The 55,076-nt window shown below is 68.1% G+C and carries 52 protein-coding genes (1 of these 52 running past the window's edge); 19 read left to right on the forward strand and 33 right to left on the reverse strand.

Annotated features, from left to right (window positions below; genetic code table 11):
* Positions 1–128: 128 nt before the first annotated feature.
* Positions 129–1,352, reverse strand: a complete 1,224-nt coding sequence (locus tag BRO63_RS10515; protein WP_088139804.1) for an MFS transporter — start codon at positions 1,350–1,352, stop codon at positions 129–131.
* A gap of 117 nt (positions 1,353–1,469) precedes the next feature.
* Between BRO63_RS10515 and BRO63_RS10520 the strand changes: the two genes are divergently transcribed.
* The gene (locus BRO63_RS10520; protein WP_059380571.1) at positions 1,470–1,925 is read left to right on the forward strand and encodes a winged helix-turn-helix transcriptional regulator; all 456 of its coding nucleotides are present in this window, start codon (positions 1,470–1,472) and stop codon (positions 1,923–1,925) included.
* 1 nt (position 1,926) lies between these two features.
* Here BRO63_RS10520 and BRO63_RS10525 read toward each other — a convergent pair whose 3' ends face one another.
* The 10 genes from BRO63_RS10525 to BRO63_RS10570 form a co-directional block, all read right to left on the reverse strand.
* Positions 1,927–2,901 (reverse strand): pyridoxamine 5'-phosphate oxidase family protein, encoded by a 975-nt coding sequence (locus BRO63_RS10525; protein WP_088139743.1) that lies wholly within the window; start codon positions 2,899–2,901, stop codon positions 1,927–1,929.
* Between the two features lie 29 nt (positions 2,902–2,930).
* Positions 2,931–3,569 carry a glutathione S-transferase family protein gene (locus tag BRO63_RS10530; RefSeq protein WP_088139744.1) on the reverse strand — a complete coding sequence of 213 codons (639 nt, stop codon included), beginning with the start codon at positions 3,567–3,569 and terminating at the stop codon, positions 2,931–2,933.
* 158 nt (positions 3,570–3,727) lie between these two features.
* A complete protein-coding gene (locus BRO63_RS10535) occupies positions 3,728–4,633 on the reverse strand; it encodes a LysR family transcriptional regulator (protein WP_088139745.1) in 906 nt (301 codons plus the stop codon).
* 104 nt (positions 4,634–4,737) lie between these two features.
* Positions 4,738–5,103, reverse strand: coding sequence for a hypothetical protein (locus BRO63_RS10540; protein ID WP_088139746.1), 366 nt, complete (start codon positions 5,101–5,103; stop codon positions 4,738–4,740).
* Positions 5,100–5,558, reverse strand: a complete 459-nt coding sequence (locus tag BRO63_RS10545; RefSeq protein ID WP_088139747.1) for a hypothetical protein — start codon at positions 5,556–5,558, stop codon at positions 5,100–5,102. The genes BRO63_RS10540 and BRO63_RS10545 overlap by 4 nt, the downstream gene beginning before the upstream one ends.
* Positions 5,559–5,564: 6 nt before the next feature.
* Positions 5,565–6,554: a Bug family tripartite tricarboxylate transporter substrate binding protein gene (locus BRO63_RS10550; protein WP_088139748.1), complete on the reverse strand. Its 990-nt coding sequence runs from the start codon at positions 6,552–6,554 to the stop codon at positions 5,565–5,567.
* Positions 6,555–6,617: 63 nt separating this feature from the next.
* A complete protein-coding gene (locus BRO63_RS10555) occupies positions 6,618–7,673 on the reverse strand; it encodes a 3-keto-5-aminohexanoate cleavage protein (RefSeq protein ID WP_088139749.1) in 1,056 nt (351 codons plus the stop codon).
* Between the two features lie 148 nt (positions 7,674–7,821).
* Positions 7,822–8,790, reverse strand: coding sequence for a Bug family tripartite tricarboxylate transporter substrate binding protein (locus BRO63_RS10560; protein ID WP_088139750.1), 969 nt, complete (start codon positions 8,788–8,790; stop codon positions 7,822–7,824).
* A gap of 146 nt (positions 8,791–8,936) precedes the next feature.
* A complete protein-coding gene (locus BRO63_RS10565) occupies positions 8,937–9,956 on the reverse strand; it encodes an AraC family transcriptional regulator (protein WP_088139751.1) in 1,020 nt (339 codons plus the stop codon).
* Entirely contained in the window at positions 9,953–10,843 is an 891-nt protein-coding gene (locus tag BRO63_RS10570) for a LysR substrate-binding domain-containing protein (RefSeq protein ID WP_088139752.1), read from the reverse strand. The genes BRO63_RS10565 and BRO63_RS10570 overlap by 4 nt, the downstream gene beginning before the upstream one ends.
* A 129-nt stretch (positions 10,844–10,972) precedes the next feature.
* Here BRO63_RS10570 and BRO63_RS10575 point away from each other — a divergent pair, with 129 nt between their 5' ends.
* Positions 10,973–11,644, forward strand: coding sequence for a flavodoxin family protein (locus tag BRO63_RS10575; protein ID WP_088139753.1), 672 nt, complete (start codon positions 10,973–10,975; stop codon positions 11,642–11,644).
* Here BRO63_RS10575 and BRO63_RS10580 read toward each other — a convergent pair.
* The 6 genes from BRO63_RS10580 to hmpA form a co-directional block, all read right to left on the reverse strand.
* Positions 11,563–12,396, reverse strand: coding sequence for a helix-turn-helix transcriptional regulator (locus BRO63_RS10580; protein WP_088139754.1), 834 nt, complete (start codon positions 12,394–12,396; stop codon positions 11,563–11,565). The two genes, BRO63_RS10575 and BRO63_RS10580, sit on opposite strands and share 82 nt — an antisense overlap.
* Before the next feature lie 21 nt (positions 12,397–12,417).
* The gene (locus BRO63_RS10585) at positions 12,418–13,377 is read right to left on the reverse strand and encodes a proline dehydrogenase family protein (RefSeq protein WP_088139755.1); all 960 of its coding nucleotides are present in this window, start codon (positions 13,375–13,377) and stop codon (positions 12,418–12,420) included.
* A 73-nt stretch (positions 13,378–13,450) separates the two neighbouring features.
* Positions 13,451–14,353 carry a DMT family transporter gene (locus BRO63_RS10590; protein ID WP_088139756.1) on the reverse strand — a complete coding sequence of 301 codons (903 nt, stop codon included), beginning with the start codon at positions 14,351–14,353 and terminating at the stop codon, positions 13,451–13,453.
* A gap of 155 nt (positions 14,354–14,508) precedes the next feature.
* Positions 14,509–15,759: a D-amino acid dehydrogenase gene (locus BRO63_RS10595; protein WP_088139757.1), complete on the reverse strand. Its 1,251-nt coding sequence runs from the start codon at positions 15,757–15,759 to the stop codon at positions 14,509–14,511.
* 108 nt (positions 15,760–15,867) lie between these two features.
* Positions 15,868–16,305 carry an Rrf2 family transcriptional regulator gene (locus BRO63_RS10600; RefSeq protein WP_088139758.1) on the reverse strand — a complete coding sequence of 146 codons (438 nt, stop codon included), beginning with the start codon at positions 16,303–16,305 and terminating at the stop codon, positions 15,868–15,870.
* A gap of 61 nt (positions 16,306–16,366) precedes the next feature.
* Complete coding sequence (gene hmpA, locus BRO63_RS10605; protein WP_088139759.1) at positions 16,367–17,584, reverse strand: NO-inducible flavohemoprotein; 1,218 nt, start codon at positions 17,582–17,584, stop codon at positions 16,367–16,369.
* A 161-nt stretch (positions 17,585–17,745) separates the two neighbouring features.
* Between hmpA and BRO63_RS10610 the strand changes: the two genes are divergently transcribed.
* The gene (locus BRO63_RS10610) at positions 17,746–18,207 is read left to right on the forward strand and encodes a GatB/YqeY domain-containing protein (protein WP_054458191.1); all 462 of its coding nucleotides are present in this window, start codon (positions 17,746–17,748) and stop codon (positions 18,205–18,207) included.
* A 66-nt stretch (positions 18,208–18,273) separates the two neighbouring features.
* Here BRO63_RS10610 and dinB read toward each other — a convergent pair whose 3' ends face one another.
* Entirely contained in the window at positions 18,274–19,353 is a 1,080-nt protein-coding gene (gene dinB, locus BRO63_RS10615; protein ID WP_088139760.1) for a DNA polymerase IV, read from the reverse strand.
* 102 nt (positions 19,354–19,455) lie between these two features.
* Between dinB and BRO63_RS10620 the strand changes: the two genes are divergently transcribed.
* The gene (locus BRO63_RS10620) at positions 19,456–19,878 is read left to right on the forward strand and encodes a PaaI family thioesterase (RefSeq protein WP_088139761.1); all 423 of its coding nucleotides are present in this window, start codon (positions 19,456–19,458) and stop codon (positions 19,876–19,878) included.
* A 36-nt stretch (positions 19,879–19,914) separates the two neighbouring features.
* Here BRO63_RS10620 and BRO63_RS10625 read toward each other — a convergent pair whose 3' ends face one another.
* Positions 19,915–20,367, reverse strand: coding sequence for a BPTD_2524 family lipoprotein (locus tag BRO63_RS10625; protein WP_088139762.1), 453 nt, complete (start codon positions 20,365–20,367; stop codon positions 19,915–19,917).
* A gap of 68 nt (positions 20,368–20,435) precedes the next feature.
* Positions 20,436–21,251: an IclR family transcriptional regulator gene (locus tag BRO63_RS10630; protein WP_088139763.1), complete on the reverse strand. Its 816-nt coding sequence runs from the start codon at positions 21,249–21,251 to the stop codon at positions 20,436–20,438.
* A gap of 109 nt (positions 21,252–21,360) precedes the next feature.
* Here BRO63_RS10630 and BRO63_RS10635 point away from each other — a divergent pair, with 109 nt between their 5' ends.
* The 3 genes from BRO63_RS10635 to BRO63_RS10645 all read left to right on the forward strand — a co-directional run bounded on the left by BRO63_RS10635 (position 21,361) and on the right by BRO63_RS10645 (position 26,467).
* Entirely contained in the window at positions 21,361–23,433 is a 2,073-nt protein-coding gene (locus tag BRO63_RS10635; protein ID WP_088139764.1) for a metallophosphoesterase family protein, read from the forward strand.
* A gap of 28 nt (positions 23,434–23,461) precedes the next feature.
* Positions 23,462–24,427, forward strand: a complete 966-nt coding sequence (locus BRO63_RS10640; RefSeq protein ID WP_088139765.1) for a Bug family tripartite tricarboxylate transporter substrate binding protein — start codon at positions 23,462–23,464, stop codon at positions 24,425–24,427.
* Between the two features lie 123 nt (positions 24,428–24,550).
* Positions 24,551–26,467 (forward strand): alpha/beta hydrolase family protein, encoded by a 1,917-nt coding sequence (locus tag BRO63_RS10645; RefSeq protein ID WP_088139766.1) that lies wholly within the window; start codon positions 24,551–24,553, stop codon positions 26,465–26,467.
* Here the strand turns inward: BRO63_RS10645 and BRO63_RS10650 are convergent.
* Complete coding sequence (locus tag BRO63_RS10650) at positions 26,457–27,668, reverse strand: GGDEF domain-containing protein (protein ID WP_088139767.1); 1,212 nt, start codon at positions 27,666–27,668, stop codon at positions 26,457–26,459. The genes BRO63_RS10645 and BRO63_RS10650 overlap by 11 nt on opposite strands.
* A gap of 546 nt (positions 27,669–28,214) precedes the next feature.
* Between BRO63_RS10650 and pgaA the strand changes: the two genes are divergently transcribed.
* From pgaA to pgaD, 4 genes are read left to right on the forward strand one after another with little or no spacing between them, the layout of a single operon-like run.
* A complete protein-coding gene (pgaA, locus tag BRO63_RS10655) occupies positions 28,215–30,686 on the forward strand; it encodes a poly-beta-1,6 N-acetyl-D-glucosamine export porin PgaA (protein ID WP_088139768.1) in 2,472 nt (823 codons plus the stop codon).
* 20 nt (positions 30,687–30,706) lie between these two features.
* The gene (pgaB, locus tag BRO63_RS10660) at positions 30,707–32,740 is read left to right on the forward strand and encodes a poly-beta-1,6-N-acetyl-D-glucosamine N-deacetylase PgaB (protein WP_088139769.1); all 2,034 of its coding nucleotides are present in this window, start codon (positions 30,707–30,709) and stop codon (positions 32,738–32,740) included.
* A complete protein-coding gene (pgaC, locus tag BRO63_RS10665; RefSeq protein WP_088139770.1) occupies positions 32,737–34,077 on the forward strand; it encodes a poly-beta-1,6-N-acetyl-D-glucosamine synthase in 1,341 nt (446 codons plus the stop codon). The genes pgaB and pgaC overlap by 4 nt, the downstream gene beginning before the upstream one ends.
* Complete coding sequence (gene pgaD / locus BRO63_RS10670) at positions 34,074–34,520, forward strand: poly-beta-1,6-N-acetyl-D-glucosamine biosynthesis protein PgaD (RefSeq protein ID WP_088139771.1); 447 nt, start codon at positions 34,074–34,076, stop codon at positions 34,518–34,520. The genes pgaC and pgaD overlap by 4 nt, the downstream gene beginning before the upstream one ends.
* A 55-nt stretch (positions 34,521–34,575) precedes the next feature.
* Here the strand turns inward: pgaD and BRO63_RS10675 are convergent, their stop codons facing one another.
* Complete coding sequence (locus tag BRO63_RS10675; protein WP_088139772.1) at positions 34,576–35,820, reverse strand: MFS transporter; 1,245 nt, start codon at positions 35,818–35,820, stop codon at positions 34,576–34,578.
* Positions 35,821–35,989: 169 nt separating this feature from the next.
* Here BRO63_RS10675 and BRO63_RS10680 point away from each other — a divergent pair, with 169 nt between their 5' ends.
* Complete coding sequence (locus tag BRO63_RS10680; RefSeq protein WP_088139805.1) at positions 35,990–36,790, forward strand: AraC family transcriptional regulator; 801 nt, start codon at positions 35,990–35,992, stop codon at positions 36,788–36,790.
* 232 nt (positions 36,791–37,022) lie between these two features.
* Positions 37,023–39,614 carry a penicillin-binding protein 1A gene (locus BRO63_RS10685; protein ID WP_088139773.1) on the forward strand — a complete coding sequence of 864 codons (2,592 nt, stop codon included), beginning with the start codon at positions 37,023–37,025 and terminating at the stop codon, positions 39,612–39,614.
* A gap of 38 nt (positions 39,615–39,652) precedes the next feature.
* Here BRO63_RS10685 and BRO63_RS10690 read toward each other — a convergent pair whose 3' ends face one another.
* A complete protein-coding gene (locus BRO63_RS10690) occupies positions 39,653–40,366 on the reverse strand; it encodes a metallophosphoesterase (RefSeq protein ID WP_088139774.1) in 714 nt (237 codons plus the stop codon).
* Positions 40,367–40,543: 177 nt separating this feature from the next.
* On the opposite strand from BRO63_RS10690, the gene BRO63_RS10695 reads away from it, so the two are divergent.
* The gene (locus BRO63_RS10695; RefSeq protein WP_088139775.1) at positions 40,544–41,719 is read left to right on the forward strand and encodes a PepSY-associated TM helix domain-containing protein; all 1,176 of its coding nucleotides are present in this window, start codon (positions 40,544–40,546) and stop codon (positions 41,717–41,719) included.
* The gene (locus tag BRO63_RS10700; RefSeq protein WP_088139776.1) at positions 41,716–41,901 is read left to right on the forward strand and encodes a hypothetical protein; all 186 of its coding nucleotides are present in this window, start codon (positions 41,716–41,718) and stop codon (positions 41,899–41,901) included. The genes BRO63_RS10695 and BRO63_RS10700 overlap by 4 nt, the downstream gene beginning before the upstream one ends.
* A gap of 34 nt (positions 41,902–41,935) precedes the next feature.
* Here BRO63_RS10700 and BRO63_RS10705 read toward each other — a convergent pair whose 3' ends face one another.
* Positions 41,936–42,763, reverse strand: coding sequence for an aldo/keto reductase (locus BRO63_RS10705; RefSeq protein ID WP_088139777.1), 828 nt, complete (start codon positions 42,761–42,763; stop codon positions 41,936–41,938).
* A 335-nt stretch (positions 42,764–43,098) separates the two neighbouring features.
* Between BRO63_RS10705 and BRO63_RS10710 the strand changes: the two genes are divergently transcribed.
* Positions 43,099–44,904, forward strand: a complete 1,806-nt coding sequence (locus tag BRO63_RS10710) for an ABCB family ABC transporter ATP-binding protein/permease (protein ID WP_179215071.1) — start codon at positions 43,099–43,101, stop codon at positions 44,902–44,904.
* Positions 44,905–44,955: 51 nt separating this feature from the next.
* Positions 44,956–45,351, forward strand: a complete 396-nt coding sequence (locus tag BRO63_RS10715) for a Rieske (2Fe-2S) protein (RefSeq protein WP_088139778.1) — start codon at positions 44,956–44,958, stop codon at positions 45,349–45,351.
* Between the two features lie 28 nt (positions 45,352–45,379).
* On the opposite strand, the gene BRO63_RS10720 is transcribed toward BRO63_RS10715, so the two are convergent.
* A complete protein-coding gene (locus tag BRO63_RS10720; protein ID WP_088139779.1) occupies positions 45,380–46,363 on the reverse strand; it encodes a bile acid:sodium symporter family protein in 984 nt (327 codons plus the stop codon).
* A 107-nt stretch (positions 46,364–46,470) separates the two neighbouring features.
* On the opposite strand from BRO63_RS10720, the gene BRO63_RS10725 reads away from it, so the two are divergent.
* The gene (locus BRO63_RS10725; RefSeq protein ID WP_088139780.1) at positions 46,471–47,313 is read left to right on the forward strand and encodes a LysR family transcriptional regulator; all 843 of its coding nucleotides are present in this window, start codon (positions 46,471–46,473) and stop codon (positions 47,311–47,313) included.
* 9 nt (positions 47,314–47,322) lie between these two features.
* Here BRO63_RS10725 and BRO63_RS10730 read toward each other — a convergent pair whose 3' ends face one another.
* The 8 genes from BRO63_RS10730 to BRO63_RS10765 all read right to left on the reverse strand — a co-directional run bounded on the left by BRO63_RS10730 (position 47,323) and on the right by BRO63_RS10765 (position 54,289).
* Positions 47,323–47,856, reverse strand: a complete 534-nt coding sequence (locus BRO63_RS10730) for an OsmC family protein (RefSeq protein ID WP_088139781.1) — start codon at positions 47,854–47,856, stop codon at positions 47,323–47,325.
* A 47-nt stretch (positions 47,857–47,903) separates the two neighbouring features.
* Complete coding sequence (locus BRO63_RS10735; protein WP_256943281.1) at positions 47,904–49,079, reverse strand: c-type cytochrome; 1,176 nt, start codon at positions 49,077–49,079, stop codon at positions 47,904–47,906.
* Complete coding sequence (locus BRO63_RS10740) at positions 49,076–49,867, reverse strand: ABC transporter ATP-binding protein (RefSeq protein ID WP_088139782.1); 792 nt, start codon at positions 49,865–49,867, stop codon at positions 49,076–49,078. The genes BRO63_RS10735 and BRO63_RS10740 overlap by 4 nt, the downstream gene beginning before the upstream one ends.
* A complete protein-coding gene (locus tag BRO63_RS10745; RefSeq protein WP_088139783.1) occupies positions 49,861–50,877 on the reverse strand; it encodes an ABC transporter permease in 1,017 nt (338 codons plus the stop codon). Before BRO63_RS10745 ends, BRO63_RS10740 begins: the two co-directional genes overlap by 7 nt.
* Positions 50,864–51,895 carry an ABC transporter substrate-binding protein gene (locus BRO63_RS10750; protein ID WP_088139784.1) on the reverse strand — a complete coding sequence of 344 codons (1,032 nt, stop codon included), beginning with the start codon at positions 51,893–51,895 and terminating at the stop codon, positions 50,864–50,866. Before BRO63_RS10750 ends, BRO63_RS10745 begins: the two co-directional genes overlap by 14 nt.
* Positions 51,896–52,025: 130 nt before the next feature.
* A complete protein-coding gene (locus BRO63_RS10755) occupies positions 52,026–52,355 on the reverse strand; it encodes a hypothetical protein (protein WP_088139785.1) in 330 nt (109 codons plus the stop codon).
* A gap of 72 nt (positions 52,356–52,427) precedes the next feature.
* Positions 52,428–53,297, reverse strand: a complete 870-nt coding sequence (locus tag BRO63_RS10760) for an N-formylglutamate amidohydrolase (RefSeq protein ID WP_088139786.1) — start codon at positions 53,295–53,297, stop codon at positions 52,428–52,430.
* A 2-nt stretch (positions 53,298–53,299) separates the two neighbouring features.
* Complete coding sequence (locus BRO63_RS10765; protein ID WP_088139787.1) at positions 53,300–54,289, reverse strand: Bug family tripartite tricarboxylate transporter substrate binding protein; 990 nt, start codon at positions 54,287–54,289, stop codon at positions 53,300–53,302.
* 112 nt (positions 54,290–54,401) lie between these two features.
* Here BRO63_RS10765 and BRO63_RS10770 point away from each other — a divergent pair, with 112 nt between their 5' ends.
* Positions 54,402–55,076 carry the 5' portion of a LysR substrate-binding domain-containing protein gene (locus tag BRO63_RS10770; RefSeq protein ID WP_088139788.1) on the forward strand. 258 nt of this gene lie beyond the right edge of the window, so the window shows 675 of its 933 coding nt (coding positions 1–675); it begins with the start codon at positions 54,402–54,404; its stop codon lies off the right edge, out of view.

Genomic DNA, 55,076 nt, shown 5'->3' on the forward strand with positions numbered 1-55,076 from the left:
GTCGCCGAAGGCGAGGACGAGGATGACGATGGGGCAGTCCGGAGCGAACGCTCCGGACCGCAATCGCAGCCCCGCGCATCGCGAGCCCCCGACGCGACTGGCGTCTAAAGAACCCCACGACGAGCATCCTAAGAACCAACGGCCAAACGCTCACCACGCGGCAACGTCACCGCCCAGAACGCCAGCGCCACAACACTGATACCCGCCCCCAACAAGCACACCCCCAGCCAGCCCGCCTGAGCATAAACCACCGTCGAAGCGATAGACCCCAACCCGCTCCCCACCGCGTAGAACATCATGTAGCCGCCGACCAATCGACTATGCGCCTGCGGATTCACGCTGAAGATCATGGTCTGGTTCGTCACGTGCAGCGCCTGCAGGGCGATGTCCAGGACCAGCACGCCCAACGCCAGCAGCCACAGGCTTTGCTCCAGAAAGGCAATCGGCACCCAGGCCAGGCATAGCAACGCCAGACCCACGGCCGTGGTCCGCTCGCCCTGCCCGCTGTCGGCCAGCCGTCCGGCGCGCGCGGCCATCAGCACGCCCGCCACGCCCACCAGTCCGAACGCGCCCACCGCGCTATGCGTCAGCGAATGCGGCGGCGCGCTCAAGGGCAGCACCAGCGCGGTCCAGAAGGCGCTGAAGGCGGCGAACATCAACAGCGCGATCATGCCGCGCACGCGCAGCACGCGCTCGGTGGCCAGCAACCCGTACAGAGAGCGCAGCAAGGCCCAATAGCTCAAGTTCACCGCCGGCAGCCGGCGTTGCGGCAGACGCCGCGCCAGCACCACCGCCAGCACGGCGGCCAGCGCAGCGGACACGATGTAGACCGCGCGCCAGCCCCACAGGTCCGCCACGGCCCCGGCCAGCGTGCGCGCCAGCAGCAGGCCGATCACCACCCCGCCTTGCGCGGCGCCGACCACCCGGCCGCGCTCGCCCGGCGCGGCCAGCGCCGCGGACAAGGCCAGCAGGCCCTGCGTCATGGCCGTTCCCAAGAGACCCAGCGCCACTATGCCCATCAACAGCCAGGGCGTGCCGGCCGACAGCGCCACGGCCGCCAAGGACAGCACCAGCAGCGCCAACTGCCCCAGCATCAGGCGGCGACGGTCCAGCAGGTCGCCCAGGGGCACCACGAACAGCAGCGCCAGCGCGCAGCCCAATTGCGTGGCCGTGACCACGATGCCCACCGCGCCTTCGGCGATGCCGAACTCGCGGCCTATGGCGTCCAGCAGGGGCTGGGCGTAATACACATTCGCCACGCTCAGGGCGCAGGCCACCGCCAGCAGCATGACCAGGGATCTGGGCATCGGGCCTGGGGGTGCGGAATCGGCGGGTTCTGGTCGGGCTGACATCTCTTGCTCCATTTTGGTTGCTTTATAAAACCAGAATAGTAGTTTTCAAGGTTTTATAATGCAACCGAAATTTCGATACGCCAGCCATCACCGCCTTTCCCTCAGCAAGGATCCGATATGGTCAAACGCACTAGTCTCGAAGGCGCCGCCTGCCCGGTGGCGCGCTCCCTGGACGCGATCGGCGACTGGTGGTCGCTCTTGATCGTGCGCGACGCCTTCGACGGACTGCGGCGTTTCGGCGAATTGCAGAAAAGCCTGGGCGTGGCCAAGAACATCCTCAGCGACCGGCTGCGCACGCTGGTCGCGCACGGCATCCTGGAAGTGGCGCCGGCCTCGGACGGCAGCGCCTACCAGGAATACGTGCTGACGGACAAGGGCCGGGCGCTCTTTCCGGTGATCGTGGGCTTGCGCCAATGGGGCGAAGAGCACTATTACGGCCCCGCCGAACCCCATTCGACGCTGATCGACCGCAAGCGCGGCCAGCCCGTGCGCAAGCTGGAAATCCGCGCGCAGGACGGCCGCCTGCTGGGGCCGGACGACGCCGTGGTGCAGAAAACCGCCCTGGCGGGCTAGGCTAGGCAGCCGCCGGCCGGGGCGGCCACTGCCCGGTCGCCAGCGCGGTGGGCGAGTACGAATCGAAGCGCCAGCGCAAGGCCAACGCGCCAGGCCGGCGGACCACGCGCCGCACATGCACCCGCCACAGCCGCTCGGCGCCGTCGAACTGCGCGATCTCCGGGCTGTCCAGGATGATTTCAGCGGCGCCCGTCAGCTGCAGCACGTCGCCGCGCTCGAAGTCGATGAACAGTAGTCCGGCGCGCGCGTTGAGCACCATGTTGCCCAGGGTGTTGAAGAAGCGGTTGCCGGAAAAGTCGGGAATCGTCAGCACGTCGCCGTCCACCCGCACGAAGCCCGGCTTGCCGCCACGATGCGAGACGTCGACCTTGCGGCCGCCCTCGTCCGCGTAGGTCGCCACGAAGAATGTATCGGACCGGGCGATCAGCGCCCGCGCCGCCTCGTCCAGCCCGCCGCGCTCATTCGGCGCGGCCGGAAAGCGCAGCGTAGGCGCACGCGAGAACTGGAATTCCCGCATCTGGATGTATTGCGGGCAATTGCCGAAGGACTGCGTCACCGCCACCTCGAAGCGCTTGCCATCCCAGGCGGCGATGCGGCCGTTGGCGCGATTGCGCCGGCGCGTGTGCAGCTCGATGCCCAGCAGGCCCAGCGGCCGGTCCGGCCCCAGTCCGGCCAGCAGCGGATCGTCCGCATCCGGCACGGCGGACACGCGCAGGCTGCGCGGGTCGGGCGAGGACACGAAGCCGGGCAGGCCTTCCAGCACGCCGGCCCAGGGATCGCCCTGCCCGTCCACCGCGCCGGCGACCAGGAAGGGCAGCTGCTGGAAAAAAATACGGTGCTGGTCCGGCATGTAGTCACGGATGACTTTGGGTCCGGTCACGGCCATGCGCTCGGCGATACCCACGTGCTGTTGCAGCAGGCGTTCGCCCGCGTGCCAGGGCGACGGCGGGACAGTGAGGGGTTCTGCGTTGGACATGGCGTGCTCCTTGCGCGCGGCGCCCGCCCTCAGGCGGCCTGCAGGCCCACGGGCGACCGGGGCATGGCCACGAAGCGCGGCAGGCTTTCGATGCGGCCCAGCCAGCCGCGCACGTGCGGATAGGCATCCAGCGACACATTGCCTTCGGGCGCATGCGCCACATAGGCATAGCAGGCCACGTCCGCGATGGTGGGCGCCGCGCCCGCCAGGAAATCGCGCCCGGCCAGTTCGCCGTCCATGACCTTGAGCAAGGCATGGGCGCGGGCCAGTGTGCTGTCCACGTCGTAAGGCGCGCCGAACAGCGTCACCAGACGCGCCGCGTTCGGACCCTGCACCAGCGGGCCGGATGCCACCGATAGCCAGCGCTGCACCGCCGCAGCGCCGGCGGGATCGTCCGGCAGCCAGGCCTGGCCGCCGTAGCGCTTGGCCAGGTAAACCAGAATGGCGGTCGAATCCGCGACCACCACGCCGCCATCATCGATGACAGGCACCTGGCCGAAGGCATTCAGCCCCAGGAACGGCGGGCGCTTCTGCTCGCCGCCGCGCAGGTCCACGTCGACCTTGCGGTGCGGCACATCCAGCAGGGACAGCATCAGGGCGACGCGATGGGCGTGGCCGGACAGGGGAAAGCTGTAGAAGGTCAGCGCAGGGGTCTGGGCGGTTTGCATGAGCGGGCTCCAAGTCGGATACAGGCTCCATCTTGGGCCGGCGCCGGCCGCGCGTGAACGGCCAGCGCCCGCAAGACACTCTTGCAGCGGATGAAAGAAAGACGGCGGCCGCCCTGTCCCTTCAATGCCTGCTTGCGTGTGCGTCCGCGGAACGGCCGCTACGCCGGCAGCGTCGCCAGATCGCGCCGCAGCGCCTCGACGCAGAATTCGACGAAGCTGCGCACCTTGGCTGAACTCTTGCGGCCTTCCGGGTACACCAGGTGCACCGGCAGCGGCGGCAGTTCGAAGTCCCGCAGCACCACCTCCAGGGCGCCGCTGGCCAGGTGCCGCGCCACCTGGTAGGACACCACCTGCGTCAGCCCCCAGCCCTCGCAGGCCGCCAGCACCGCGGCCTGGAAGGACGTGACCGTCAGCTGCGAATCGACGCGCAGGCTCCGTGGCTGGCCGTCCTGCTGGAAGCGCCATTGCGGCGTGCGGCCCTCCATGGCGGCGGTGACGGTGCAAAAGCGCGGCAGGGACTCCAGATCCTGTGGCGCGCCATGTTCGCGCAGGAAGGCGGGCGCGGCGCAGACCACGCGCCGCACCTGCCCCACCGGCACCGCCGTCAACGTCGAATCCGGCAAGGCGCCGATGCGCACCGCGACGTCCACGCGCTCGTCCAGCAGGTTCACCACGCGGTCCACCAGCAGCGTGCGCACCGAGACTTCGCGGTGCGCGCGCAGATAGGCCAGCACGGCGGGCATCACGTGCAACTCGCCGAAAAACGCCGGAGCCGTGATGCTGAGCGCGCCGCGCGGCGCGGCCATCGCACCGGCCACGGCATCGTCGGCCTGCTCCACTTCGTCGAGGATGCGGCGGCAGTCGTCAGCGTAGCGCTGGCCGGCCTCGGTCAGGCGCAGGCTGCGCGTGGTGCGCACCAGCAGCAAGGCCCCCAGCCGCCGCTCCAGCGCCGACACGCTGCGCGTGACGGTAGGCGCCGACATCTCCAGCCGGCGCGCGGCCGCGGCGAAACTCTGCGCCTCGGCCACCGCCAGGAACACGCTCATTTCATGGAATCGATTCACGCCTTGCGGCCTCCGCGCTGATTTTCGGAAAGAGAGTAGAAGCGCGCGCAGGGGCGCGTCAATCCTCTCCCCGGCCTTGCGCGCAAGCGTGCAAGGCCGCGGGCTCAGGCCAGCCTGCGCGCGCGCTCCCCGATGAAAGCCAGTAGCGCAAGCGCGCGATGCGCCGCCCGCGCCGCGCCGTCCATGTCGCCGCGCACGTACAGCGGACGAAGCTCCTCGATTTCCTCCAACGCCTCGATCAGTTCGGGCGCCGCCAACCGGTACTTGCGCAGGACGCTGACCATGCACATGGAAGCGTGCACCATGTCCTCGGACGTCTCGCTGACGCCCGCCCGGTGCAGGGCGAAGTTGACCCAGTGCGTGCCGGCCAGCATCGCCGCCTCGATCCGGATCTCCCAGTCCTCGTCGCCCAGTCTGGCCAGCGAGGCTTCGATGCGTTGCGCCTTGTCGCGATGGAGTTCCGGGATCATGGGCGGGTCTCCGGACGGACCTGGGCTTCGTAGACGGAGATGGCCTGCGACATCGCGCGCTGGCAATCGTCGACGATGGCCTGGGTCGGCTTGCGGTCGCCGCGCAGGCACGGATCGCGATGCGCTTCCAACGCGTGCAAGGCGGCCTCCAGATGCTGGACAGGTTGCGGCATGTCGCCGGGAATGGCGGGCCAGCCCACATGGCTCACGTCACCCGGGCCGCGCAGTTCCCGGCGCCAACCGCCATCCGCCTGCGGCACCACATGCACGCCGGGAATGGTGGAAAAGGCGCGGTCCTCGCTGGTCAGGCCGGCGGCGTGCAACGTGGCGTTCCAGATGTTGGTACCCGCGGTAAGACAGGTCCAGTACCAGAGTTCGAAGTCGCGCAAGGGGTCGAGCCGTTCGCGCAGCCGCAGCAGGCGGGCTATCTTTTCCGCGTGGGAGGATATCTGCATGGCGCTTCACTCGGCCTTGATGTTTCCGTCCACCACGACCTTGCGCCAGGCAGCCAGGTCTTGCGTGATGGTCTGGGCGAACGCCTGGCGGCTGACGGCAGCGGATGGCGGCACGTTCGCCTGGCGCAGCGCCTCCAGGAACGCCGGCTGTTCCAGCTCGTGGTTGATGGCCGCATGCAGGCGCTCCAGCACATCGAGCGGCGTGTTGCGGGGCGCAAACACGCCTTGCCAGCCCGCGGCGGTGAAGGGATAGCCTTGCTCCGACAACACTTGCACGTCCGGCAGCCTGGGGCTGCGCACGGTGCCCGTCAGCGCGATGCCGCGCAGCTTGCCCTGCTCGATGAAGCCCAGCGGCGACACCACGTCGACCCAGCCCACCGGAATCTCGCCCGACACGATGTTCGCCAGCAGCGCGGGCGTGGTCTTGTAGGGGACGTGGTTGATGCTCAACCCCGCGCGCTGCTTGATCCACTCCATGGTCAGGTGGCCGTTGGATCCTATGCCCCAACTGCCGTAGGACTGGTACTTGCCGGGTTCACGGCGCAGCAGCTCCACCAATTCGGGCAGCGTTCTCGCCGGCACCGAGGCATGCGCCACCAGCAGCACGCCGCCCACGGACGAGAGCGCCACGGGCTCCAGGTCCCGCAGCGTCTGGACCGGCAAGGCTGGATTGAGCGCTTCGGCCATCACCATCGACGAAGCCGTGCTGTGCAGGATGGTGTAGCCATCGGGCGCGGCGTTCTTGACCGCGGACGAGCCGATCAAGCCGTTCGCGCCCGGGCGGTTCTCGATGACGAAGGGCTGGCCCAGCGTGTCGTTCAGCCGCGCATAGAGCTGCCGGGCCAGCGTGTCCAGCACGCCGCCCGCGCCGCCCGGCACGATCACCTTGACGGGCCGCGCCGGCCATCCGCCGCCTCCCTGCGCAAACGCCAGACGGCTCGCCAGGGACGCGGCCGCGCCCAGCAAGAGTTCCCTACGGGTCAATGAGATCGTCATGTTGTCATCCTGGAACGTTGTGCGGATGCGGGCCGCCGGGCAGGCGGCCGCGCCGCGGAGGCGTCAGGCGGGCTTGCGCAGGAAACCCTGGTTGCCGCCGTTGCGGTTGGGCGCGAAGCCGTTGGCCTGCAGCGTCTCATCCGCCGTTTCGTAGAACACGCCGATCTTCATGATCTCGCGCGCCTGCTGCGCAGTCGCGATCGGACGGCCGAATTCGCCCGCAATACGCACCAGCTGCTTGATCTGTTCGACCGAGCTCATCTTGCCTGTGCGGGTCTGGTTCCAGAGCACGTCCTCGATGCCGCAGCGTACGTGCAAGCCCAGAGCGATGCCTATCATGTTGATGGGCAGCACGTTGAGGACGGAGCTTTCCACCGTGACCACGGCGCCGTCCGGCACTGCGCGCAGCATATTGGCCAGGTTGTAGATGTTGGCCTGATCCATGCCGCCGCTGATGGCCACCCAGTTCATCACCAGCGGCCCCTTGTAGACGCCGCGGCGGATCATCCGCTCTATGGTTTCGAAGCTGTTGATGTTGTAGCACTGGAACTCGCTCTGGATGCCGGCTGCCGTCAGGCGCCGGATGTGCTCCTCGACCCAGCTGGGATTCGCCGGCACGACCATGTCCTTGTAGGTGGAATACAGGTGGGGAAAACCGCGGGACACGCCCCGGAAGTCGTCTTCCCCGGCATGCTCGGTGACGTTCATCTGCGAGGTGTTGACGGTGACCGTCACCTGATCGGGCGTGGGCGTAAGTTCGGCCAACATGTGGCGGGTGTCGTCGCTCAGCCATTTGGCGGCCTGCCCTTCCTCCGGCGCGAAGCTGATGGAGCCGCCCACCTGGATGATCATCTCGGGCACGGCCTCGCGCACCCCGGCGATCAGTTCGTTGAACTTCGACAAGCGCTTGCTGCCCTTGCCGTCGGCCTCGCGCACGTGCAGATGCAGCACCGTGGCGCCGGCCTCATAGCAATCCACCGCCTTCTGGATCTGGTCTTCCATGGACACCGGGATGTCCTCCGGGAAGTCCGAGGGTATCCAGCCTGGCGCATAAGGCGCGGCGGTGATGATCAGCGGCTGCTGGTTTTCGGGATACAGGTGGCCGTCTAGAAAGTTCATGGCGGGGTTCTCCGACTGGGTGAGTGAAAACTGCATGAGTTGCGCGGCGTGAAACCGGCGCAGGGATACCGGCGCGCGCTGCCCACGGGCGTGCCGGCACAAGCCGGCCGCCCCCGGGGCGCGGCGCTGAAAGCAAGGGGAAGACGGGTCAGTTGGCCCGGATGTCGAACTTCTTGACGATGGCGGCGTTGCGCTGCGAGGTCTGCCGGTTTTCGGCCAGCAGCGCGGCGGTGTCGGTGTTCACGTCGGGCTCCAACCCGACGTCCGACAATTTCTGCTGCACCGCCGGCACGGCCGCCGCCTTGCTGATGACGGCCTGGAGCCTGGCCAGGACATCGGGCGGCAGCTTGCTTGATCCGTAGAAGCACACCTGGCCCTGGAACTGGATCTCCGCATAGCCAAGTTCGGTCATCGTCGGCACGTCGGGCAGATCCCTGTACCGGTTTTTCCCGGCGACCGCGTAGGGGCGCAGCCGGCCGCTCTTGATCAGGGGCAAGGACGTCACCATGCCGTCGAACATGATGTCGACCTGGCCGCCGATGACATCCTGAAGCGCCTGCGGCGAGCCCGTATAGGCCACGTGCTGCATGTCCAGCCCGGCCTGGCTGCTGAAGATCAGGCCCGAATACTGCGACACCGTGCCGGTGCCGTAACTGGCGAAGGACGACTTGCCCTTGCGTTCCTTCAAATGCGCGACCAGGCTCTGGAAATCCTTGGCTGGGTAGTCCGCAGCGCTGACCAGCGCGTAGCTGGTGTATGCGACCCGGGCGATGGTCACGATGTCCTTGAGCGGGTCGTAAGGCACCTTCATCACCTGCGGCGCTTCGACCAGCATATTGCTCGGTCCCAGCGCAATCGTATTGCCGTCGGGGTCGGCCTTCAGCATGGCGCTGAGTCCGATCGATCCGGTCGCGCCGGGCCGGTTCTCGATGATGACAGGCCGGCCGGTGTCCGCCGAGACCTGCTGCCCGATCACCCGGGCGGCGATGTCCACGGTGCCGCCCGCCGGCCCCGGGACGATGACCCGCAAGGGTTTTTCGCCCGAAGCCCAGACGCTGAAGGCCAGCGAACATCCGGCCAGCGCCAGGGCCGTGCGCGCGAATTGCTGCAGTTTCATGTTTGTCTCCTAGCTCATTGTCGGACTGAGGCGCCGGTTTCCGTTCATGGAAGGCGCAATGTCTGATCTATGGCTGCAAGTATCCGCCGCACCGCATGTATTGACTTGCTTTTTTGGGACACAAATTTGCTAATTTGGGACAGCGCCTACGACGCTTCCGTGGCGGCCTGCTTGCTCCACTGAGACGGGCTGCATCCAAACTGGCCGTGGAACCAATGGCTGAAGCTGCTGGGCCTGGAAAAGCCCAGCAGTTCCGCCACCTCGCCCAGCGGCAGATCGCTCTCGCGCAAATGGTGCTTGACCAGGTCCATGCGCACCTCGTCCAGCACGCGGCTGAACGTCAGGCCTTCCGCTTCGAGGCGACGATGCAACGTGCGGCGGTCGACGTGCAGAAAGCGCGCTACCTCCGGCGCCGAGCAAGCTCCGCCGGGCAGCAGCGCCAGGATGATGCGGCGACACGTCTCCTGCGCGCTTTCGCCGCGGCCGGTCATGGCCGCTTCCAGGTACTTCCTGGCCAGGTCCGCGGCCACCTGATCGCCCTGCTCGCGCGGCCTGGCAAGGTCCGCGGCCGAACAGACCAGGCCGTTGAACTCCTGGTTGAATTTGACGTTGCGCCTGAAGAAGGCGCGATGCGCGGCAACGTCCTTGGGCGGCCGGTGCGTGAAACAGACCTCCAGGGGCAGCCACTGCTGTCCGATCAGCTCGGTCAATATGCAGAACATGGTGCCCACCGCCAGCTCGACCGACTGCCGCATCTGCAGTCCAGGGGTGGGCAGCAAGTCTTCGCGGATGATCACCAGGCCGCCCGCGTCTTCGACGCGGATGATGAGCGAGGCGTTCACCAGTTTCAGGTATCTGCACAAGGTATCGAGCGCGTGCCTGGGCGTGGGTTCTTCGCGCAACACCAGGCTGATGGGCCCCAGCGCCGACAGCTTGCGCCGCGCGGCCAGGCGCAGCGCAAAGTCCTCGATGCGCGTCGCGCGCGCGGTGATTTCCAACAACTCGCGCGCCGCGTCGCGCGGAATCAACATTTCCGGGTCTTGCAGGAACTGTGCCTGCAGCCCCACGCTGCGCATGAAGGCATGGGGGTCCCGGCCCAGCGACTCGACCAGCTCGACGTAGCCGTTCAAGCTGCCGCTGCGCATCAGTTGGGAGATCTGCCTCATGCCTGGGCCTCGAATTCACTGCGCAGCCAGCCCAGGAAAGCCTTGACCGGCGGATGGCGTTCGCGGCCCGGCGCGCACAGCGCGGTGTAGGCCGCCCCCGCCACTCTCACGTCCGGCCGGTATGGCACCAGGGTGCCCGCCGCCACGCTGTCCGACACCATCACGGAACTGGCCAGCACCAGGCCCTGGCCGGCGATGGCGGCCTGCAGGGCATAGTGTTCTTCCTCGTAGGCATGCACCGCCGCCGGCTTGCGCCAGGACGGCAAACCCGCTGCCTCGCACCAGTCCTGCCAGCCCTGCTCGTACAGCTGCGAATCGCGCCAGCGCACGGTCACCAGCGACGGCGCGCGCCTGCCCGGCCGGGCGGCCAGCGACGGCGCGCCATAGACGCCGAACCATTCCTGCAAGGAGCAGGCGGCGTGCAGCCCGGGCCAACGCGCCCGGCTGTAGCGGATGGCCAGGTCCACGCTGGCATCGCGCAGCAGGTCCACGGGTTCCGGACTGGTGTTCAGGTTCAGCTGGTATTGCGGAAAGGCCGTGTAGAAACGCCCCAGCCGCGGCACCAGCCACAACGCCGCGAACGAATGCGTGGTGGACAGGGTCAGCGCGCCCGAGGCCGGCGCGGCGCGCAAGGCGTCCAGGGTCTGCGCCACATCGAGCAAGGCGCCATGCACGCCAGCAAAAAGGCGCGCCCCTTTCTCGGTCAGGCGCACGCCGCGCGGCACGCGTTCGAAGAGCGCGTAGCCCACATGCCGCTCCAGCGCCTTGACCTGATGGGACACGGCCGTGGCCGTCACGGCCAGCTCGGCCGCGGCCAGCTTGAAGCTGAGCAATCTGGCGGCTGCCTCGAAGGTGCGCAGCGCGGTCACGGGCAGCGTGGCGAACATGGAATGCGAGTCCAAATGGATGAAATCAATTCATCTTACTCAAGGATTCATCATTTGTCGCCCACCTAGCGTGGATACTAAATTTTCTCTCATGCATGGAAGCATCCATGTCCAAAAAAGGAATCAAACATGAATTCAGATCATCCCACCAAGCGCTTGCTGATCCTGGTCGGCAGCCCGCGGCGCGACGGCAACAGCGCGGCCCTGGGCGCGGCCGCGCTGCGCGGAGCCGAGGCGGCGGGCATCCAGGCCACGCTGCTGTTCCTGGACGACTACATCGAGTCCTTCCTGCCCGACCTGCGGCGCTCGCCCCCGCCGACCGACCGGTACGCAGAACTGTTCCTGGAGCACTTCCTGCCGGCCGACGGCGTGCTGATCTGCACTCCGATCTACTGGTACGGCATGTCGGCGCAGACCAAGGCATTCTTCGACCGATCGTTCAGCCACTATGCCGGCCAAGGCCCCGAACCGGAACGGGTCAAGCAGCGCATGATCGGCAAGCGCCTGGGCCTGGCGGTGGCATCCGAGGAAACCTACCCGGGCGCGGCGCTGGGCATCGTGCACCAGATCCAGGAATACGCGCGCTACACCCATTCGGACTTCGTCGGCTACGTGCACGGCGCGGGCAACCTGCGCGGCGAGATCGCGGCCGATCCGCGCCGTCCGCTGCGGGCGGCGGAGGAACTCGGCGCGGCGTTCTTCACCAGCAAGTACTCGGATTACCGGGTCGAGACGCCGCGTGCCCGCAATGTCTGGGAGCCCTCGCCCGCCTTGCGCAGCACGCCGGGCGTGCTGCCGTAGACCTGCTTGAACACGCGGGTCAGATGGGCCTGGTCGGCGAAGCCCACCGCATGCGCGGCGTCGGCCAGCGCCAGGCCATCGCGCAGCAGCAGCCTGGCGCGCGCCACCCGCCAGTTGCGCAGCCAGGCCAGCGGAGGCAGGCCGTAGCGCCGGGCGAACTGCTTGACCAGCGTGGTGCGATGGCGGTTCTGCGCCAGCGCCAGGGCCTCCAGGTCCGGCGCGCAGGCCGGGTCCAAGGCCATGCGCGCGCGCAGCAGCGCGCAGACATCGGGCTCGTCGTCGGCCGCTGCGGGGCTGGCCTGAGCATGCGCCGCCAGCAGACCGAACAGCGCGGCAGAGATGCGCTCGCGGCGCTCGGGGTCGGCGATGGGATCTGGCGTGAGCGCGTCCAGCCACGCCTGGCATAGCGCGGCATCGCGGATGACGGGCCCCGCCAGCGCGGCGCCGCCCGCGTACAGCGCGAGTTCGTGGTTCCTGAACCAGGCCGGATCGATATAGGCCATGCGGTACGCCAGCGGCGCATCCGAGGTGCCGCCGGTATGGACCTGGCCGGGCGCGATCACCACCAGATCGCCCTCGCCCGCGGCCTGAGGTTCGCCATGCACGGTGAAGGCGCAGCGGCCCTGCGCGATGGCGCCGATGGACCAGGCGTCGTGGAAATGCGGCGCATAGCTGTAGGCGCGCAGGTCCGCGATCAGCACGTCGCCGGGCAGGCCGGCGCCGCAATGCCAGATGTGTTGGGAAACCGCCATGGATACGTTTGCGTCGGGCGCCTAGCCGAAGTAGCTCTGGTCCGAGGTCAGCGTGCGGGCCAGCAGCCATGCGTTGCGGGGATTCTCGCCCACGCGGCGCACGGCGTAGGGCCACCAGTCGCCGCCAAAGGGCAGATAGACCCTGACGTTATAGCCCAAACGGCGCAGCGCGAGCTGCCAGTCCGGACGCACGCCATAGAGCATCTCGAATTCAAAGGCTTCTGGCGGCCAGCCGCGCTCCCGCGCCAGCTCCAGGATGGCGCCGGCCAGACGGTCGTCATGGGTGCCGAAGACGGGCTGGAAGCCGGACTCCAGCGCCTCGCGCGACAGCATGATGGCGGCGGCGTCCAGATAGGCCTGGTCGATGCGCGCGCGGCCGGCGTGGTCCAGCGCGCGCTCCGGAAACGCGCCTTTGACCAGCCGCAGCGAAGTGCGCTGGCGGATCGCCCAGACCAGGTCCAGCGGCGTGCGGCGCCGCTGCGCCTGCAGGGTCAGGCCTGCCGGTATGCCGGCTTGCAGCAGTTCGCGGTGCAAGGCGCAGGTGCGCTCGCAGAGGGAGGAATCCTCCATGTCCAGCACCATCCAGTCGCGCCCCAGGCCGACCGTCCTGCGCGCCGCCAGGCCGATGCGCCGGGCATTGTCCCGGCCCAGCGCGTCGTCGCGCATATAGCCGATGGCGGTGGGATCGACCGACACGTGCACGTCCAGCCCGGCATGGTCCAGCGCCCGGCAGGCGCCGACCGCCTGGGCCACGTTGTGCTCGATGGCGTCGCGATCGTCCACGTACTCGCCCAGATAGAAAAGCGAGGCGCGGATCCCGTGCGCCTCGCGCAGCCTGGCGGCCGTGCGGACCGCGGCGTCGACGTCCGCGCCGCCGACGAAGCGGGCGGCCAGCGATGTGCGCGCCGCCATGGCCCGCATCGCCCGCCCCACGCCCGGGCTGCGCGCCAGCGCGATGGCGGTTCTCTGGAACATGCTCATGGGCTCTCTCCCTGCAAAGAGAGCCACTGTGCCGGGACGGCGGGCGCGCGTCTTGAACGCCAGTGAAACGTTGCTAGTCCAGCGCCAGGCCGCGGGCGCGGCCGAACAGCGGACGCTGCACCGTCTGCGCCAGCAGCACGCCGGCCAGCGTCACCGCGCCGCCCAGCAGGTGGTACAGATGCAGTTGCTCGCGCAGCATGACGAAAGCGGCCAGCGCGGTGAACAGCGGCAGCAGGTTGATGAAGATGCTGCAGCGGTTGGGCCCCAGGCGCTGCACGCCTTCGATCCACAGGAAGGACAGCAGCACCGACGAGAAGATGCCCGCATACAGGATCAGCGGCACCGTGTTCATGTCCAGCGCGGCCTGCGTCGCCGGCACGCGCAGGTACAGCGGCAGCATGTAGAGCAGCGCGAAGATCGATTGCACGAAGGTCGACTGCCAGGCCGGCAGCGGCACCTTCCAGTGGCGCAGCAGCACCCCGTACAGCGCATAGGACAAGGCGGCCAGCAGCATCAGGCCGTCGCCGACGTGGATGCCGTGCTGGAACACGCTCAGCATGTCGCCCTGGCCCACCAGGTACAGCAGCCCCAGGAAGGACAGCGCGCCCCCGCCCGCCATGCCCAGGGTCAGGGGATCGCGCAGGATCACCACGCTGAGCAGCATGCTCAGCAAGGGAATCAGCGCGGTCAGGATGGCCATGTTGGTGGCGGTGGTGGTTTCGGCCGCGCGGTAGGACAGCGCCTGGAACACCGCCGACGACAGGGCGCCGTACAGCGCCAGCTTGGGCCAGTGGCGCAGGATGGTCTTGCGGTTGCGCCAGGCCGGGCCGGCCGTGAACAGGCCCATCAGAAACAGGGCCAGCACCAGCCGGTAGAAGGTGATGGCGGTGGGAGAGATGGCGCTGGCGGCCATCTTGGAGACGATGACGTTGCCCGCCCAGAACAGGATGGCGAACAACGGAAACAGGTAGGACATGATGTTTGCGCTCGGAGGATGAGGGATGGTCTCCGGCCGCTTGCCGCGCCCCTGGGGGCCGTGCAAGCGGTGGAGTATCGCCATCCTATTGAGCGCGGTCCGGCCCGTCTGCCGACGGAAAGGCAGCGGCTATCGCAAAATGGACATTGCCCGTATCAGGGGCGGAACGGCGCGGGATCCAGCGGCAGCTCCAGCCCGCCCATCTGGGCCGTCAACAGCGCGGCGCTGCCGCAGGCCAGGGTGAAGCCCAGCGCGCCTTGCCCGATGTTGAGCCACAGGTTGTCGGCGGCATGGCTGCGTCCGATCAGCGGCTTGCTGGTGGGGGTGGCCGGACGCAGACCTGCCCAAGGCACCGCCTGCTGCAGGTCCAGCGCCGGAAACGCCTCGTGCACCTGGCGCTTGAGCAGGCCGATGCGCGCCGTGTCGATGCCGGCATCGGCGCTGCCGATGTCGACCATGGCCGCGATCCGCAGCACGCCGCCCACGCGGGCGTAGACGATGCGCCGTTCGTAGTCCGTGACGCTGATGCGCGGCGCGACCGAATCGTCGTCCTCGGCCAGCGGCACGCTCAGGCTGTAGCCCTTCAGCGGATACAGCGGCACATCGTGGCCCAGCGGCTTGAGCAGCGCGCGCGTGCCGATGCCGGTGGCCAGCACGATGGCGTCGGCGCCGATGTCGCCATCGCGCGTGTTCACCGCCACGATGCGGCGCCCTTCGCGCTGCAGGCCGGATACCGGATTGGACATGGCGCATTGCACGTTGGCCATGGTCTGCAGGCGGTCGAACAGCGCCTCGGTGAACTGGCGGCAGTCGCCCGCCTCTTCGCTGGGGGTATAGATGGCGCCTGCCAGGCTGCCGCCCATGCCGGCCAGCGCCGGTTCCAGCGCCAGCGTCTGCGCGGCGTCCAGCACCTGCTGCTCGGCGCCGAGGTCGGCCTGGTACGCCACCAGCGCGCGCGCCTTGTCCAGCAAGGCCGCGCTGCGGTAGGCGATGAGCTTGCCGTTCTTCAAATGGCCGAAATCCAGGTCTTCCTGTTCCAGCAGGGAGTGCATGACGTCCCGGCTGAGATAGGACAGGCCTGCCAGCTGGACCGTGGAAGCCTTGGCCACCGAGGCCCGGCACGCCAGCGCGAACTGCAGGCACCAGCGCCATTGATGGGGATCCAGCCTGGGCCGGAAACGCAACGGGGAGTCCTCGCGCAGCAGCCAGCCCGGCACGCTGGGCAACACGCCGGGACCGGCCAAAGGCGCCACGTAGCTATAACTGAGCTGGCCGCCATTGGCGTAGCTGGAGACCTCGGCCGGACGCGCCTGGCTATCCACCAGCACCACGTCATGGCCCTGGCGCGCCAGGAAATAGGCCGACGTGACGCCCACGACGCCGGCGCCGATTACGCAAACCCGCATACTTTTAGATCCAGAAAGACAGGGACACCACGCTATTCTGGGACGCGCCCCGCCCGTCCGGCAAATGCCAAACTCCGCAGGGTCCATAACAAAACATCATGCCCCGGGTCAGGCGGCGCGGTGCAGCCTGATGATGGCGGCGGCCGTGGGGTCGCGCACCAGGTCGGCCAGGGTGTAGCCGTTGAGCGCCTCGTAGAAGGCCTGCAAGGTCTGCGCCAGCACGCCGGACAGCCGGCATGCGCCGTCCAGCGCACAGGGCGGTTCGCGGCAGTCGATCAGCGGCCCCTGCTGCTCCAGTTGCCGGATCAGGTCGCCCAGCCGGTAGCGGTCGGCGGCCTGCGCCAGCCGCAACCCGCCGCCCTTGCCGCGCGAGGTGCTGACCCAACCCTGCTGCGCCATGAAGTGCACCACCTTCACCAGATGATTGCGCGACACGCTGAAACGGTCGGCGATCTCCGGGATGGTGACGGCGGCGGACCGGTCGCGGCATTGCGTCAGGTACATCAGGACGCGCAGGCCGAAATCGGTGAATCGGGTCAGTTGCATGGCAGGGACGAAAGGAATGGGCGCTGGCGGCCCGAGCGTTCAGGCCGCCAGGATACACCGCTCAGGCGGGCGCGCCGCCGCTGCCGAAGGCTTCAGCATGGATGCGGTCGGCGGGCACGCCCAGGCCGGTCAAGGCTTCGCGCTGCGCGCGCATGAAGCCCGCCGGGCCACACAGGTAGTAGTCCGCGCCGGGCACGATGACTTCGTCGCGGATGGCGTTCAGGTCCACCCGGCCGGCGTAGTCGTAGTCGCGGCCCGGCTGGTCGCCATGGCCGACCTCCTCGTAGAACACCGCCTTGCGCACATTGGCGCGTTCGGCGGCGATGCCATTGACGTGGTCGCGCATGGCGTGGACCGAGTTGTTGCGGCAGCCGTGCACGAAGCGGATCTGGCGTTCGTCGTTCAGCCCCACCAGATGGTTCAGGATGGAGACCATGGGCGTCAGGCCCACGCCGCCGCTCAGCAGCACCACCGGCGCATTGCCGTCCTCGCGCAGATGGAAGTCGCCCTGGGGCGGCGCCACGTCCAGCACCCCGCCCTCTTCCAGGCGGTCATGCAGGGCGTTGGAGACGCGGCCGGCCGGCGTATCGGCGCCAGCCGCTTCGCGCTTGACCGAGATGCGCAGGCGGTCCTGGCCCGGCGCGTCGGACAGGCTGTACTGGCGCGGCTGCATCAGGCCCAGTTCGGGCACGAACACGCGCACCGACACGTACTGGCCGGGCCGGTAGGCAGGCACCTCGCCGCCATCGGCCGGCGCCAGGTAGAAGGACGTGATCTCGGCGCTTTCGCGCTGCTTGCCCACCACGCGGAATGCGCGCCAGCCGGTCCAGCCGCCCGGCTTGGCGGCCGACTCCGCGTACAGGCGAGCCTCTTCGGCGATCAGCAGATCGGCCAGTTGGCCATAGGCCGCGGCCCAGGCCGCCACCAGCTCTTCCGTGGCCGCCTCGCCCAGCACTTCGCTGATGGAGGCCAGCAGATGCTTGCCCACGATCTGGTAATGCTCGGGCCGGATGCCCAGGCTGACGTGCTTGTGCACGATGCGCGTCACCACGGGCATCAGCACCGAGGGATCGTCGATGTGCTCGGCATAGGCCGCGACCGCGCCGGCCAGCGCCTGCTGCTGTTCGCCGCCGGCCTGGTGGCCCTGGTTGAAGACGTGCTTGAGCTCGGGGTTGTGCCTGAACATGCGGGCATAGAAATGCTTGGTCAGCGCGACGCCGTGCGTCTTGAGAACGGGGGCCGTGCCCTTGACCAGGGCGCGGATTTGGGGACTCAACATCAACTGCTCCTTGAGGCGCGATCGGGATCGCCATTAAACATGCATTTATAATACATCTTTAAATGCCTGCTGAAAAACGCGATGCGCCTGGCTGCCGCGCCTGGCTACCTTGAGCCGGTTTAAACTGCATGTTTGCCGCAACACCACACAAAGGTTTACCCATGAGCACTGCTACGCTCAAGACCCGCCTCTCCGATGCCGTCAAGGACGCGATGCGCGCCAAGGCCGCCGAACGCCTGACCACGCTGCGTTTCCTGCTGGCTGCCGTCAAGCAGAAGGAAGTGGACGAACGCCGCGACCTGAACGACGCCGAGATCACGGCCATCATCGAAAAGCAGGTCAAGCAGCGCCGCGAGTCCATCGCCGCATTCGAACAGGCCGGCCGCACCGAGACCGCCGAACAGGAAAAGGCCGAACTGCTGGTGCTGCAGGAGTTCCTGCCGCAAGCCGCGACGCCCGAGGAAGTCTCGGCCGCCATCGACGCCGCGCTGGCGGAAGTCGCCGCGCAAGGCGTGACCGGCGCGCCCGCCATGGGCAAGGTCATGGCGCTGCTGAAGCAGGCCTTGGCCGGCCGCGCCGACATGACGGCGCTGTCGCAGCAAGTGAAGGCCCGCCTGGCCTGAGCCAGCCCGCGCCCGGCTGCCGTTCAGGCATTCAGCCAGACACGGTAGCCAGCCTTCCCGCCCGGCTCAGAACGCGCCCCCGAACAGATCGGGCTGGCGCGACTGCTCCTGCGGGTCGGCGAAATTGCTCATTCCCACCCCCGCCAGCCGGTACAGCGTTTCCGGCGGCAGATCCACGCGTTCGCACAGCAGCCTGGCGACGGCGGCCAGCTCCGCCGCCGATCCCGGCGGATTCAGGCTGGTCTGGCTGCGCGTGAGGATGCGGAAACGGTCCGTCTTCAGCTTGAGCACCACGGTGCGACCCAAGGCGCCTTTTTTGAGCGCCTGGTCCCACACGCGTTCCGCCATGCGGTCGATGGCCTCGCCCACCGCGTCCAGGCGGATGTCCTGCGAGAACGTCGTTTCCGACGAGACCTGCTGCAAGGGCTGGTCAGTCTGCACCTCGCGCTCGTCGATGCCGCGCGCCAGTTCATACAGGCGCCGGCCATAGCGGCCAAAGTAATGCTCCAGTTCCTGGGCGCCATGCGTGGCCAGGTCGCCCACGGTATGGATGCCCAACTGCTCCAGGCGCGCCTGCGTCACCTTGCCCACCCCCGGCACCTTGCGCACCGGCAAGGGTTCCAGGAAGGCCAGCACCTTGGCGGGCCGCACCACGAACAGGCCGTCGGGCTTGTTCCAGTCGGACGCGATCTTGGCCAGGAATTTGTTGGGCGCGACGCCGGCCGAGGCCGTCAGCCCGGTTTCCTCGCGGATCTGCTGCCGGATGACCTGCGCGACCTCGGTAGCCGAGGGCAGGCCCAGCTTGTTGACCGTGACGTCCAGATAGGCCTCGTCCAGCGACAGGGGCTCGATCATGTCGGTATGGCGGGCGAAGATCTGCCTGACCTGGCGCGAGACCTCGCGGTAGCGGTTGAAATCGGGCGGCACATAGATCGCGTGCGGGCACAGGCGCTCCGCCCGGGCGGCGGACATGGCCGAATGGATGCCGAAGCGCCGCGCTTCATAGGACGCGGCGCACACCACCGAGCGCGGTCCGGTCCAGGCCACGACCACGGGCTTGCCGCGCAATTCCGGATTGTCGCGCTGTTCCACGGACGCGTAGAACGCGTCCATGTCCACATGCACGATCTTCCGTATTTCAATCATGGTGGTGATGCCCCCATGAGCCGTTCATCGCCTGAAACCCCGTGGCAAAACCTATATTATGACCGGCGACAACCGACTTTCCATTCTTGCCCGCAACGGTCCATGACTGCAGCCTCAACGCCCCAAACCGACTACTTCGGCCTGACCATTCCCTTCATGCATTTCATCGGCCTGGTGCCCGAGAGCATCGCGCCGGCCTATGCCCGCACCTCGCTGCCCTGGCGCGCCGACCTGACCAATAGCCGCGGCGACGTGCATGGCGGCACGCTGATGAGCGTGCTGGACTTCACGCTCAGCGCCGCCGCCCGCGGCTCCGCCGACGGCCAGGAAGGCATGGCCACCATAGACATGAACACCTCGTTCCTGTCGCCCGGCACGGGCGACCTGGTGATCGAGGCGCGCTGCCTGCGCCGCGGCGCCTCGATCGCATTCTGCGAAGGCGAGATCCGGCGCACCGATGGCGAACTGGTGGCGCGCGCCACCGCGACGTTCAAGATCATCCGCCGCCGTCCGGGCGGCGACTGAGCGCGCCAGCGGCGGCAAGCCGCCGGCGCTGGCGCATCAGTTGGGCAGATCGCGCGAGGGCTTGACCGGCGGACGCGGATCCAGCGGCATATAGCTGCTGCACGACACCAGGCTGTAATAGACGGCGTCCTGCATCGCGCGCATGGCGGCCGCGTCCCAGGTGCCCTTGCCCCACACCGCGATGCGCACATCGGTGGTCTTGGGGCCGGCCGCCTTCAATTCGACTCGCGTCATCTCGTTGTCGCTGTAGGGCGCCAGCACCTGCACCACGCCGGACTGCGCGCTTTCGTTCAGGGTGTCCACCACGCGGTAGGCGTTGTCGGTGCTGCGCAGGCAGGCGTTGGCCTGCCGGATCGCCGCGTCGTAGGCGTCCTTGAAGGCCACCGGGGCCTTGAATTCGCTGTGCGGCGACGTGCCGGACGAAATGCCCATCGAGCAGCCTGCCAGGCCCAGGGCCAGCGCCGAAGCCGCGACCAGTTTCCAATGCATGTGTATCTCCAGATCAGTGCCCGCGATTATCCCGCATATCCGCCGCGCGCGATAAGCGCCGCCTGCGCTCACATGATCCCGATGCGGTATTCCAGATTCTTCACCAGGGTCCGCAGGCGCGGGCCCAGGGTCTCATAGATGTGCTTTTCGTCCAGGTTGTCGGCCGGAATCGTCACGTTGAAGGCCAGCGGCAGGTCATTGGAGCGATAGCGCATCGGCGTGGCGATGCCGCACAGCTCGGCCCGCCAGTCCTTGCTGACGACGCAGAACCCATGCTGGTCGATAGCCTCGAACGCGGGCTGCAATGACGGCCCGAAACGCTCCCAGTCCTCGGGAAATTCCTCCGCAAGCCGCCCGCAGATGAGCTCGCGCTCGTCCGGCGTCTGTGCATACAGCAGCGCGCGCCCGGTGGCGGTGCGCAGCAAGGGGCGGGCCGAACCGATGTCCGGGCGCGAGGCGTTGGACGCGCCGTCGTGCACCGTTTCCACGTAGACCACCTGCAGGCGGTCGCGGATGGCCATGGACACCGGCCCCTTGGCATAGCGCGCCAGTTCGATCATGTCGTGCGCCGCCAGCTGCCGCAGCGTCAAGTGCACCAGCAAGGGATAGCCCAGCGTCAGCACGGCCGGACCCAGCGAGTACTTGCCGGTGCGTTCGTCGCGCCGCAGATAACCCAGGCCCACCAGGGTGAAGGTCAGTCGGGACACCGTCGGGCGTGTCAGGCCCAGCATTTCGGCGATTTCCTTGTTGCCCAGCTGCGGCTCGGCCGCGGAAAAACACTTGAGCACGTCCAGGCCGTTGGAGAGCGTGGAAGCAAATCGCGGGTGCGCTTCCAGCGAGGCGCGGGATTCGAGTTCGTAGTTGAGCGGCGTTTTCGAGTGCATGGCGGCCTAGGGATTCGGAGCATTGACAGTATATCGCCTGCCGAAATACAAACATTCCGTTCACTATAAACACTTGAATTCCATTTATTGAAATTGAAAAGGTAGGTTGATGACGAATTCCCGCTTTTCCCGCCAGCCGCTGGGCGCCCGCCTGTTCAGCTTTGCCGTCGTGGCCGACACCCACGTCAATGAATCCGAGGACACCTGCGCATCGCCCTTTGCCACCAACGCCCGCGCCAATGCCCGGGCGCGGCATGTCTTTGCGGACATCGCCAGCCTGGACCCCGCGCCCGCCTTCACCATCCACCTGGGAGACATCGTCCACCCGGTGCCCAGCATGCCTTCGTTCGAGGTGGCGGCCGGCCGTTTCAAGGCCATCGCCGCTCAGATCGACATGCCGCTGCACCTGGTGCCCGGCAACCACGACGTGGGCGACAAGCGCATCGACTGGATGCCGGCGGACATCGTCTGCGACGACTACCTGGACAAGTACCGCCAGGTGTTCGGCGCGGACTATTACGCGGTGGACCATGGCAACGTCCGTTTCCTGTTCCTGAATTCACTGCTGTTCAATTCCGGACTGGCGGCCGACGCCGCGCAGCGCGCCTGGATCGACGAGCAACTGGCCAGCGCCAGCGGCCGCGTATTCGTGTCGCTGCATTACCCGCCCTATCTGCACGATGCGGACGAACGCGGCTCCTACGACAATATCGACGAGCCGGGCCGCGGCTGGCTGCTGTCGCGCCTGGCCGATCCGCGCGTGGAAGGTGTTTTCGCCGGCCACGTCCACAACTTCTGGTACGACGTCATCGGCGGCGCGGAGATCTACATGCTGCCGTCGACCGCCTTCCTGCGGCATGACTTTTCCGAGTTCTACCGCGTGCCGCCGGCGGACGAATTCGGCCGCGGCGACGTCGAAAAATTCGGCTACTTCATTGTCGACGTGCACGAGCGCGGCCACGTGGCCAAGCTGATCCGCACGCACGGCGCCATGCGCGGCGAGGCCGAACCGGGCCGGGCGGCGGCGCGCACGCTGTCCACCGTCCACACCAAGACCGCCGCCTGCGACGGCATCGCGGTCGAAATGCGGCACCCCTGGGCCGAGATCGTCGAGATCCCTTGCACTGGCGGCGTGCAGGAGTTCGGCCGCAAGCTGGCGCGCAACGACTATCCCCTGATGGCCATGTGGGAAATGGGGCTGCGCACGCTCAAGATCCCGGTGCAGGATCTGCGTGACGACAAGACCTTGCGCCGCGCCCGCCTCATGTCCGACGTCGGCCACCGTTTCGTGCTGACCTCGCTGGGCCTGCCAGACGCCAGGCTGCTGCAACAGGCGCGCGAGCACGGCGTGGCCATCGCCGCCATCGAGATCAACCTGAACGCCCAGGCGCTGGAAGACGCGGGCGCGGCCTTGCAAGGCCTGCGCGCGCACACCGACGCCCGCCTCATCTATTGCAAGATCCGCACGGGCGCGGACGACGCCCATTTCGACGGCAAGCACTACAGCCATTTCGTCAACACCGGACTGCGCGCCTCCGAGCTCGAAGCAGCGCAATCCGCCCTGCTGCCGCATTTCGAGCGGAAGAACCTGGACGGATTCACCGTGCGGCTGGACTGGGGTTCCGACCTGATCGCCACGCACCAGCAACTGGCCGCGCAGGCGCGCGACTGGGGCGCGACGGTGAACGTGGGCGTCAAGCTGGCCGACCGCCTGGCGGCGGCGAACACCGACGACACCGCCATCGCCGCGCTGGTGGCCGAAGCCTTCCTGGCGGCCCGGACCACGGACGCGGTGAGCTATTCCTTCGACACCTTCATGGACGTGGACCGCGGCTACTTTCCGCGCAACGGCCTGATCGACCGCCGCTACGATCCGCGCCCCGCCGGACTGGCGCTGGCCGCGCTGAACGCGGTCTTCGCAGGCCAGGCCTCGGGCGCCGGATCTGCCGAGCGCATCGACGGCGAAGCCGGTCTGCGCCTGTGCAGCTACCGCTGCGGCGAGCAGACCTATGAACTGGCCTACGGCCCCGGTCCGGCCCTCAAGCGTCAGGTCGAGGCCGGCGCATTCAAGCGCGTCGTCGATCTGACCGCCCAGCGCGCGCTGCCGACACGGGACGATTGGGACGAATACGCGCGCCTGCATCTGCCCGGCCAGGCCGTGCTGCTGATCCAGCGCAACTAAACCCCCATCCCCCGCACAGGAGCCACCCATGTTTCGATACGCAATCAAACTCGCGGGACTGCTGGCCGCCGCCTGCCTTCCCCTGTACGCGCAGGCGCAGCCCTATCCCGACAAGCCGGTGCGCCTGATCGTTGCCTACACGCCCGGCGGCGCCACCGACGTGATCGCCCGCATCCTGGCGGCGAAGCTCAGCACGAGCTGGGGCCAGCAGGTCATCGTGGAGAACAAGTCCGGCGCCAGCGGCATGATAGGCGCCGAACAGGTCGCGCGAGCCACGCCCGACGGCTACACCCTGCTGCTGGCCTACACGCCCGAGGTCTCGATCAACAAGCTGGTCTACAAGCAGATGCGCTACGACCCCTTGAAGGACCTGCAGCCCATCGCCCTGGTGGCGGATGCGCCGCTGGTGCTGGTCAGCGGCCCCAAGCTGCCCGCCACCACCTACAGCGATCTCAAGCAACAAGGCGCAAAGGCGCCGCTGGTCTACGGTTCGCCGGGCATGGGCGGCCAGCAGCATCTGGCGGGCGAGCTGCTGCGGGTACGCTCAGGCATGAACCTGACCCACGTGCCCTACCGCGGCACGGCCCTGGCCGTGGCCGACCTGGTGGGCGGGCAGATCGACATCTTCTTCGCCACGGCGCCTGCCATCATCGGCCAGATCGGCGCCGGCAAGCTGCATCCGCTGTTCATCGCCGGCCCCCAGCGCCAGAGCGTGCTGCCCTCGACGCCGACGGCCAAGGAAGTGGGCCTGGACGACTTCGACATCTCCAATTGGTTCGGCCTGTTCGGCCCCGCCGGCATGCCGCCCGCCCTGGTGGAGCGCATATCCAAGGACACGGCCCAGGCGCTGCAGGCCGCCGACGTAAAGGAGAAACTGCAAGCCCAGGGCCTGGCCATTTCCTATAAACCGCCCCAGGAATTCAAGACCTTCATCGGCGCCGAAATGGCCAAGTACGGCGCCATCGTCAAGGCGACCGGGCTGGAGCCGCAGTAAGGCTTTGCGCACGGCCTGCGCGCGCGCAGGCGGTTCGACACCGCCCGCGCCGCTATGGCATTATCGGCGGACCACCCGGCGGCGGGCGCTGCGCGCCCGCCGCGGCAACTTCGGAGGTCCCCCTTGTTCTCATTCCTCAAGCGCACCGTCCTGGCCGCCAGCATCATCGGCGTCTCGCTGGGCGCCAGCGCCGCGCAACCGCCGCGCGCCTATCCCCTCAAGGATTTCTTCCGCAACCCCGAGCGGGGCTTCTTCCGCCTGGCCGACGACGGCCGCACGCTGGGCTTCATGCAGCCCACCAGCGTGGACGGCAAGCCCGCCCGCATGAACATCTACGTGCAGCCGCTGCAAGGCAGCACGCCTGTCGGCGACCCGCGCCAGCTGACCAGCGAAACCGCGCGCGACATCAGCAACTTCTTCTGGAAAGGCGCCGACGTGGTGCTCTACCAGAAGGACTTCGGCGGCGACGAGAACTTCCACGTGCTGGCCGTCAACGCCAAGACCGGCAAGATCACCGACCTGACGCCCTATGAAGGCGTGCGCGCCGGCATCGAGGACGATCTGGAAGACGATCCCGACCACGTCCTCATCAGCCACAACCAGCGCAACCCGGAAGTCTTCGACGTCTACCGCGTCAACGTGCACACGGGCGCCGCGGCGCTGGTGGCGCAGAACCCGGGCAACATCGTCGGCTGGCAGACCGATCACGCCGGCAAGGTGCGCGCCGCCGTCGCCAGCGACGGCCTGAACACCACCCTGCTCTACCGCGACAACGAATCGTCCGAGTTCCGTCCGCTGATCACCACCGACTACCGCACCAGCGTCAGCCCGGCGTTCTTCACCTTCGACGACAAGAAGTTCTACGCCTTGTCCAACCGCGGGCGCGACAAGCTGTCGCTGGTGGTGATCGACCCCGCCCAGCCCGAGGCCGAGGAAGAAATCTTCACGCCCGACACCGTCGACCTGGATTCCGCCGGCTACTCGCGCAAGCGCCGCGTGCTGACGGTAGCCGCCTACCAGACCGACAAGCCGCAGTACAAGTTCTTCGACGAGCAGTCCGAGACCCTCTTCAAGAAACTGTCGGCCAAGCTGACTGGCTACGACTTCGCCATCCAGGGCTCCAACCGCGACGAAGACAAGTTCATCGTTGCCGCCTACAACGACCGCACGCCCGGCTCGCGCTACATCTACGACGCCACCGCCGACACGCTGAGCAAGCTGGCCGACATCAACCCCGCCATACCCGAAGCGGACATGTCGCGCGTGCAGCCCATCAGCTACCAGACCCGCGACGGCCTGACGGTCCACGGCTACCTCACGCTGCCCGCCGGCCGCGATCCGAAGAACCTGCCTTGCATCGTGAATCCCCATGGCGGCCCGTGGGCGCGCGACAGCTGGGGCTACAACCCGGAAGTGCAGTTCCTGGCCAATCGCGGCTTCTGCGTGCTGCAGATGAACTTCCGCGGATCGACCGGCTATGGCCGCGCCTTCTGGGAAGCCAGCTTCGGCCAATGGGGCCTGAAAATGCAGGACGACATCACCGACGGCGTGCAATGGCTGATCAAGCAGGGCATCGCCGATCCCAAGCGCATTGGCATCTACGGCGCCAGCTACGGCGGCTACGCCACGCTGGCGGGCGTGGCGTTCACGCCCGACCTGTACGCCGCCGCGGTGGACTACGTGGGGGTGTCCAACCTGTTCACGTTCATGAAGTCCATTCCGCCGTACTGGAAGCCCATGCTCGACAAAATGCAGGACATGGTGGGCGACCCCGAACGCGACCGCGAACGCCTGGCCGCCACCTCGCCCGCGCTGCACGCGGACAAGATCAAGACGCCGCTGTTCGTGGCCCAGGGCGCCAAGGATCCGCGCGTCAACAAGGACGAGAGCGACCAGATGGTCCAGGCGCTGCGCGCGCGCGGCGTCGAGGTCGAATACATGGTCAAGGACAACGAAGGCCACGGCTTCCACAACGACGAGAACAAGTTCGAGTTCTACGAAGCCATGGAGAAGTTCCTGAAGGAACACCTCAAGCCCTGACCTCCTCCTCCACCACCGCCGGGCCGCGCTCCTGCGCGCGGCCCGCGGGACGGCCGATCCAGGCCATCTCCACGCGGTCGCGTCCATGTTCCTTGGCGCGGTACAGCGCATCGTCGGCGCGCGCCAGGATGCCGTCCGCGCCGTCTCCCGGCTGATACGAAGCCAGGCCGCCGCTGGTGGTCATGCGCACTTCCCGCCCGTGCAGGTGGAAAGGCGTGTCGCGCAAGGCGTCGCACACGCGCTGGGCCTGCACCAGCGCGCGGGCCGGATCGCAGTCATACATCAACAGCACAAATTCCTCGCCGCCCAGCCTGCCGAAGCGGTCGCTGGCCCGCACCGCGCGCTGCACGACCTGCGAGAAATGGCGCAGCGCCGCGTCGCCCGCGGCATGGCCGTAGCGGTCGTTGATGGACTTGAAGTGGTCGATGTCCAGCACCAGCACCGCCAGCTTGCCGCCGGCGCGCTGGCAGCGCTGCAATTCACGTTCCAGTTCGTCCAGGATGCTGCGGCGCGAATAAGCGCCCGTCAGGCCATCGAAGGTCAGCGCGGCCTCCATCTGCTCCGACAAGCTGGTCTGGATCAGGAGCAGCAGCGCCAGGAACAGTCCGGGCACCGTCACCGTCCCGCAGACGATGAAGAACAGGCCCCAGGGGCTGGGCTCCAACAGCGACGAGGGATCCTGCCCGCCCACGCTGTAGACCGCCATGCGCAAGGCATGCAGCGCGGCCAGGCCGAAGCTCGCCAGCATCAGGTACAGCATCACGCCGCGCGTGCGCAGCCGCCTGCGCTCGCGGAAGAACACCAGGCCCGTCGCCATCATGGCCACGAAGGTGTAGGCGGAAAACAGCAGCATGCGCGCCCGCAGGTCGTCCGCCACGTACAGCAGCAGCGCGAATGCCGCGATACAGAGCGCGCCCAGGACCGCCGTGCGCCGCACCAGGGGACGCAGGCCGAAGAACTGCCGCACGCCGACGTAGACCAGGCTGACCGCGCAGACCCAGGCGGCGTTCGACAGCATCACATAAACGCCGGGCGGCAGGAACTGCGGGGCCGCATAGGCCAGCAGCGACAGCACGGCCAGCGCATTGCCCGCCGTGAACGCGCCGACGCCGCCCACGTCGCGGGCGCGCAGCGACGCCAGCAATGGCAATGCCAGAGCCGTGGCCAGGCCCCACATCAGAAAGAAGAGAGAAGTCGTCATGGTGTTTGCCGGCTTGCGCCCCGCGGGCGTTCGCCGTCGCTCGTCATTGATTGCACTGGGTTCATGCGTCTGGAGGCGTTACATCCCACCACCCTTGACGCTTTTTGTTACCCGTGCCGCGACAGAAAGGCACTACCTGGCGCCCGTCCGTCGCCGCACGCCGTTTCGCCCTGAACCTTTACCGCCCGCGCCAAGACGATTGCGCGGCAAGCGACGAAGAATACGCCACGGCAGGCCCTGCGCCACATCCCTTTGCACTAATTGACAGTTACCTGACAGTTAACACACTTATAATTTCGATCGTTGACGGTGCCGCCAAGAGCGCCGCAATCACGCCCTACGGGCGTGGCGCGTACTAGCCATGCACTCCCATTGCGCGAGTGCGAAGGTCCCCGCAGCGGGCGCCGCGCAGTCCTAACCCAATGTTCCTTCCCGTGCCGCCGGCGCCTTTGCGCCAGGCGTCGCCTCGGCTCGCGCCGAAACAAGGCACGCCCCTGGGCGGCCGGGCCAGGAACGCCCCGAGTCGCAACTGCGGAAGTAAGACAGATGCAAAACAGAGGATCGACACCCCCGGGTGCCGTTGGACCGAGACTGAGCCTGCTGGCGGCTTGCGCCATCCTGGCTCCCGCCATGGCGCTGGCAGGCCCCGGCAACGACTATGACGCCCTGATCGCGCGAGCGCGCGCCGGCGACTACGAGCCCGCCCTGGCCATGCTGCGCCAGCAAGGGCCGGCTGGCGGCGACCGCGCCATCCACGACCACATCATCATCGCGGGCTGGGCCGGCAAGCCCGCCGAAGCCGTCGCCGCCTACGAGCAGCTGCGGCAAGGCGCAGCGCTGCCCGCCGACATCCAGCTTTCTGTCGCGCGCGCCTACCGCGACCTGCGGCGCTGGCCCGAAGCGCTGGCCGCGTACCAGGCCGGAACACGCCGTTATCCCGGCCACTCCGCTTTTCGCGCCGGCGAAATCATGACCCTGGCCGACGCCGGCCGCTACCCCGAGGCGCGCGAGGCCGCCGCGCGCTGGCTCAAGCGGCATCCCCGCGATGTCGACGCCCGCCTTGCCCTGAGCTATGTCCACGCCCGCCAGGGCGAGCCCTACGAAGCGCTGCACCAGGCCGACCTGGCCCTGGCCGCCGCGCCCGACACCGCATACGTGCTGCGCGAGTACATCTGGGCGCTGCAGCGCGCGCGCATGGCCGACGTGGCGCTGGAGCTGGCGCGCCGCCACCCGGACCTGTTCGACGCCGGCCAAATGCGCGGCTTCGAGGCCGACGCGCTGGCCCAGCAGGTGCGGCTGGCGGCGATGCCCACGCGGTCGGAAGCCGAGCGTTTCGTGTTAGCCGACAAGGCATTGGCCCGCTACGACGAACTGATCCCCGCCTGGCAGCAGCAGGAGGACGCCCGCGCCGACGCGCTGCGCGCCCGCATCGACCGCCTGCACGCCTTGCACGTCCGCGTGCGCATGGCCGATCTGGTCCGCGAATACGAAGCCCTGCTGGCCGAGGGCGTCACGGTGCCGCGCTACGCCTTGAACGACGTGGCATCGGCCTACCTGTACGTGCGCCAGCCCGAACGCGCCCGCGACATCTATCGGCAGGTCGCGGCCGACGACGCCCTGCGCGGCGACGATGCCGAGCAGCGCCTGGCGACCGAGACCGGCCTGTACTACTCGCTGGCCGAGGGCGAACAGTTCAGCGAAACCGGCGCCGTCACCGACGGTGTCGAATCGGGCTACGCCCCCTGGCTGTACTACAAGGGCCAGGCCACCCGCATGCCCAACGACCTGAACCTGGAAAGCCGCCAGACCCTGGCCGCCGCCCGGCTGCAGGCCAACGACACCGTCGCCGCCCAGCAGCGCCTCGAGGAGATGGTCGAGAACGCGCCCAACAACTCCGGCTTGCGCAGCGATCTGGCCACCGTCTACCGCGCCCGTTCGCTTCCCCGCGCCTCCGAGGTCGAACTGAAGATGGCCGAGACCCTGGCCCCGCGCAGCCTGGGCGTGGAGAACGGCCAGGGCTTCACCGCCCTGGACCTGCAGGAATGGCGCCAGACTGAAGCGCTGTCGCGGGACACCATGGCCCGCTCGCCCGAAAACCTGACCAGCCGCCGTCTGGCGCGTGAATGGGAAGTGCACAACAAGGCCGAACTGCGCATCAACGGCTACCGCGGCCTGGCCTCGGACAGCCCGGTCAATGGCAGCGGCGACTTCGGCATCGACGCCGTGCTCTATTCCTCGCCGCTGGACTACAACTGGCGGGTCTTCGGCGGCGGCGGCTATGCCTCCGGCGACTTCGAGGAAGGCCGCGGCAACTACCGCTGGCTGCGCACCGGCGTGGAATGGCGCGGCCGCGACCTCACCGTCGAAGGCGAAGTCTCCACCCATGACTACGGCCATGGCGTGAAGCCGGGCGTGCGCCTGTCGGCCGCCTACGACCTGGACGACCACTGGCAGGTGGGTGGCTCGGGCGAAATCATGTCGCGCGAAACCCCGCTGCGCGCGCTGACCAGCGGCGTCACCTCCAACAGCCTGTCGGCCTACGTGCGCTGGCGCGCCGACGAGCGCCGCGAGTGGACGCTGGCGCTGTCGCCCTCGCACTTCAGCGACGGCAACAACCGCTGGGCGCTGGGCCTGGCCGGCCGCGAGCGCGTCTATACCTCGCCGCATCTGCTGGCGGACCTGGAGTTCGAGGCGTCCACCCAGCGCAACAGCCACGACAGCAACGTGCCCTACTTCAATCCGCGTTCGGACCTGATGCTGCTGCCCGGCGTGCGCCTGACCCACACCCTGTACCGCCGCTACGAAACCGCCTGGGAACAGATCGGCACCCTGGGCGCCGGCGCCTACACCCAGCAAGGCTACGGCACCGGCGGCGTCATCGCGCTGGGCTATGGCCAGAGATACCGCGCCAACGACGTCCTCGACATGGGCGCCATGATCACCGGCACCAGCCGCCCGTACGACGGCGAACGCGAGCGCGAACTGCGCATCGTGTTCGACCTGACGTACCGCTTCTGAACCCGGAACCGAGTAACGCCATGATGCTTAAAACCCATACCCGCCTGATCCTGGCTGGCCTGCTGCTGCTCGCAATCCTGGCGCTGACCGCCTGCGCCAAGGACATCCCGGTCTACACGCCGCCGGACCAGCGCCCGCTCGCCCCCGCCGAACAGCCCTGGGTGCAGGGCCAGTTCCTGGCCCTGGCCTACCACGACGTGGAAGACGAAGACCCCGACCAGGGCTTTCTCAGCGTGCGCACCGACCGCCTGGTGGAACAGCTGGCCTGGCTGCGCGCCAACGGCTACCAGGCCGTCACCGTGGACCAGATACTGGCCGCCCGCCAGGGCGGCAAGCCGCTGCCGGAGCGCGCCGTGCTGCTGTCCTTCGACGACGGCTACCGCAGCTTCTACACCCGCGTGCTGCCCATTCTCAAAGCCTATCAATGGCCCGCGCTGCTGGCGCCGGTCGGCGTCTGGATGGACACGCCGGCCAACCAGCGCGTGGACTTCGGCGGCAGCCCCGAAGACCGCAAGCGCTTCCTGAACTGGGACGAGATCCGCGAGATCTCGCGCTCGGGGCTGGTCGAAATCGCCGCGCACACCAACGCCTCTCACTATGGCGCGCTGGCCAATCCCCAGGGCAATACCGAACCCGCCGCCGCCATCCGCGCCTATGACGCGCAGACCCGCCGCTACGAGACCGAGGCGGAGTTCAACGCGCGCATGGGCGGCGACGTCGCCGCCATCACCGAGAAGATCCGCCGCGCCACCGGCAAGAAGCCGCGCGTCTGGGTCTGGCCTTATGGCGCCGAAGGCGGCTCCACCTTGCGCATCACCGCCGAGCATGGCTATCAGCTGGCGCTGACGCTGGAGGACGGACCCGGGCGCGTCGGCCGCCTGATGTCCACGCCGCGCCTGCTGCTGTCCAGCGACCCGACGCTCAAGCCCTTCGCCAACAGCGTGGTCGGCATGGAAGCCCAGCCCTTCATGCGCGTGGCGCACGTGGACCTGGACTACGTCTACGACCCGGACCCGGCGCAGACCGACCGCAATCTGGGCGAGCTGGTGCAGCGCATCCTGGACATGCAGATCAACACGGTGTTCCTGCAGGCCTACTCGGACCCCGTCGGCGACGGCCTGGTGAAGTCGGTCTATTTCCCCAACCGCTGGCTGCCGATGCGCGCCGACCTGTTCAACCGCGCCGCGTGGCAGCTGCACAACCGCGCCAACGTGATGGTCTACGCCTGGATGCCGGTGCTGTCCTTCGACCTGGACCCTGCCCTGCCGCGCGTCACGCGCTGGCAGGAAGGCCAGGCGCAGCCCGAGCCGGATCCCGACCAGTACCGCCGCCTGTCGCCGTTCGACGCCACCGTGCGTGCGCGCATCTGCGACCTGTACGAGGACCTGTCCCGCTACGCGATCTTCGACGGCATCCTGTTCCATGACGACGCGCTGCTGTCGGACTTCGAAGACGCCAGCCCCGGCGCGCTGGCCGCCTATCGCGCCGCGGGCCTGCCGGGCAGCATCGCCGAACTGCGCGCGGATCCCGGCACCCTGCAGCGCTGGACCCGCTACAAGAGCCGCGCGCTGATGGACTTCACCGCCGAACTCACGCAGCGGGTGCGCGCGGTGCGCGGCCCGCAGATCAAGACGGCGCGCAACATCTTTGCCGAACCCATCCTGAACCCCGGCAGCGAAACCTGGTTCGCGCAGAACCTGGACGACTTCCTCGGCGCCTACGACTGGACCGCGCCGATGGCGATGCCGTTGATGGAAAACGTGCCCGCCGGCCGCGAAAACGCTTGGCTGGACCGGCTGGTCGACACCGTCGCGCAGCGCCCCGGGGCGCTGGACAAGACCGTGTTCGAGCTGCAGGCCCGCGACTGGCGCACCGGCCCCGGCCGCCCCGAAGCCACGCCGGTCGACACCGCCGTGCTCGCCGGCTGGATGAAGCGGCTGCAGCTGCGCGGCTCGCGCAGCTTCGGCTACTACCCCGACGATTTCTCGCAAGACCAGCCCCGGCTGCAAGGCATCCGGCCCGCCATTTCCGAAGCCTGGTATCCGCTCAAATGATAGACCGTCTGATTGCCCTGCTGATTCTCTGCGCGGTGCTTGGCGCGCCCTTCGGCTTCACCCTGATGCTGACCGGCGAGGCGCTCCTGGGCTTCGTGTTCTTCTACCCCCTGTTCATGTCCGGCATGTGGATGGCCGGCGGCATCTATTTCTGGTGGCATTGGGAGCGGCACTGGAAATGGGGCAAGGACAGCCAGCCGCCGGTCCTGGCCGGCAATCCGCTGGTATCCATCCTGGTGCCTTGCTACAACGAGGCCGACAACGGCGAAGAGACGCTGCTGGCCGCGCTGGGCCAGAACTATCCGCACGTCGAGGTCATCGCCATCAACGACGGCTCCAGCGACGGCACGGCCGAGATGCTGGACCGCATGGCCGCCGCCCATCCGCGGCTGCGCGTGGTGCACCTGGCGCAGAACCAGGGCAAGGCCATGGCGCTGCGCATGGGCGCCATGGCCGCGCGCAGCGAGTACCTGGTCTGCATCGACGGCGACGCCATGCTGGACCCGGACGCGGCCGCCTACCTGGTGGCGCCGCTGATCGACAATCCGCGCGTGGGCGCCGTCACCGGCAACCCGCGCATCCGCACCCGCTCCACCATGATCGGGCGCATCCAGGTGGGCGAGTTCTCGTCCATCATCGGCCTGATCAAGCGCACCCAGCGCGTCTACGGCCAGGTGTTCACGGTCTCCGGCGTGGTCGCCGCCTTCCGGCGCGCGGCGCTGGACCGCGTGGGCTACTGGAGCCTGGACATGATCACCGAGGACATCGACATCAGCTGGAAGCTGCAGCGCGACCACTGGTCGATCTTCTACGAGCCGCGCGGCCTGTGCTGGATCCTGATGCCCGAAACCCTGCGCGGACTGTGGAAGCAGCGGCTGCGCTGGGCCCAGGGCGGCGCCGAGGTCTTCCTGAAGAACCTGCGCTCCATCTGGGTCTGGCGCCACCGCCGGCTGTGGCCGCTGATGGCCGAGTTCTGCCTGTCCACCGCCTGGGCCTTCGCCTTCGGCGTGTCGGTGCTGCTGTGGGCCATCAGCCAGGTGGTCACGCTGCCCAACAACATGCAGATCGCCAGCCTGATGCCGCCCGCCTTCACCGGCATGATGCTGGCGGTGGTCTGCCTGCTGCAATTCGTCGTCAGCATCCTGATCGACCGCCGCTACGAGCCCGGCCTGGCCCGCTCGCTGTACTGGGTCATCTGGTATCCGCTGGCCTTCTGGATGGTGAGCCTGTTCACCACCCTGGTCAGCTTCCCCAAAGTCATGCTCCGCAAGCAGGCCCGGCGCGCGCGCTGGACCAGCCCGGACCGGGGCATCAAATCACCGGACGCAACGCCATGATCATCACCACGCAACGTTCCCGCGCAGGCTATCTGTTCGACCTGGTCCTGACCGCCATCGGCTGGTTCGCCTTCGTCTATCTGTTCGGCGCCGGCATCCTGGCGATCCTGCGCGCCGCCGCAGGCGGCCCCGATGTCTCGCTGTGGCCGGTGTTCCTGCCCACCGTGCACACGCTGTGGGGCTACGCGCTGCTGGCGGTGGTCAACGCCGGCGTGCTGGTGGCCTGGGCCGTCTACAACCACCGCAAGTTCGCCGGTAAGGATCGCCGCAAGCCCATCAAGCCGGTGGGCGACCGCCGCGTGGCGGCCAGCTTCGCGATCAGCCCGGCGCAGCTGATGCAGGTGAGATCGGCGCGCACCTGCATCGTCCACCACGGCGCGGCCGGCGACATCAGCGGCATCGAAATCGGCCTGCCTCACCTGAGCGCGGTGCGGGCCGGCTGATGCCCTCCCGGCCCGACGCCGCATGGCTTTGCGGCGCCGGGCCGCACGCGCGCCTTCAGCGGCGCGCCTTCTCTACATTCGGCAGCAGGATCGCCACCACGCCCAGCAAGGGCAGATAGGCGCAGACCTGGTACACGTAGCCGATGCTGGTGGCGTCGGCCAGCTTGCCCAGCGCCGCGGCGCCCACGCCACCCATGCCGAAGGCAAAGCCGAAGAACAGCCCGGCGATCATCCCCACCTTGCCCGGCACCAGCTCCTGCGCATAGACCACGATGGCCGAGAACGCCGAGGCCAGCACCATGCCGATGATCACCACCAGCACACCGGTCCAGAACAGGTTCACATAGGGCAGCAGCAGCGTGAACGGCGCCACCCCCAGGATCGACACCCAGATCACGATCTTGCGGCCGATGCGGTCGCCGACGGGCCCGCCCACCACCGTTCCCACCGCCACCGCGGCCAGGAACAGGAACAGATAGAGCTGCGCCTCGCGCACCGACAGCGCGAACTTGTCGATCAGGTAGAACGTGAAATAGCTGTTCAGGCTGGCCAGGTAGAAATACTTGGAAAACACCAGCACGCCCAGCACCGCCAGCGCGCCCAGCACCTGGTTGCGCGACAGCCCGTTGCCCGCGCCCTCGCGCCGCGCGCGCGGCTTGAGCAGGACGCGGTTGGCGCTGTACCAGCGTCCGATGCCGGTCAGCACCACGATGCCGAACAGCGCCGCCAGCGAGAACCAGGCCACGCTGCGCTGCCCGTGCGGAATGATGAAGAGCGCGGCCAGCAGCGGCCCCAGCGCCGAGCCCACGTTGCCGCCCACCTGGAACAGCGACTGCGCCAGGCCATGGCGTCCGCCGGATGCCATGCGCGCCACGCGCGAGGACTCAGGGTGGAACACCGACGAGCCCGTGCCCACCAGCACCGCGGCCACCAGCAGCCAGCCAAACGACGGCGCCATCGAGAGCAACAGCAGCCCCAGCAGGGTGAAGCCCATGCCCACCGGCAGCGAGTACGGCTTGGGATGGCGGTCCGTATAGAAGCCGATGAAAGGCTGCAGCAGCGAGGCCGCAAGCTGGTAGACCAGCGTGATCAGGCCGATCTGCGCGAACGACAGGCTGAACGAATCCTTCAGCATGGGATAGATGGCCAACAGGATCGACTGGATCATGTCGTTCATCAGGTGCGCCACGCTGATCGCGCCCAGCACCTTGAAGGCGGTGGACGGATCCGAGGAGGCCGCGGGCGGCGGGGCCGGATTGGCGGCGGCGATGCCGGCGGCGGGATTCTGCGGTGGATTCATGGGTGGCGGACGCGGATAAGGTGGGAGCATGCCCGGCAGCGCGCCGGGGCCTGTAGCCAGTGTAGGAATCCGGGCCTGGATTGATCTGCCAATTTTCGTCGCTTAAGTGACAAAATACGGAAACCGCGCTTTAGCCTGCCCTCTCATCCTTATGCCGGAAGTGACAAGCATGCCCGCCCGCCTCCTTTTGCCCGACCCCGCCCGCAGTATCAATCCCCAGGACTACCAGCACCGGCCGCGCGCCGTGACGGCCATGGCCAAGGAATTCCTGCCAGGGACCCGCACGGGCACCCACTCGCACCCGCGCGCGCAACTGGTCTACGCGGTCGAAGGCGTCATGCGCGTCACCACGCCCAGCGGCTTCTGGGCCCTGCCGCCGCTGCGCGCGCTGTGGGTGCCTGCCGGCGTGCCGCATGGCGTGGACATGGTGGGCGCGGTGTCCATGCGCTCGCTCTACCTCGACGCCGAGACCGCCCGCGACTACTGGCCGCAATGCCAGGTGGTCGAGGTCAGCGGCCTGCTGCGCGAGCTGATCCTGGCGCTGACCGCCGAGCCCATCGACTATCCGCTGGACGGCCGCGCCGGGCAGGTCGCCGCCCTGCTGCTTTCCGAGCTGGCCTCCGCCCGCGTCGCGCCGCTGCAGATCCCCTGGCCGCGCGACCGCCGCCTGCAGACCATCTGCGCGGCCATCCTGGACGATCCCGGACTGCAGCGCGGCATCGAAGACTGGGGCGACGCAGTCGGCGCCAGCGCGCGCACGCTGATCCGCCTGTTCCAGGCGGAGCTGGGGCTGAACTACCGGCAGTGGGTGCAGCAGGTCCGGCTGGCCGAGGCGGTGTGCAGGCTGTCGCAGGGCGTGCCGGTCGCGCGCATCGCCGCCGACCTGGGCTACCGCAGCGCCAGCGCCTTCTCGGCCATGTTCCACCGCGCCCTGGGCGCGCCGCCCCAGGGCTACCTGAAGAACAGCTGACTGAAGCACGGCTGACGCCTGCAACCGGACTTGCCGTTTGTCACGGCCCGCAATACATTTCAGGGCGTCCCCGCGCCGCCGCGCCGCAACAAAGCCGCGCCCAGCGTATGCTAGACCCCGTCCCTGTATTTCCCCGGCGTCCGCGCTAACTCCGCCCCCCGGGCAAGTTTGGTTACCGAAACCTTATTGCTCCGTGCGCGGTCTATAGCGTTCTGCCCTAGAATCGCCTGCAATGAGCACCCCCCAGCAATCCTCCGCCACCCCGGGCGGCAAACCGGGCCTCCCCTGGAAACGCATCCTCGTCAAGGCGGGCGTAGCCGCCGGCGGCGCCGCCGTGTGCGGCGGCATCGCGCTCGGCCTGGCGCTGGCCCTGGCCTGGCCCAGCCTGCCGGACCTGCACGCCATGACGGACTACCGTCCGCGGGTGCCGCTGCGCATCTATACGGCGGATAAGGTGCTGATCGGCGAATACGGCGAAGAGCACCGCAACGTGCTGCGCTTTGACGAGATCCCGCCCGTGATGCGCCAGGCGGTGCTGGCGGCCGAGGACGACCGCTTCTACAGCCACGGCGGCGTCGACTGGATGGGCGTGGCGCGCGCGGTGCTGACCAACCTCGTCAAAGGCTCCAAAAGCCAGGGCGGCAGCACCATCACGATGCAGGTCGCGCGCAACTTCTACCTGTCGTCGGAAAAGACCTACTCGCGCAAGTTCTATGAACTGCTGCTGACGTTCAAGATCGAATCCGAGCTCTCCAAGGACCAGATCCTCGAGCTCTACATGAACCAGATCTACCTGGGCCACCGCGCCTATGGTTTCGCCGCCGCCTCGCGCACCTATCTGGGCAAGCCCTTGTCCGAGGTCACGCCGGCCGAGGCCGCCATGCTCGCCGGCATCCCCAAGGCCCCGTCGCGCTTCAACCCCATCACCAATTTCCCGCGCGCCGAGATCCGCCAGCACTACGTGCTGGGCCGCATGAAGACGCTGGGCTATCTCACGCCCGAACAGGCCGACGAAGCGCTCAAGCAGCGCCTGACCATCCGCGGCGCGGACGGCGCCAGCGCGCGCGGCTTCGCGATCCACGGCGACTACCCGGCCGAGCTGGCGCGCCAGCTGATGTACGGCGTGTTCCAGGAACAGACCTACACCAAGGGCATCGACGTCTACACCACCATCGATTCCAAGGACCAGGAAGCCGCCTACCGCGCCGTGCGCGACGGCGTGATGGACTACACCCGCCGCGCCGTGTATCCCGGCCCGGAAGACCAGATCGACCTGCCGGACGGCGTCGAACAGGATCCGGGCGCGCTGGACGAAATCCTGGATGGCGTGCAGGAAAAAACGCCGGACAGCGAAGACCTGCTGACCGCCGTGGTGCTGGCCGCCAGCCCTACCGAAGTGACGCTGGCGCGCAGCGCGCGCGACATCATCACCATCAGCGACAAGAAGGCGCTGGCAGTGGTGGCGCGCGCGCTCAACCCCAAGGCCAGCGACAGCCAGCGCCTGCGCCGCGGCTCGGTCGTCTACATCCACAAGAACGGCGACGGCTGGGAAATCATCAACATGCCGACCCTGCAGGCGGCGCTGGTGTCGATGGTGCCGCAGGACGGCGCCATCCGCGCCATGATCGGCGGCTTCGACTACAACCGCGGCGGCTTCAACCGCGTGACGCAGGCCTGGCGCCAGCCCGGCTCCAACATCAAGCCCTTCGTCTACGCGGCGGCGCTGGAACGCGGCCTGACCCCGGCCACGCAGATCTCCGACCAGCCCTTCATGCTGACCGCGGAGCAGACCGGCTCCAAGGCCTGGCAGCCCAAGAACGACGGCAACAAGTATGAGCCCATGCTGACCCTGCGCCAGGGCCTCATGCGTTCCAAGAACATGGTGTCGATTCGCATCCTGCAGGCGATCTCGCCGCAGTATGCGCAGGACTACCTGACGCGCTTCGGCTTCGACAAGTCGCGCTGGCCGGCGGTGCTGCCGCTGGCGCTGGGCGCCGGCGGCGCCACGCCGCTGCAGGTGGTCAACGGCTACAGCGTGTTCGCCAACGGCGGCTACCGCGTCACCCCTTATCTGGTGGACCGCGTCACCGACCGTTCGGGCAACGTGCTGATGCAGGCGCAGCCGGTCGTCGCCGGCGACGAACAGGCCCGCGCCATCGATCCCCGCACCGCCTGGGTCATGGACGATATCCTGCGCGGCGTCACCGTCAGCGGCACCGCCGCGCGCGCGCATCAGGTGCTCAAGCGCAACGACGTCGGCGGCAAGACCGGCACCACCAACGAGGCCGTGGACGTCTGGTTCTCGGGTTTCACGCCCAACCTGGCCACCACGGTCTGGATGGGCTTTGACCAGCCCAAGTCGCTGGGCACCAACGAATTCGGCAGCGGCCTGGCCCTGACGACCTGGCTGGACTACATGCAGCCGGCCTTGAAGGGCGTGCCCGAAGCCAAGCCCGCGCCGCGGCCGGACGGCCTGCTCGTGGACAACGGCGAATACTATTTCTCGGAATTCCCGCCGGGCCAGGCCGTGGCTTCGCTAGACCTGTCCTCGGGCGACGCGCTGACCGATTTCCTGAACAACAACCGTTCGACGGACGGCGTGGACACCTCGGTCAAGCCCTTGCCGCCCGGCGGCGCGATGCCGCAGGGCGCCCCTGCCCAGCCGCCGGTGGCACTGCCCGTTCCCGTGGCGCCCGCGGGTGGCGCGCCGGCGGGCAATGCGCCCGTCATCCCACCCATCCCCGTGCCGCGCGTGGACGCCGACACGCCCGCCCGCGCCAGCGCCGTCAGCGGCGCCGGACCGGTGGCCGCCCGGCCGCTATAGAGGGCACGCCCGGCGCCAGCCGCCGGGCATCCAAGCGGCTATTCCTGCTCCGCGAGTTCGGTCACGGCCTCGCGCGGCCAGGCCCGCAGGGATTCCAGGTCCAGGAAGGTGAAGTAGCCGGATTTCCAGCCCTCGGTATCGATGTGGTAGACGTTGCCCAGGACCAGCGGCGCCGGGACCGGCGTATGCCCGGCCACCACCGCCCTCACCCCGCGGATGCCGGTGCGGTCCATCTGCCGCAGGCGGTCGCGCGACCATTGGCAGGCGGCGCTGGTGCGCCGGTAGCGGTCCTGCAAGGCGGATTCCAGCCGCGGCCAGAACAGCACCGGGCAGTCCGCATGCAGCAACCCCACCGCGCCGTCCAGGGTTTCGACCTCGATGGCGATGGGCAGTTGCGCGAAAGCCTCGGCGAAAACCTCCTGGCGCTCCGATGGCAGGTCCAGGAACCAGCCGCCGCCGTAGCCGCGCCAGTTGTCCACGTCCACCTGCCCGGTGCGCACGTGGCGGATCGCGTAGTCCTCGTGGTTGCCTTGCACCGCGTAGAACCACGGCCGCGCCAGCCACTCCAGCGCAGCCTCGCTTTCCGGGCCCCGGTCCACCAGGTCTCCCACGGAAAACAGGCGGTCCCGAGACGGATCGAAGCCCAGCTGGTCCAGGCTTTCCTGCAGGCGGGAAAAATGTCCATGCAGATCGCCCACCGCGAAATCGCGGCCTAGCTCGTTGCGCGGGACTTTGAGAAAACGCTGCTCCATGATGATCCGGGACTACCGCTGGGTTGATGCTTGATCCCTCTTTTTAACCCGCTTTCGCGCCGCCCCGCCTGCCCACCCTTGCCCCGCCGTGGTCAAAATTTGGTTACGAGAATCAATACTATTCGCGATAATATCTAGTTTTCCCCAACCCGCGCCTGCAAGGGCCCCGCCCTCCCCATGACCGCCGCGTCCACCATCAAAACCTGGTATCTGGTCCATAAATGGACCAGCCTGGTCTGCACCATTTTCCTGCTCGTCATCTGTCTTACCGGTTTGCCGCTGGTGTTCCACCACGAGATCGAACACTGGCTCGACGATGCCAAGCCGCTATCGGACGTGCCCGCCTCGACTCCGCGCGCCAACCTGGACAAGCTGGTCGACAGCGCCCGCGCCATGTATCCGGGCGAAGTCGTCGACTACCTGTTCCTCGACCCGGACGAGCCGCAAGTCTATGTGGGCATGGCGAAAACGCCCGGCGACGGCCAGGTGTCGGGCCACGCCGTGCGCATGGACGCGCGCACCGGCGACGTGCTGCTGGACGGCCCGCTCTACACCCAGGACAAGTTTTCCTTCATGGGCATCATGCTGGCGCTGCACGTGGACCTGTTCGCGGGCCTGCCCGGCGAGCTGTTCCTGGGCTTCATGGGACTGCTGTTCTGCGTGGCCATCGTGTCCGGCGTGGTGCTCTACGGGCCCTTCATGAAGAAGCTGGAGTTCGGCACGGTGCGCGCCACCCGTTCCACCCGCCTGAAGTGGCTGGACCTGCACAATCTGCTGGGCATCGTGACGCTGGTCTGGGCCTTCGTGGTGGGCCTGACCGGCGTGATCAACGAACTCTCCACCCCGCTGTTCCGCCTGTGGCAGTCCACTGAACTGGTGCGCATCCTGGAGCCCTACAAGGGCCAGAACGTGCCCACCGAGCTGGCCTCGGCCCAGGGCGCCGCCGACACGGCCAGAAAGGCCCTGCCCGGCAACGAGGTGTCCTTCATCGCCTTCCCCGGCAACGCCTTCGGCAGCCCCCACCACTACATCACCTGGATGCGCGGCGACACGCCGCTCACCTCCAAGCTGAACACGCCCGTGCTGGTGGACGGCAAGACCGGCGAGCTGACCACCGTGGCCAAGATGCCCTGGTACCTGACCGCGCTGGAACTGTCGCGGCCGCTGCATTTCGGCGACTACGGCGGCATGCCGCTGAAGATCATCTGGGCGCTGCTGGACGTCATCACCATCGTCGTGCTGGTCAGCGGCCTCTATCTCTGGCTGGCCCGCCGCCGCGCCACCGAGGCGCGCATCGCCGAACTCGTGCGCAAGCACCAGGCCGCCGCCATTCCGAAAAGGACTCCCGCATGAGCAAGACGTCCCGAGGTTTCATGTTTGTCTGGGGCGTCCCGATCCTGCTGGGCGTGCTCAGCGTGTTCGGCCTCCTGGCCGCGCTGCTGGGCACGGGGGGCTGGCACTGGGCGTCCTGGATCTCCCTGGCCATCCTGCTGGCGGTCATCGCGCGTTACTGGGTGTTCCCGCTGCAGCGTTAGGCGCGAGCGCCTTGCCCCGTGCCGGCGCCCGGCATTACTTGCCGAAGGTCTCCGGGTCCGGCCCCAGGCGCGCGCCTTCCTTGATGCCGTCGATGGCGGCCATGTCGGCCGCCGACAGCTCGAAGTCGAAGACGTCGATGTTCTCGCGGATGCGGGCCGGCGTCACCGACTTCGGGATCACGATCAGATCGTTCTGCAAGTGCCAGCGCAGCGTCACCTGGGCGGGCGACTTGCCGTGCTTCCTGGCCAGATCCAGGATGACCTTGTCCTTGGCCACGCCGCCCTGGGCCAAGGGGCTCCAGGACTCCGTCGCGATGCCGTGCTTGGCATGGAAGGCCCGCAGCGCCTGCTGGGTGAAGCCGGGATGCAGCTCGACCTGGTTCACCGCCGGCGTCACGCCGAACGCGTCGAGCAACCGCTCCAGGTTGGCCTGGGTAAAGTTGGACACGCCGATCGAGCGCGCGCGGCCGTCTTCCTTCATTTCCGTCATGGCCTTCCAGGCATCCACGAACTTCGTGCTGCCGGCCACGGGCCAGTGGATCAGGTACAGGTCGACGTAGGCCAGGCCCAGCTTTTCGAGGCTCTCGTCCATGGCCTTATGGGCCTCGTCGTAGCCGTGCCTGTCGTTCCAGAGCTTGGTGGTGATGTACAGGTCCTTGCGCGCCACGCCCGCCGCGCGCAAACCCGCGCCCACGCCCGCCTCGTTGCCATAGATGGCCGCGGTGTCCACCGAGCGGTAGCCCGCCGCCAGCGCCTCTTTCACGCTTGCGGCCGCCTGATCGTTCGGCACCTGCCAGACGCCCAGGCCCAGCTGGGGAATCTTGCCGCCGTCGTTCAATTTCATTGCCGGTACTTTCGCCATAAGACCCTCCGTAGCTTGCGACGCGACGTCCGCGCGGCGAATATGCGCCGGGTCGCGCAACCAAGGGGCAGCCAGGCTTCATCCTTGGTTGAGACAGTAAAGAACGGGCCCGCCAGGCTGCGCCCGAGTCACCATGCCGGATTGAAAACCCCCGGGAGAGGTCTACACATCCCAGGGGTCGTGAGGCCGATAATACCCCCAGACCCGCAAATTCCCTGAATCTCCCCCGGCAAAGCAGGCGTTTGCGCCCCTGGGCGCGGCCCGGCGGCAGAAATTCCGCCCGTGGCCGATAATGCGCTTCCGACGGCCTGCCGGCCCATGCATCCCCCCTGACCATGAACGCTCCTGACACGCGGCCCGAACGCCGCGGCGGCTTTTCCACCCTGCGCACCCTCTTTCCCTATCTCTGGCCGCCCGGCGAGACGGGTTTGAAAATTCGGGTGGTCGCGGCCCTGCTGTGCCTGTTCACGGCCAAGGTGGCCACGGTCTATGTCCCCCTGTTGTACAAGCACGCCATCGACGAGCTGGGCCAGGGCGCCCCAGGCGCCGTTACCGTGCCGCTGGGCCTGATCCTGGCCTATGGCACGGCCCGGGTGCTGTCCCTGCTGTTCTCGGAGCTGCGCGACGCCATCTTCGCGCGGGTCGGACAGCACGCCATCCGCGCGGTCGGCCTGCAGGTCTTTCGCCATCTGCACGCGCTGGCGCTGCGCTTTCACCTGACGCGCCAGACCGGCGGCCTGAACCGCGCCATCGAGCGCGGCACCAAGGGCATCCAGACCCTGCTGTCGTTCCTGCTCTTCAGCATCCTGCCGACCTTCTTCGAAATCGGGCTGGTCTGCGTGGTGCTGTGGAAGATGTTCGACATCTGGCTGGCGCTGGCCACCGGCGCCACCGTCACGCTGTACATGGCGTACACGCTGCTCGTCACCGAATGGCGCGCCAAGTTCCGCCGCCAGATGAACGAAACCGATTCCGAGGCCAACACCAAGGCCATCGAGAGCCTGCTGAACTACGAAACGGTCAAATACTTCGGCAACGAGGAGCACGAGGCGCGCCGCTACGACGCATCGCTCACCCGCTATGAACGCGCCGCCGTGCGCAGCCAGGTCAGTCTGTCCATCCTCAACATCGGCCAGGCCGCCATCATCTCGGTGGGCCTGACCCTGGTCATGTGGATGGCCGCCACCGGCATCGCCGAGGGCCGCTACACGCTGGGCGATTTCGTGCTGGTCAACACCTACCTGCTGCAGCTGTACCAGCCGCTGAGCTTCTTCGGCTTCGTCTACCGCGAAATCAAGCAGGCCATCATCGACATGGAGCGCATGTTCGAGCTGCTGGGACAGGACCGCGAAGTGGCCGACAGCCCCGATGCCCAGCCGCTGCGCGTGGCGGGCGGCGCGGTGGAGTTCCGCGACGTGCATTTCGGCTACGACGCGCGCCGCCCCATCCTGAAAGGCGTCAGCTTCACCATTGCCGCCGGCAAGACCGTGGCCGTGGTCGGCACATCGGGCGCGGGGAAATCGACCATCGCGCGCCTGCTGTTCCGCTTCTATGACGCCGACGGCGGCGCGATCCTGATCGACGGCCAGGACGTGCGCAACGTGACGCAAGCCAGCCTGCGCGCCGCGATCGGCGTCGTGCCGCAGGACACCGTGCTGTTCAACGACACCATCCTCTACAACATCGGCTACGGCCGCCCCGGCGCCAGCGAGGACGAAATCCAGGCGGCCGCGCGCCTGGCGCACATCCACGACCTGATCATGGCCATGCCGGACGGCTACCAGACCATGGTGGGCGAACGCGGACTGAAGCTGTCGGGCGGCGAAAAGCAGCGCGTGGCGATCGCCCGGACCATCCTGAAGAACCCGCCCATCTTCCTGTTCGACGAAGCCACCAGCGCGCTGGACACGCACACGGAACGCGAAATCCAGGCCAATCTGCGCGAAGTCAGCCAGGGCCGCAGCACGCTCATCATCGCCCACCGCCTGTCCACCGTGGCGGACGCCGACGAGATCATCGTGCTGGCCGAGGGCCGCATCGTCGAGCGCGGCCGCCATGCGCAGTTGCTGGCGCTGGGCGGCCTCTACGCCAGCATGTGGGCGCGCCAGCAGGAAAGCGCCCCGGCCGCCGCAACGGATTGACAAGCCGTCCGCCCTGTCCGAACATCGCACCCTTTGATTTCCAGGCTCGCCATGCAGGATTCACCCTCCGCCCCCGCCGTCCGCGTCTGCGCCGCCTCCGACCTCGTCAACGGCGGCCTGGGCGTGAAGATTCCCGTGTCGGATGCCGCAGGCCGCACCACGGCCTTCTTCGTGCGCTACCAGGACCGCGTGCACGGTTATCTCAACCGCTGCGCCCACGTGGGCGTGGAACTGGATTGGGAAGGCAGTTTCTTCACCCGCGCCGGCGACCTGATCATGTGCGCGCGCCACGGCGCCACCTACCAGCCCGACACCGGGCTGTGCGTGGGCGGCCCCTGTAAAAACGGCCGCCTGACCGTGCTGGCCGTCGAGGAACGCGACGGCGCGGTCTACTGGCAGCCGGCCGGCAAGATCCGTCCTTTGGACGACGCGCCCGCCCAGGGCTGACCGCTCAGGCAAGAACCTTGCGCGGACCTCAGGCCCGCGCCACCGCGGCCTCGGCCGGCGCCTGGCGTTCCGCGTAGCGGCGCGCCAGCACCGCGCAGACCATCAGCTGCATCTGGTGGAAGATCATCAGCGGCAACACCACCACGCCCATCTGCGAGGTGCCGAACAGCACCGTGGCCAGCGGAATGCCCGAGGCCAGCGACTTCTTCGAGCCGCAGAACACCAGCGTGATCTCGTTCTCCTTGGACAAGCCCAGCTTGCGGCTGCCCCAGGTCGTGACCAGCAGCACCGTCCCCAGCAGCAAGGCGTTGACCAGCACCATGGAGGCCAGGTCGATGGGCGGGAATGCGTGCCAGATGCCCTGCGCCACCGCCTCGCTGAACGCCGTGTAGACGGCCAGCAGGATGGAGCTGCGGTCCACTTTCGACAGCGTGCGGTTGTTGCGCTGGGCCCAGGCGCCGATCCAGGGCCGCAACAGGCTGCCCACCGCGAACGGCAGCAGCAGCTGCAGCAGGATGCGGCCGGCGTCGGCCAGTCCATGCCCGCCGCCCTGGCGGTGCAGCAGCACCGCCACCAGCAGCGGCGTCAGCACCGTGCCCAGCAGGTTCGACGCGGTGGCCGCGCAGATCGCGCCCGGCACATTGCCGCGCGCCATGGAGGTGAAGGCGATCGACGACTGCACGGTGGAAGACAGGGTGCAGACGAACAGCACGCCCAACCACAGCGACGGCGTCAACAGGTTGGGAAACAGCGCCCGCAAGCCCAGCCCCAGCGCCGGAAACAGCAGGAAGGTGCAGGCCAGGATCAGCGCGTGCAGGCGCACGTCCTTCACGCCGGCCACGATGGCGTCGGTGGACAACCGGGCGCCGTGCAGGAAGAACAGCAGCGAAATGGCGATGTTGCTGGCCACGGTCATGAACGCCGCGCCCTTGCCCACGGCCGGGAAAAAGCTGGCGAAGACCACCGTGGCAATCAGGATGAGCGTGAATTGGTCGGGCAGGAAGCGGCGCATGGCAGAGATTTCCGTGGGGATTGCGGAAACTATAGGCACGGCGCTTGCCATCGTGAAGCCCACTAGGTACTTTAACTGTCATCGGACTTCCCTATGACCAGGACGCCATGCTCAATCCCCTGTGGCTCAAGACCTTCGCCGCGGCCGCCGCCGCGCCCAGCTTCACCGAAACCGCCCGGCGCCTGGGCCTGACCCAGCCCACGGTCAGCGAACACATCCGTCAGCTGGAACAGGGCCTGAACCGGCGCCTGTTCCAGCGCGACACGCACTCGCTCGCGCTTACCAGCGATGGCCGCAGCCTGCTGGTGCATGCGCAGATCATCCTGGACGCGCACGAGCGGGCCGAGCGCCTGTTCGACGCGCCGCGCCTGCGCGGCCGCGTGCGCCTGGGCACCTCGGACGACCTGGCGATGGGTCCCCTGCCCGACGTGCTGGCCGCCTTCCGGCTGGCCCACCCCGAGGTGGAACTGGACCTGACCATCGGCGTCACCAGCGAGCTCTACAAGCTGCTGGACGACAACGGCCTGGACGTCATGATAGGCAAGCGCCGCAAGGGCGACCGCCGCGGCCAGACCCTGCACAAAGAAGCCCTGCTGTGGCGGGCCAAGGAAGGCCTGCGCGTGGCGCCAGGCGAACCGCTGCCGCTGATCCTGCTGCGCGAACCCAGCGTAACCCGCAGCCTGGCGCTGGACGCGCTGGCCCGCGCCGGCCGCAGCTGGCAGATCGTATGCACCAGCACCAGCTATGCGGGCTGCCAGGCGGCCGCCCGCGCCGGCCTGGGCATCACGGTGCAGCCTTCGCATCTGTCCACGCTAGGCCTGGCGGCCCCGGCGGGCGCCGCGCAGCTGCCCGCCCTGCCGCAGGTGGAATTCATCGTGATCTCGGCGCCCGCGCCCAATAAGCCCACGCGGGCGCTGACCGAGATCCTGATGCGCAGCACGCTGACCTGAGGCCCCTCCTTACTGCGCCGCCGGGCGGGTGTGCTGCACGCGGCCTTCCAGCGGCTGCGGCTGCTTGAGCAGATTCAGGATCGGGCACCATTGCTCCACCGCCTCATGCACGGCGCGCACCGCGCTCTCGTCGGCCGGCGACACGATGTGCGCGGTATAGCGGATGTTGTGCGGAAAGAACGGCACCTGCTCATAACCCGGCTTGCCGCCGCGCGGGTCCAGGTCGCCTTCGATCTCCACCTGCAACGACTCCAGCGGCAACTCGAGTTCGGCCGCCTTGATCAGGAAGATGTGCGTCAGGCAACTGCCCAGCGAGCCCAGCAGCAGCTCGGGCGAACTCGGCCCCAGGTCGTAGCCCGCGAAATCGGCGGGACTGTCGCTGACCACCTGGTGATCGCGGATCCGGATGCGGCGCACGCCGCTGCGGCCTTCAGCGCTGACCTGCGCGCGCAATTTCACCGGCGTCACGGCGTGCGGATCGCGCGCGTTGCGCGCCAGCACGGCCTCGCGTTTCTGGCCCAGGTATTCGTTCAACGTACTCATGTTGCAGACCTCGCTTGGGTGGATATGTGCTTGAACAAGCGCCGCAGTCAATGTTCGCGGCGCATATCCGGAATGGCGATGGGCGCACGATCCATCGCCTGCAATAGTTGGCCCAGGCCGCGCGCCGTCGTGCCCTCCATCCGCCCTCCCGGGCCGCAGACATCGTCCGCGCTGGTCCAGGCCGGAGCCGCGCCCGGCAGGCGGCGCGCGCGCAGCCAGCCCTGGCGGTCGACCATGAACTGCGCGCCGGCCAGCTCGTCTGGCGGCACGCCGGCTGCCAGCGCGTAGGCGTTCCAGGCCTCTTCGCCTGCCGCCACGCAATCCGCGTAGACGCCCTGCCCGCCGCCTCGCGTCAGCGCCACGGTGAGCAAGCGCGGATCCTGCGGTTCCTCGGACGCCCCCGGCGCATGCGCCGTCACGCGCAGGGGCAGTCCGCGCAAGCCGCTCAGCAGCGTCGCCCGCCCGTCGCGGCAATCCAGATCGACCACGGGCGCGGCGACTGCCGGCATGCCCTTGCCGCCCTCTGCTCCATAGGCACGCAGACGCAGATAGTCCAGTACCTGCCATATCTCATCGGCGCTCAGCGTGGAACCGAACGCCGGCATCGCGGGCTTGGCCGCCGGTTCCTGGCCGCCATGCGCGATGCGCCAGTGCAGCTCGCCTTCGAGCCTGTTCTGGAACAGCGCCGGTCCCAGCACGCTGGGCCACACCGGCAGGCTGGCCGCAAGCTCGCCCCGCCCATCGGCCGCGGCGCCATGGCATGCGGCGCAATGCGCCTGGTACAGCCGTCCGCCCTGCAGCAGATTGGCATCGGAAAATGGCAGGGGCGAGCGCTGGTAGGAAGAACTGTGCGCCTCGGTCAGCAGCATCCGCGGGCTCGGCCAGTCGGTCAGCAGCGCCAGCGCGGCGGCGGCGCTCAGCCATGCCAGCCGCCGGCGCTTGGCGTACAGCGCGCCGCACAGCAGCGCCAGCGCCGCCGCCGACTGCGCCAACGCCAGCCACAGCTGGCGCCAGGTATGCGGACTGACGGGCAGGTCCGGGTCGTAGCGCCACGCGAATGGCCAATACGCCAGCGTCGGCGCCTGGCCCAACCACCGCCAGACCGTGGCGGCCAGGGTCAGCGCCAACGCGGCGAAGCCGAGCGCCAGCAGCGCCGCCGCGCGCCGCCGGGTCCACCGCGCCGCGCCAGCGGCAGCCGCCGGCCGGCGTTGCGCGATGCTCACCACGTCGCGTCCAGCCCCAGCAAGGCCAGCGCGCGATGGCGCAACGCCGCCAGGCGCGGATCCCCCCGATGCCTGGGGTACGGCAGGTCGTTGACGATCTCGTCCTTGATCCGCGCCGGCCGCTCGCTCAGTACCACGATGCGCGTGGCCATGAACAGCGCTTCCTCCACATCATGCGTGACCAGCAAGGCCGTGTAGCCTTCGCGTTGCCACAAGTCCACCAGTTCGGACTGCATGGCGATGCGGGTCAGCGAATCCAGCTTGCCCAGCGGCTCGTCCAGGATCAGGATGCGCGGATCGTTGACCAGCGCCCGCGCCAGCGCGGCGCGCTGCGCCATGCCGCCGGACAGCTGATGCGGATAGGCCTGGCCGAACGCCTTCAGTCCCACGCGCTGCAAGGCCTCGTCCACCCGGCTGCGCTGCGTCTTCAACAGGCCGCGCGCCTGCAGCCCCAGGGCCACGTTGTCCCAGACCGTGCGCCAGGGATACAGCGTGGGGTCCTGGAACACCACGATGCGTGTAGGCGCGGGCCCCGTGATCGGCTCGCCATCCGCCAGCAGGCCGCCTTCGGCCGGCGGCTCCAGGCCCGCCACCAGGCGCAATAGCGTCGACTTGCCGCAGCCGCTGGGCCCCAGCAGGGCCACGAACTCGCCCGGCTTCACGTCCAGGTCTATGCCGTCCAGCACCGGCAGCTGCGCGCCGTCCAGGTCGAAGTGATGGTTCACGCCGCGCACGGCCAGCGCGGCGCCGGCCGCATCCCGCTTTTCAGGCTCCGCTGCCGCTACCATTTCACGACTCCCTTCTGCCAGGCCAGAAGGCGGTCGCGCCCCAGGAACAGCAAGGTGATGAGGCCCGAGAACACCAGCGCCATCACAATCAGCGCGCCGTACATATTGGCGTAGGACGCCCAGCCCTGGGCCCATGACAGGTACCAGCCCAGCCCGGACTTCACACCCATCATCTCGGCCGCCACCAGCACCGAGAACGACGCGCCCAGACCCATGAACAAGCCCACGAAGACCTGCGGCAAGGCCGCCGGGATCGCCACGCGCAGCACCAGGAACCACTCATTGGCGCCCATGGTCCGCGCCACGTCGTAGTAGGCCCGGTTCACGCCCGCCACGCCCGACCACGTCAGCACCGTGACCGGAAACCAGGTGGCCAGCGCGATCAGGAAGACCGCTGCCGACCAGCTCGACGGAAAGAAGAAGAACGCCATCGGCAGCAAGGCCGTGGACGGCACCGGCCCCAGGAAGCGCAGCACCGGATGCACCCAGTAGCCCAGGCCGCGTGACCAGCCTATGGCGACCCCAGTCAGAAAGCCGGCCGCCGCGCCCAGCAGAAAGCCATTGGCCAGCAGCCACAGCGAATTCACCAGGCTGTCGGCCAGCCGCTTGTAGTCGGAGGCGTAGACCTCGATCAGCGACTGCGGCGGCGCGAAGAACGGACTGGGCAGAAGCGCCAACTTGGCCGTCACGATTTCCCAGGCGCCCACCGCCAGGGCCAAAACCACCAGCCAGGGACCCGCGCGATGCAAGGCGCGCACCGCACGCAACTGACCCGCCCCCGGCGCCGCCACCAACAGCAGCAACACCGCCAGCGTCAACGCCGCCGCGCCGAATTCGCGCGTGTAGCCCCAGGACGAGAAGCCCACCTCCACGTTCGGCCACGCCAGCGTCACGCCGCCCACGCCCGCCCACAGCGCGGCGGCGGCGATACCGGTCTTCCACAGGCGCCAGTCGCGCGCGGGCGGATTCGCGCCCGCGGCCGGGGCATGCAATACGTCAGCCGAGGACATTGGGCACCACCACTTGCGCGTATTTGTTGACGTCCAGGCCCGCGCTCAGCACCTTGATCGTCTTCAGATCCTTGGCATAGCCCACGATCTCTTCGCGCAACGCGGCGCCCGTCGTGGCATGGCCATGGCTATGGCTGCGCAGGATCGCGGCCACGCGTTCGGCCGGCACCTTGCCGGGCACATAGGGCGCGAAGATGCGCGCCGTCTCGTCCGGGTTGGAGGCCGTCCAGCGCTGCGCGTCGATCACCGCGCGCGCAATGGCTGCCGCGGCCTCGGGATCCTTGCGCACCAGGTCGCCGCGCAGGCCCAGCACGCAGCAGGTGCGGTTCTCATAGTCGCCCTCGATGTTGGTGGCGATCTCGCGCAGCTTGTTGTCTTCGCGCAGCGTGTAGATCAGCGGATCGTCGCCCGCGATGGCGTCGACCTCGCCCTTGCGCAGGACCTCGCCGAACAGGTCCTGGGGATACTGGCGCCAGTCCACCGATTCGGGATCGAGGCCCAGCTGCGCCACGCGTATCGCGAAGAAATTCTTCACCGGGCTGGCCTGGTCCGACACGGCCACGCGGCGGCCCTTCAGATCATTGACGCTCTTGATGGGCGAGTCTTGCGCCGTCAGCAAGCGCATGCAGCCGCCATGCGTGCCCACGGCCAGCTTGACGTCGAAGCCCTGTTCCAGCGGCTTCAGCCAGCGCAGCGCCATGCCGATGCCGCCATCGGCGTGGCCGGTGGCGATCGCCTCCAACAGCTGATTGGTGGATCCGCTGAAGTTGATGCGTTCGACCTTGAGGTTGTATTTGTCGAAGAAGCCGCGCTCCAGCGCCACGGACACGGGCGACTGGCAGACCGCGGTCTGGCTCCATGCGATCTTGAAAGTGCGCGGCGCGGCATTGGCGGCCAGCACGCGCGAACCCAGCATGCCCAGCGGCGCGGCAAGACCTGCGGCGCCTGCCGCGCGCAACAGCGCGCGGCGCGAAATTCCCCGCGTGGAAATGGCGCGGGAATGGACGTTCGTATTCATCAACCTTCCTTTTGAGCAGACTGTGAATGGCGATGATTGCCATGCGGCATCATCGGCCTGCGCTCAGGGGTTAGACAAATACAAAGTCGGGATAACAATATGGGCGGCGCATGGCCGCCCGGGGGCCGGACTATTCGGGCAGATGGTCCGGAACGCCGTCCTCGTCGACCTGCTTGACGCGGTCCAGCGCGTTGCGCGCGGCCGACATGGCCTCCACCGTGCTGCGGAAGCGCCGGCTGATGAAGATCTCGAAGGCCTGAGTGTCAGGCTCGGCGTCGTGCTCGGCTTCATCCGGTTGTGCTTGCGCGTCCGCCTGGGCTGCAGCCTGCGCGTCCAGTTCGGCCTGGCTTTTTTTCTTCGGCAGCCGCCGCGTTTCGATGAAAGCGCGTGGCGGCACGCGCCCCTCGGGTTGGGTCGCGTACGCGAGCACCGAAAATCCGTTGATGATCTTCTCAGCCATTGCGGTTCCGTGAGGCCGCGCCCGAAACGGGCGCGATTCCTTGTTACCGACTACGGCCAGCCGCAGGGAAACTTAAGCCTGCGCCGCCTGGCGCGTACGCACATACGCCGCCACCTGCGCCAGCACGTCGGACAGGTCGGCCTGCAGCGGCGCGAACCCCGAGTTGCGCTCGCGCGTGGCCTCGTCCATGTACAAGGGACGGCGGATTTCCACCTGCAGGCTGTGGCGGTTCAAGGCGGGCTGGCCGATCTGGGCGATCAGCTGCACGCCCTTGTAGGGGTCGTTGCGCGCCACGGTATAGCCCTTGTCGCGCAAGGCCGCCTCGATCAGGGCGATGAACTCCGGCTCGCAGGTCGTGCCGTCGCGGTCGCCCAGCACGAAGTCCGCCAGCGGGTGCTCGCTCTGGCGGCCCAGGCGCTCGTAGGCATCGTTGGGCATGGAGTGCAGGTTCAGGTGCCAGACCGCGCCAAAGCGCTGCCGCACCTGCTGGATCGCCTGCGACAGCGCCGCGTGATAGGGCTCGTAGTACGCCTGGATGCGGTGGCGCACTTCGGCCAGCGTCAGCTTGCGATCGTAGATGGGCGTGGACTTGTCCATCCTGCGCCAGATCAAACCCTTGCCCAGGCGGGTCTTCTCACCCGGGTCCAGCGCTTCGGGCCAGGGCTGCGCCAACAGTTCAGGGTCCAGGTCCTGCAGCGTGCGGTTGGGATCGATGTAGACGCGCGGAAAGTTCGCCGCGATCAGCGTCGCGCCCAGGGCCGGCGCCGCCGACCACAACGCGTCCACGTGCGTGTCCTCGCCCTGGCGCAGCTGCGCCAGGGTGGCCGCGGCGCCGAAGTCGTCGGGATAGCGCTCGCCGCTATGCGGCGAATCGCAGACCAGCGGCAGGGCCGGGCCCGTGGGCTCGTGTACGGAAACAGCGTCGAAGTCGGCGTGGGTCATCTTCAATCAGCCTGAATGTTGGCAGTCTTGGCGACCTTGGCGTAACGGGCCAGGGCCTGCTGGATCTGCGCCTCGAATTCCTGAGGCGTGGTGCGCACCAGCGTACCACCCACTTCCTCGGCCTTCTTGCGGAATTCCGGATCGTCCTGGGCCGCGCGCACCGCCTTGTTCAGGCGTTCGATCACGGCCGGCGGGGTGCCGGCGGGCGCCACCAGGCCGAACCAGCCGCCCGTGCCCATGTCGGGGTAACCCAGCTCGATGTAGGTCGGCACGTCGGGCAACAGCGGCGAGCGTTCGGCGCCCAGCACGGCCAGCGCGCGCAGCTTGCCGCCCTGCACCTGCGGCAAGGTCGAGGACAGGTTGTCGGTGATCGCGTCCACCTGGCCGCCCATCACGTCGTTCAACGCCGGACCGGCGCCGCGGTACGGCACGTGCAGCAGCTTGATGCCGGACAGCATCATGAAGTTCTCGATGTTCACGTGGCCCAGCGAGCCCACGCCCGGCGAGGCGAAGCTGTAGCGCTCCGGCTGCTTCTTGGCCAGGGCCACGAACTCGGCCATGTTCTTGGCCGGCAGGCCCGGGTTGATCGCGAAGATGCTGGGCACGGCGACCACGTTGGCCACCGGCACGAAGTCCTTCACCGGGTCGTAGTTCATCTTGCGGAACACGGCCGGGTTCGAACCGTGCGTGCTCATCGTGGCCATGCCGATGGTGTAGCCGTCGGGCGTGGCGCGCGCCACCTGCTCCATGCCCATGGAGCCGCCCGCGCCAGCCTTGTTCTCGACCACGATGGTCTGCTTCAGGTCGCGGCCGGCGTACTCGGCCACCAGGCGCGCCACGATGTCGGTCGAACCGCCGGCGGCGAACGGCACCACCAGCTTGATGGGGCGGGCGGGATAGTCGGCGGCTTGGGCGATGCCGGCGAAGGTCAGCGTGGCGAACATGCCGGCGAACGCGAAGCGCGCGGACCGGCCCAGAAGGCGGCGAGACATGGGGATGACTCCGAAAGTTGAAGGTCAATCGACAAGGCCGCCAGTGTCCGAACTTTACGGTCCCCTTTCAAACGACTATATTGCACGGCTTCATTACCATTGGTCATGCTAGATGCGACTGCACTCGCCCTCCATGTCCGAACTGCACGCCTTCGTGACGGCGGCGCGCCTGGGCAGCTTCACGCGCGCCGCCGAGGTCCTATGCGTCACCCAGGGCGCCGTCAGCCGGGCCATTTCCCGCCTGGAAGCGCATTTCGGCCAACCGCTGATGCATCGCAACGCCCATGGCCTGACCCTGACCGAAACCGGACGCCGCCTGTACGACGGCGCGCAAGGCCCCTTGCAGGAGATCGAGTCGCTCAGCGCCGGATTGCGCGCCAACGACCGCCGTCAGCGCTTGACGCTGTCGACGGTGCCGACGCTGGCCAGCGCCTGGCTGCTGCCTCGCCTATCTGACTTTCACGCGCGCCACCCCGACATCCAGCTCGGCTTCGCGGCCTATCGCCGCAACGAGGATTTTTCGGGAGCGACGCCCGACGCCAGCATCCTGTCCGGCATGCCGGAGCAATGGCCGGGCTGGCAGGTGGACTACGTGATCGGGCGTGAGTTGGTCGTGATCTGCCACCCCGCCCGGCTGGCCGCGCGGCGCGCGCAGGGGCTCTGGGACACGCCGGCCGGCCTGCTCGGGGAGCCGCTGCTGTATCACTCGAACGGCATGGACAACTGGGTGCAATGGCTGGCCGCCGCCGGCGTGCCGCGCGCCTCGGTCCAGTTGTCCAATGGCTTT

The sequence above is a fragment of the Achromobacter xylosoxidans genome, from assembly GCF_002192695.1.
Lineage (GTDB): Bacteria > Pseudomonadota > Gammaproteobacteria > Burkholderiales > Burkholderiaceae_B > Achromobacter > Achromobacter xylosoxidans_C.

What these genes read in the sequence shown, in the direction of transcription:
- BRO63_RS10515 (WP_088139804.1), bottom strand. Translation starts at nt 1,352, where the DNA reads ATGTCAGCCCGACCAGAACCCGCCGATTCCGCACCCCCAGGCCCGATG.
- BRO63_RS10520 (WP_059380571.1), top strand. Translation starts at nt 1,470, where the DNA reads ATGGTCAAACGCACTAGTCTCGAAGGCGCCGCCTGCCCGGTGGCGCGC.
- BRO63_RS10525 (WP_088139743.1), bottom strand. Translation starts at nt 2,901, where the DNA reads ATGTCCAACGCAGAACCCCTCACTGTCCCGCCGTCGCCCTGGCACGCG.
- BRO63_RS10530 (WP_088139744.1), bottom strand. Translation starts at nt 3,569, where the DNA reads ATGCAAACCGCCCAGACCCCTGCGCTGACCTTCTACAGCTTTCCCCTG.
- BRO63_RS10540 (WP_088139746.1), bottom strand. Translation starts at nt 5,103, where the DNA reads ATGATCCCGGAACTCCATCGCGACAAGGCGCAACGCATCGAAGCCTCG.
- BRO63_RS10545 (WP_088139747.1), bottom strand. Translation starts at nt 5,558, where the DNA reads ATGCAGATATCCTCCCACGCGGAAAAGATAGCCCGCCTGCTGCGGCTG.
- BRO63_RS10550 (WP_088139748.1), bottom strand. Translation starts at nt 6,554, where the DNA reads ATGACGATCTCATTGACCCGTAGGGAACTCTTGCTGGGCGCGGCCGCG.
- BRO63_RS10555 (WP_088139749.1), bottom strand. Translation starts at nt 7,673, where the DNA reads ATGAACTTTCTAGACGGCCACCTGTATCCCGAAAACCAGCAGCCGCTG.
- BRO63_RS10560 (WP_088139750.1), bottom strand. Translation starts at nt 8,790, where the DNA reads ATGAAACTGCAGCAATTCGCGCGCACGGCCCTGGCGCTGGCCGGATGT.
- BRO63_RS10565 (WP_088139751.1), bottom strand. Translation starts at nt 9,956, where the DNA reads ATGAGGCAGATCTCCCAACTGATGCGCAGCGGCAGCTTGAACGGCTAC.
- BRO63_RS10570 (WP_088139752.1), bottom strand. Translation starts at nt 10,843, where the DNA reads ATGTTCGCCACGCTGCCCGTGACCGCGCTGCGCACCTTCGAGGCAGCC.
- BRO63_RS10575 (WP_088139753.1), top strand. Translation starts at nt 10,973, where the DNA reads ATGAATTCAGATCATCCCACCAAGCGCTTGCTGATCCTGGTCGGCAGC.
- BRO63_RS10580 (WP_088139754.1), bottom strand. Translation starts at nt 12,396, where the DNA reads ATGGCGGTTTCCCAACACATCTGGCATTGCGGCGCCGGCCTGCCCGGC.
- BRO63_RS10585 (WP_088139755.1), bottom strand. Translation starts at nt 13,377, where the DNA reads ATGAGCATGTTCCAGAGAACCGCCATCGCGCTGGCGCGCAGCCCGGGC.
- BRO63_RS10590 (WP_088139756.1), bottom strand. Translation starts at nt 14,353, where the DNA reads ATGTCCTACCTGTTTCCGTTGTTCGCCATCCTGTTCTGGGCGGGCAAC.
- BRO63_RS10595 (WP_088139757.1), bottom strand. Translation starts at nt 15,759, where the DNA reads ATGCGGGTTTGCGTAATCGGCGCCGGCGTCGTGGGCGTCACGTCGGCC.
- BRO63_RS10600 (WP_088139758.1), bottom strand. Translation starts at nt 16,305, where the DNA reads ATGCAACTGACCCGATTCACCGATTTCGGCCTGCGCGTCCTGATGTAC.
- hmpA (WP_088139759.1), bottom strand. Translation starts at nt 17,584, where the DNA reads ATGTTGAGTCCCCAAATCCGCGCCCTGGTCAAGGGCACGGCCCCCGTT.
- BRO63_RS10610 (WP_054458191.1), top strand. Translation starts at nt 17,746, where the DNA reads ATGAGCACTGCTACGCTCAAGACCCGCCTCTCCGATGCCGTCAAGGAC.
- dinB (WP_088139760.1), bottom strand. Translation starts at nt 19,353, where the DNA reads ATGATTGAAATACGGAAGATCGTGCATGTGGACATGGACGCGTTCTAC.
- BRO63_RS10620 (WP_088139761.1), top strand. Translation starts at nt 19,456, where the DNA reads ATGACTGCAGCCTCAACGCCCCAAACCGACTACTTCGGCCTGACCATT.
- BRO63_RS10625 (WP_088139762.1), bottom strand. Translation starts at nt 20,367, where the DNA reads ATGCATTGGAAACTGGTCGCGGCTTCGGCGCTGGCCCTGGGCCTGGCA.
- BRO63_RS10630 (WP_088139763.1), bottom strand. Translation starts at nt 21,251, where the DNA reads ATGCACTCGAAAACGCCGCTCAACTACGAACTCGAATCCCGCGCCTCG.
- BRO63_RS10635 (WP_088139764.1), top strand. Translation starts at nt 21,361, where the DNA reads ATGACGAATTCCCGCTTTTCCCGCCAGCCGCTGGGCGCCCGCCTGTTC.
- BRO63_RS10640 (WP_088139765.1), top strand. Translation starts at nt 23,462, where the DNA reads ATGTTTCGATACGCAATCAAACTCGCGGGACTGCTGGCCGCCGCCTGC.
- BRO63_RS10650 (WP_088139767.1), bottom strand. Translation starts at nt 27,668, where the DNA reads ATGACGACTTCTCTCTTCTTTCTGATGTGGGGCCTGGCCACGGCTCTG.
- pgaA (WP_088139768.1), top strand. Translation starts at nt 28,215, where the DNA reads ATGCAAAACAGAGGATCGACACCCCCGGGTGCCGTTGGACCGAGACTG.
- pgaB (WP_088139769.1), top strand. Translation starts at nt 30,707, where the DNA reads ATGATGCTTAAAACCCATACCCGCCTGATCCTGGCTGGCCTGCTGCTG.
- pgaC (WP_088139770.1), top strand. Translation starts at nt 32,737, where the DNA reads ATGATAGACCGTCTGATTGCCCTGCTGATTCTCTGCGCGGTGCTTGGC.
- pgaD (WP_088139771.1), top strand. Translation starts at nt 34,074, where the DNA reads ATGATCATCACCACGCAACGTTCCCGCGCAGGCTATCTGTTCGACCTG.
- BRO63_RS10675 (WP_088139772.1), bottom strand. Translation starts at nt 35,820, where the DNA reads ATGAATCCACCGCAGAATCCCGCCGCCGGCATCGCCGCCGCCAATCCG.
- BRO63_RS10680 (WP_088139805.1), top strand. Translation starts at nt 35,990, where the DNA reads ATGCCCGCCCGCCTCCTTTTGCCCGACCCCGCCCGCAGTATCAATCCC.
- BRO63_RS10685 (WP_088139773.1), top strand. Translation starts at nt 37,023, where the DNA reads ATGAGCACCCCCCAGCAATCCTCCGCCACCCCGGGCGGCAAACCGGGC.
- BRO63_RS10690 (WP_088139774.1), bottom strand. Translation starts at nt 40,366, where the DNA reads ATGGAGCAGCGTTTTCTCAAAGTCCCGCGCAACGAGCTAGGCCGCGAT.
- BRO63_RS10695 (WP_088139775.1), top strand. Translation starts at nt 40,544, where the DNA reads ATGACCGCCGCGTCCACCATCAAAACCTGGTATCTGGTCCATAAATGG.
- BRO63_RS10700 (WP_088139776.1), top strand. Translation starts at nt 41,716, where the DNA reads ATGAGCAAGACGTCCCGAGGTTTCATGTTTGTCTGGGGCGTCCCGATC.
- BRO63_RS10705 (WP_088139777.1), bottom strand. Translation starts at nt 42,763, where the DNA reads ATGGCGAAAGTACCGGCAATGAAATTGAACGACGGCGGCAAGATTCCC.
- BRO63_RS10710 (WP_179215071.1), top strand. Translation starts at nt 43,099, where the DNA reads ATGAACGCTCCTGACACGCGGCCCGAACGCCGCGGCGGCTTTTCCACC.
- BRO63_RS10715 (WP_088139778.1), top strand. Translation starts at nt 44,956, where the DNA reads ATGCAGGATTCACCCTCCGCCCCCGCCGTCCGCGTCTGCGCCGCCTCC.
- BRO63_RS10720 (WP_088139779.1), bottom strand. Translation starts at nt 46,363, where the DNA reads ATGCGCCGCTTCCTGCCCGACCAATTCACGCTCATCCTGATTGCCACG.
- BRO63_RS10725 (WP_088139780.1), top strand. Translation starts at nt 46,471, where the DNA reads ATGCTCAATCCCCTGTGGCTCAAGACCTTCGCCGCGGCCGCCGCCGCG.
- BRO63_RS10730 (WP_088139781.1), bottom strand. Translation starts at nt 47,856, where the DNA reads ATGAGTACGTTGAACGAATACCTGGGCCAGAAACGCGAGGCCGTGCTG.
- BRO63_RS10740 (WP_088139782.1), bottom strand. Translation starts at nt 49,867, where the DNA reads ATGGTAGCGGCAGCGGAGCCTGAAAAGCGGGATGCGGCCGGCGCCGCG.
- BRO63_RS10745 (WP_088139783.1), bottom strand. Translation starts at nt 50,877, where the DNA reads ATGTCCTCGGCTGACGTATTGCATGCCCCGGCCGCGGGCGCGAATCCG.
- BRO63_RS10750 (WP_088139784.1), bottom strand. Translation starts at nt 51,895, where the DNA reads ATGAATACGAACGTCCATTCCCGCGCCATTTCCACGCGGGGAATTTCG.
- BRO63_RS10755 (WP_088139785.1), bottom strand. Translation starts at nt 52,355, where the DNA reads ATGGCTGAGAAGATCATCAACGGATTTTCGGTGCTCGCGTACGCGACC.
- BRO63_RS10760 (WP_088139786.1), bottom strand. Translation starts at nt 53,297, where the DNA reads ATGACCCACGCCGACTTCGACGCTGTTTCCGTACACGAGCCCACGGGC.
- BRO63_RS10765 (WP_088139787.1), bottom strand. Translation starts at nt 54,289, where the DNA reads ATGTCTCGCCGCCTTCTGGGCCGGTCCGCGCGCTTCGCGTTCGCCGGC.